At 72.0% G+C, this 48,113-nt stretch carries 40 protein-coding genes, 2 tRNA genes and 1 pseudogene; 18 read left to right on the forward strand and 25 right to left on the reverse strand.

The window, feature by feature from the left end:
* Positions 1–8 precede the first annotated feature (8 nt).
* Together H3C53_06890 and H3C53_06895 are read right to left on the reverse strand one after the other, a co-directional pair.
* Entirely contained in the window at positions 9–824 is an 816-nt protein-coding gene (locus H3C53_06890) for a phosphosulfolactate synthase (GenBank protein ID MBW7916391.1), read from the reverse strand.
* 8 nt (positions 825–832) lie between these two features.
* On the reverse strand, positions 833–2,215 hold the full coding sequence (locus H3C53_06895; protein ID MBW7916392.1) for an MmgE/PrpD family protein: 1,383 nt from the start codon (positions 2,213–2,215) through the stop codon (positions 833–835).
* 112 nt (positions 2,216–2,327) lie between these two features.
* Here H3C53_06895 and H3C53_06900 point away from each other — a divergent pair, with 112 nt between their 5' ends.
* The 4 genes from H3C53_06900 (at position 2,328) to H3C53_06915 (ending at position 6,963) form a co-directional block, all read left to right on the forward strand.
* Entirely contained in the window at positions 2,328–3,113 is a 786-nt protein-coding gene (locus H3C53_06900) for an inositol monophosphatase (protein ID MBW7916393.1), read from the forward strand.
* A 57-nt stretch (positions 3,114–3,170) separates the two neighbouring features.
* Positions 3,171–4,613 (forward strand): beta-lactamase family protein, encoded by a 1,443-nt coding sequence (locus H3C53_06905; protein MBW7916394.1) that lies wholly within the window; start codon positions 3,171–3,173, stop codon positions 4,611–4,613.
* Between the two features lie 130 nt (positions 4,614–4,743).
* Complete coding sequence (locus H3C53_06910; GenBank protein MBW7916395.1) at positions 4,744–5,616, forward strand: aldo/keto reductase; 873 nt, start codon at positions 4,744–4,746, stop codon at positions 5,614–5,616.
* 138 nt (positions 5,617–5,754) lie between these two features.
* Positions 5,755–6,963, forward strand: a complete 1,209-nt coding sequence (locus tag H3C53_06915) for an MFS transporter (protein MBW7916396.1) — start codon at positions 5,755–5,757, stop codon at positions 6,961–6,963.
* A 10-nt stretch (positions 6,964–6,973) separates the two neighbouring features.
* Here the strand turns inward: H3C53_06915 and H3C53_06920 are convergent, their stop codons facing one another.
* Positions 6,974–8,755, reverse strand: coding sequence for a GGDEF domain-containing protein (locus H3C53_06920; protein MBW7916397.1), 1,782 nt, complete (start codon positions 8,753–8,755; stop codon positions 6,974–6,976).
* Between the two features lie 189 nt (positions 8,756–8,944).
* On the opposite strand from H3C53_06920, the gene H3C53_06925 reads away from it, so the two are divergent.
* Entirely contained in the window at positions 8,945–9,277 is a 333-nt protein-coding gene (locus tag H3C53_06925) for a hypothetical protein (GenBank protein ID MBW7916398.1), read from the forward strand.
* Positions 9,278–9,290: 13 nt separating this feature from the next.
* Here the strand turns inward: H3C53_06925 and H3C53_06930 are convergent, their stop codons facing one another.
* From H3C53_06930 to H3C53_06980, 11 genes and pseudogenes are all read right to left on the reverse strand, one after another.
* The gene (locus tag H3C53_06930) at positions 9,291–9,905 is read right to left on the reverse strand and encodes a dihydrofolate reductase family protein (GenBank protein MBW7916399.1); all 615 of its coding nucleotides are present in this window, start codon (positions 9,903–9,905) and stop codon (positions 9,291–9,293) included.
* A 92-nt stretch (positions 9,906–9,997) separates the two neighbouring features.
* The gene (locus H3C53_06935; GenBank protein MBW7916400.1) at positions 9,998–10,135 is read right to left on the reverse strand and encodes a hypothetical protein; all 138 of its coding nucleotides are present in this window, start codon (positions 10,133–10,135) and stop codon (positions 9,998–10,000) included.
* Between the two features lie 18 nt (positions 10,136–10,153).
* A complete protein-coding gene (locus tag H3C53_06940; protein MBW7916401.1) occupies positions 10,154–10,687 on the reverse strand; it encodes a DUF1697 domain-containing protein in 534 nt (177 codons plus the stop codon).
* A gap of 61 nt (positions 10,688–10,748) precedes the next feature.
* Positions 10,749–11,306, reverse strand: coding sequence for a dihydrofolate reductase family protein (locus tag H3C53_06945; GenBank protein MBW7916402.1), 558 nt, complete (start codon positions 11,304–11,306; stop codon positions 10,749–10,751).
* 557 nt (positions 11,307–11,863) lie between these two features.
* Positions 11,864–12,379 carry a hypothetical protein gene (locus tag H3C53_06950; protein ID MBW7916403.1) on the reverse strand — a complete coding sequence of 172 codons (516 nt, stop codon included), beginning with the start codon at positions 12,377–12,379 and terminating at the stop codon, positions 11,864–11,866.
* Between the two features lie 346 nt (positions 12,380–12,725).
* Positions 12,726–14,210, reverse strand: coding sequence for a hypothetical protein (locus H3C53_06955; protein ID MBW7916404.1), 1,485 nt, complete (start codon positions 14,208–14,210; stop codon positions 12,726–12,728).
* Between the two features lie 223 nt (positions 14,211–14,433).
* Positions 14,434–15,087, reverse strand: a complete 654-nt coding sequence (locus H3C53_06960; GenBank protein ID MBW7916405.1) for a hypothetical protein — start codon at positions 15,085–15,087, stop codon at positions 14,434–14,436.
* Between the two features lie 417 nt (positions 15,088–15,504).
* Positions 15,505–16,869: a LysM peptidoglycan-binding domain-containing protein gene (locus tag H3C53_06965; GenBank protein MBW7916406.1), complete on the reverse strand. Its 1,365-nt coding sequence runs from the start codon at positions 16,867–16,869 to the stop codon at positions 15,505–15,507.
* 314 nt (positions 16,870–17,183) lie between these two features.
* A pseudogene (locus H3C53_06970) lies at positions 17,184–17,845 on the reverse strand (isocitrate lyase/phosphoenolpyruvate mutase family protein).
* Positions 17,846–18,541: 696 nt separating this feature from the next.
* Positions 18,542–18,955 (reverse strand): type II toxin-antitoxin system VapC family toxin, encoded by a 414-nt coding sequence (locus H3C53_06975; GenBank protein MBW7916407.1) that lies wholly within the window; start codon positions 18,953–18,955, stop codon positions 18,542–18,544.
* Positions 18,952–19,230 carry a type II toxin-antitoxin system VapB family antitoxin gene (locus H3C53_06980; GenBank protein MBW7916408.1) on the reverse strand — a complete coding sequence of 93 codons (279 nt, stop codon included), beginning with the start codon at positions 19,228–19,230 and terminating at the stop codon, positions 18,952–18,954. The genes H3C53_06975 and H3C53_06980 overlap by 4 nt, the downstream gene beginning before the upstream one ends.
* Positions 19,231–19,729: 499 nt before the next feature.
* On the opposite strand from H3C53_06980, the gene H3C53_06985 reads away from it, so the two are divergent.
* A complete protein-coding gene (locus H3C53_06985; GenBank protein MBW7916409.1) occupies positions 19,730–20,794 on the forward strand; it encodes a site-specific integrase in 1,065 nt (354 codons plus the stop codon).
* A 41-nt stretch (positions 20,795–20,835) separates the two neighbouring features.
* Here the strand turns inward: H3C53_06985 and H3C53_06990 are convergent, their stop codons facing one another.
* The 7 genes from H3C53_06990 to H3C53_07020 form a co-directional block, all read right to left on the reverse strand.
* Positions 20,836–22,224 (reverse strand): glycosyltransferase family 2 protein, encoded by a 1,389-nt coding sequence (locus tag H3C53_06990; protein MBW7916410.1) that lies wholly within the window; start codon positions 22,222–22,224, stop codon positions 20,836–20,838.
* Positions 22,221–23,441 (reverse strand): HEAT repeat domain-containing protein, encoded by a 1,221-nt coding sequence (locus H3C53_06995; GenBank protein MBW7916411.1) that lies wholly within the window; start codon positions 23,439–23,441, stop codon positions 22,221–22,223. The genes H3C53_06990 and H3C53_06995 overlap by 4 nt, the downstream gene beginning before the upstream one ends.
* Positions 23,441–24,307 carry a response regulator gene (locus H3C53_07000; protein ID MBW7916412.1) on the reverse strand — a complete coding sequence of 289 codons (867 nt, stop codon included), beginning with the start codon at positions 24,305–24,307 and terminating at the stop codon, positions 23,441–23,443. The genes H3C53_06995 and H3C53_07000 overlap by 1 nt, the downstream gene beginning before the upstream one ends.
* Positions 24,308–24,449: 142 nt before the next feature.
* The gene (locus H3C53_07005; GenBank protein ID MBW7916413.1) at positions 24,450–25,274 is read right to left on the reverse strand and encodes a biotin--[acetyl-CoA-carboxylase] ligase; all 825 of its coding nucleotides are present in this window, start codon (positions 25,272–25,274) and stop codon (positions 24,450–24,452) included.
* Entirely contained in the window at positions 25,271–28,663 is a 3,393-nt protein-coding gene (gene smc / locus H3C53_07010; protein MBW7916414.1) for a chromosome segregation protein SMC, read from the reverse strand. Before smc ends, H3C53_07005 begins: the two co-directional genes overlap by 4 nt.
* 13 nt (positions 28,664–28,676) lie before the next feature.
* On the reverse strand, positions 28,677–28,991 hold the full coding sequence (locus tag H3C53_07015) for a MerR family transcriptional regulator (protein ID MBW7916415.1): 315 nt from the start codon (positions 28,989–28,991) through the stop codon (positions 28,677–28,679).
* A gap of 166 nt (positions 28,992–29,157) precedes the next feature.
* Entirely contained in the window at positions 29,158–30,186 is a 1,029-nt protein-coding gene (locus tag H3C53_07020; GenBank protein ID MBW7916416.1) for a J domain-containing protein, read from the reverse strand.
* 118 nt (positions 30,187–30,304) lie between these two features.
* Here H3C53_07020 and H3C53_07025 point away from each other — a divergent pair, with 118 nt between their 5' ends.
* The 4 genes from H3C53_07025 to H3C53_07040 all read left to right on the forward strand — a co-directional run bounded on the left by H3C53_07025 (position 30,305) and on the right by H3C53_07040 (position 32,893).
* Entirely contained in the window at positions 30,305–30,649 is a 345-nt protein-coding gene (locus tag H3C53_07025) for a hypothetical protein (GenBank protein ID MBW7916417.1), read from the forward strand.
* Positions 30,650–30,745: 96 nt separating this feature from the next.
* Entirely contained in the window at positions 30,746–31,252 is a 507-nt protein-coding gene (locus H3C53_07030) for a DUF4384 domain-containing protein (protein MBW7916418.1), read from the forward strand.
* A gap of 175 nt (positions 31,253–31,427) precedes the next feature.
* Positions 31,428–32,168 (forward strand): YebC/PmpR family DNA-binding transcriptional regulator, encoded by a 741-nt coding sequence (locus H3C53_07035; GenBank protein MBW7916419.1) that lies wholly within the window; start codon positions 31,428–31,430, stop codon positions 32,166–32,168.
* A gap of 17 nt (positions 32,169–32,185) precedes the next feature.
* A complete protein-coding gene (locus tag H3C53_07040) occupies positions 32,186–32,893 on the forward strand; it encodes a hypothetical protein (protein MBW7916420.1) in 708 nt (235 codons plus the stop codon).
* 86 nt (positions 32,894–32,979) lie between these two features.
* Here the strand turns inward: H3C53_07040 and H3C53_07045 are convergent.
* Positions 32,980–33,054: transfer RNA gene (locus H3C53_07045), tRNA-Val, on the reverse strand.
* A 44-nt stretch (positions 33,055–33,098) separates the two neighbouring features.
* Positions 33,099–33,173, reverse strand: a tRNA-Cys gene (locus H3C53_07050).
* Between the two features lie 115 nt (positions 33,174–33,288).
* Here H3C53_07050 and dnaE point away from each other — a divergent pair.
* On the forward strand, positions 33,289–37,071 hold the full coding sequence (gene dnaE, locus H3C53_07055) for a DNA polymerase III subunit alpha (protein ID MBW7916421.1): 3,783 nt from the start codon (positions 33,289–33,291) through the stop codon (positions 37,069–37,071).
* Between the two features lie 31 nt (positions 37,072–37,102).
* On the opposite strand, the gene H3C53_07060 is transcribed toward dnaE, so the two are convergent.
* Complete coding sequence (locus tag H3C53_07060) at positions 37,103–38,197, reverse strand: PilT/PilU family type 4a pilus ATPase (GenBank protein MBW7916422.1); 1,095 nt, start codon at positions 38,195–38,197, stop codon at positions 37,103–37,105.
* 555 nt (positions 38,198–38,752) lie between these two features.
* Between H3C53_07060 and H3C53_07065 the strand changes: the two genes are divergently transcribed.
* Both H3C53_07065 and H3C53_07070 read left to right on the forward strand, forming a co-directional pair.
* Entirely contained in the window at positions 38,753–39,451 is a 699-nt protein-coding gene (locus H3C53_07065; protein ID MBW7916423.1) for a peptidylprolyl isomerase, read from the forward strand.
* A 56-nt stretch (positions 39,452–39,507) separates the two neighbouring features.
* A complete protein-coding gene (locus tag H3C53_07070) occupies positions 39,508–40,083 on the forward strand; it encodes a peptidylprolyl isomerase (GenBank protein ID MBW7916424.1) in 576 nt (191 codons plus the stop codon).
* 90 nt (positions 40,084–40,173) lie between these two features.
* Here the strand turns inward: H3C53_07070 and thrS are convergent, their stop codons facing one another.
* The gene (thrS, locus tag H3C53_07075) at positions 40,174–42,159 is read right to left on the reverse strand and encodes a threonine--tRNA ligase (protein MBW7916425.1); all 1,986 of its coding nucleotides are present in this window, start codon (positions 42,157–42,159) and stop codon (positions 40,174–40,176) included.
* 246 nt (positions 42,160–42,405) lie between these two features.
* Here thrS and H3C53_07080 point away from each other — a divergent pair, with 246 nt between their 5' ends.
* The 5 genes from H3C53_07080 to H3C53_07100 all read left to right on the forward strand — a co-directional run.
* Positions 42,406–43,185, forward strand: coding sequence for a hypothetical protein (locus tag H3C53_07080; protein MBW7916426.1), 780 nt, complete (start codon positions 42,406–42,408; stop codon positions 43,183–43,185).
* A 59-nt stretch (positions 43,186–43,244) separates the two neighbouring features.
* Positions 43,245–44,810 carry a phosphodiester glycosidase family protein gene (locus tag H3C53_07085; protein ID MBW7916427.1) on the forward strand — a complete coding sequence of 522 codons (1,566 nt, stop codon included), beginning with the start codon at positions 43,245–43,247 and terminating at the stop codon, positions 44,808–44,810.
* A gap of 101 nt (positions 44,811–44,911) precedes the next feature.
* Positions 44,912–46,441 (forward strand): hypothetical protein, encoded by a 1,530-nt coding sequence (locus tag H3C53_07090; protein MBW7916428.1) that lies wholly within the window; start codon positions 44,912–44,914, stop codon positions 46,439–46,441.
* A complete protein-coding gene (locus H3C53_07095; protein ID MBW7916429.1) occupies positions 46,438–47,118 on the forward strand; it encodes a hypothetical protein in 681 nt (226 codons plus the stop codon). The genes H3C53_07090 and H3C53_07095 overlap by 4 nt, the downstream gene beginning before the upstream one ends.
* A partial coding sequence (locus H3C53_07100; GenBank protein ID MBW7916430.1) for a hypothetical protein occupies positions 47,115–48,113 on the forward strand: 999 nt, incomplete at its 3' end. The genes H3C53_07095 and H3C53_07100, both read left to right, overlap by 4 nt.

Genomic DNA, 48,113 nt, shown 5'->3' on the forward strand with positions numbered 1-48,113 from the left:
GCGGCGGCTCAGCCCTTGTAGGTCACGACGCGACCCCACACCTGCTGCGTGCCCCACAGGCCACGCCTCAGCGCCTCCAACTGCACGATCTGGCTGTGGTCGACGAAGAGGTTGACCTCCGGGCCGTAGTTCTGCACGTACCAGGTGAACACCCGCGGGTCCGACGCCTCGAACATCAACTTGTCGATGCCCAGGCGACTCGCGAACCGAGCGATGATGTCGGTTCGCCAGTTCGTGACGTCCTCGGTCAGCCCCTCCGACTCAAGCTGGATGAGGTACGCGCCCGCGTCTAGGAAGCGCTCCGCGCGGGCCAGGGCCCACTCCGGGTCCTGGAGGGCGTCGCTCGCCAGGGCCTCCGGCGTCGCGCCGCCCGCGCCGAACAGAACACCGACCTCCGGCTTGGCGCGCATGCCGGCCTTCTGCACCTTCTCCACCAGGCGCAGCCAGTCGTCGGTAGGGAGGGTGATGAAGCCGGCCGAGAGCTCGATGACGTCGAAGCCGACCTTCTTGCAGGCCGCGACGTACCTGTCGACCGCGTCCCTGCCCTGGGTCAGGACCCGTTCGATGAAGCCGCCCGTCGACACGAGGACCCCGTGGTCGTGAGCGGTGTTCATGACGGTCGTGAGCGCCTCGTCTGGGTAGAGGACGAACGAGCCGCCCGCGAACTTCAGCGAGTCGACGTATGGGTGCATGGTCTCGAGCACGTCCGCCAGGTAGCGTGGCCCGACCGGCGTGTAGTAGGCGGCGCGGATCTCCGTCAGCCCCGTGGTGCGCGGCTTTCCCGGCCGCTCGTTCACTTGCAGGAACCCGAACTCGCTGTTCATGACGCCACTCACCTTCCCGCCGGCACGGCCGCGCCGGCCCTCGCCAACAGTCCCGTCAGGTCGGTCACCTGCCGGTTCTCGAGGTCGCGCACGACCTCCACCAGCGCGCCCCGCAGGTCGCCGCCCACGTGCGGCGCCGCCAAGCGCTCGAACTTCGCCACCACCCCGTCCCAGCTCATCTGTCGGGTGGTGAACCCTTCGTAATCGCGCTTCACCACGACGAACTCATCGCCTCCCTGGAGCCTCACCGTCACCCTGCACCCGTGCTCGGCGGGGAAGCGCGCGCTGAACTCGGCCGCGGGTCTCACGTGCACCCGCCGCAATAGCGCCTGGACGTCGTTCCTCACGATGCGAGCCGGGTCGTACTGGGCCGGCAGCACCTGGTCGTCGAGCAGGGCCACTGCCACCATGTACTGCAGGCTGTGGTCCGCCTCCTCCTTGGTGCTAACGCGAGTCTTGTCGCCTTCCTCGCCACCCCCGATGATGTCGAACGCCACGTCGAAGATGTCGATCTCCACGCTGTCGATGTCGCGGGCCGCGAAGCCGTGCCGGCGCTTGAGGTCGAGGGCCCCCTCGATGGCCGACTGCGAGTGGATCTCGGCGTCGTACTTCTTCAAGATGGTGCGCCGCACGACCTCGAGGTCCTCCGCGCGCCAGTCGATGTCGAACGGCCCGCTGATGGCGTCCATGAAGCCCTTGTTGCCCTCGAACACCGCGGCGGGACCGGTGATGCCCTTCGCGGCCAGGAACGCGGCGTGCGTGCCCGCGAACGCCGTGTGGGGGTACGCCAGCCCCTTCCAGTTGGAGAGCGCGCCCGTGCGCGTGACCCGCAGGGCCGGCAGGGCGGTGCCGGCGATGGCCACGGCGTTGGCCGTGCGCTCGGTGTCGAGGCCCAGCGCGCGCGCCGCGCCGGCGGCGACCGCGAACGCCCCTTGGGTCGTGTGATCGAACCCCTTCGCCCGCACCGGCGCGACCTCCGACAGGCGGCACTGCACCTGGTAGGCGACCGCCAGCGCCGTCAACAGCCGCCTACCGTCCGCGTCCGCGTACTCTGCCGCCGCCAGCACGGGCGCCAGGTTGTCGCTCGGGTGGCAGGTCTCGCCGGGCGCCAGGAAGCTGTCGTTGAAATCGAGGTAGCGCACCAGCGCGCCGTTGTATAGCGCCGCCCGGTCCGGCGCGGTGCGCCCACCGCCGATCAGGGTGGTCAGCGGCCTGCCCCCGAACTCCTCCACGAGGCTCCTGACCGCCCTCACGGGCGGACCGGCCAAGGCTCCCAGGGCGCAGCCGAGGCTGTCCAGGACCCGCACCTTCAATGCCTCCACGGCCAGCGCCGACAACATGTCGTAGCTCGCGCTCGCGGCGAACGAGGCCAACTGCTTCGCTTGCGTCATGACGACCTCCTTCGACCGCAGGGTAGACCCGACCGACCGGACGCCGAGGCCCAGGAATCATGTAGGGGAGGGCGCCGCCGGCGGCGCGTGGGGCGGGCCTATGATGGCCCCCATGACCGAGTTCCTCGACGTCGCCATCGAGGCGGCCCGCGCGGCCGCCGCCATCCACCGCTTCCACGCCGCCGACACGGACAAGCAGGTGGGCACCAAGGCCAACTTCGCCGACATCGTCACCAAGGTGGACAAGCTGAGCGAGGAGCGGATCCGCGCGGTCCTGACCGGCGCCTACCCGGACCACGCCGTGCTGGGCGAGGAAGGGGGCGACCAGGGCCGCGAGGGCGCCACCCACCGCTGGATCGTCGACCCGCTCGACGGGACCACCAACTACGCCAGCGGCTTCCCGTTCTACTGCGTGTCGATCGCGTTGGAGGTGGCCGGGACGGTCGAGGTAGGCGTCGTGCTGGACAGCGTGCGTGACCGCCTCTACACGGCCGTTCGGGGGAGGGGCGCGCGGGTCGACGGCGCACCCCTCCGCGTGAGCCGCACGCCCACGTTGGCGCAGGCCCTCGTGTCGACGGGCTTCAACGCCGTGGAGGCCGACATCCGCGTCAACGAGGTGAAGTTCGCCCGCGCCCTGCGCCGGGCGCGAGCCGTACGCCGCGCCGGCGCCGGCGCCCTCGATCTCTGCACCGTGGCCGCCGGGAACGCCGACGGTTTCTGGGAGCTGACCCTCCACCCGTGGGACGTGGCCGCCGGGGTCCTGATCCTCCGCGAGGCCGGCGGCACCGTGACGGACGAACATGGCGGCGTGTACAGCATCGATAACCCGTACCTCGTCGCCAGCAACGGCCTCATCCACGCGGAGCTGCTGCGGCTCCTCGCCGGTCAGGCCGACTGACGAACGCGGCCGGGCGCTAGGCACCGCCGCGTGGCGCGGCGCATTATGCTGCCGCCCATGACGCAGCTGGACCTCGACCTCACGCCGTTCGTGGAGGACCACGCCGGCAGCAACCTCAGCCCCAGCGGGATCGTGGCCGTAGCCGAGCGCGGCGCCTTGGTCAGCTCGCTCGCCTGGGGCGACGACGGCTACGGCGAGTCCACCAAGTTCCGCGTGGCGTCGTGCACGAAGAGCTTCACGGCCCTCGCGCTACTGGCACTTCGCAGGGCCGGCAAGCTGACGCTCGACGACGAGGTGCGCGCCCACCTGCCCGAACTCACGCTCGAGGCGCCCGCCGGTTGGCCCACCCTCCGCATCCGCCACCTGTTGTCGATGTCGGGCGGGCTGGCCACCGACAACCCGTGGGGTGACCGGCAGGAGGCGGCGAGCCGCGAGCGACTGGGCGCCTGGATGAGCGCGGGCGTGCGGCTGCTGTTCCCACCCGGCAGCGCCTACGAGTACTCGAACCTGGGGTACGCGCTGCTGGGCGAGATCGTCACGCGTGCGGCCGGCCGGCCGTACCGCGACTACATCATGAGCGAGATCGTCGTCCCGCTCGGCTTGAGCGACACGGCGTTCTCGGCCGCCGACCTCGACGGGGTCGTGCAGGGTTACCACCGCGAGCCGCCGCTACCCGGCCGGCCTGGCGGGTGGACCCCGCAGCCGCAATCGGCACCCGGCGCCTTCTCGCCCATGGGCGGCCTCTACTCGAGCGTGCGCGACCTGGCGCGCTGGGCCGACCTCCACCTCGGCCGAGAGGCGCCCGAGGGCGCCGCCTTCACGTCGGCCGACCTTGTCGAGGCGCAGGAGCCGCTCTGCCTGATAGCCGCTTCCCATGCCGAGGCGCCGCTCTGCGGCACCGTCGTGACCGGCTACGGTTACGGGCTCAAGGTCGAGCGCTTCGAGCGGCACGGCACTCTCGTCTCCCACGCCGGCGGCTACCCGGGCTTCACCGCCTACATGTGCTGGCACCGGCCGACGGGACGCACGGTCATCGCCTCCGCCAACGGCACCCACTCGGCCGCGCCGACGCTCGCCCGCAAGGTCATGTTCGAGCTCATGGCAGGCGCGAACGGCGCCCCGACCGAAGCGCGTCCGTGGCCCGAGACGGTGGCGGCGGTGAGCGCCATCGACGCCCTGGTGGCGGGCGCCGGGGAGGGCGACGCGAGGCAGCTGGCGGCGCGCCACGCCGAGCTGTTCGCAGACAACGTGGAGCTCGACTTCCCGCTCGTCGACCGCATCGACCACCTGCGCCGGGCGCTCGTCAACCTCGGCAGAGTCGACGCGGCCGGCCCACACGCCCCGCCCCGGTTCGAACGGCCATGTCGGGCGAGCTGGCAGGTGCGCGCCGACCACGGCCGCCTCGAACTGTTCCTCGAGCTGGCGCCCGTGGCGCCATTCAAGGTGCAGACGTTCTCGGCGGTGGCCGTCAACGGCCCCGGCAGGGTGACCCTCTTCTGAAGCAACGCGCCCGCCTCAGCGGGCGGCGGTGGCGGCGAGTCCCGCTAGCTCGGCGACCGCTGCCCGCGTCCCCACCGCCCTGCGCGTGCATGACGGGTTCCCTTATGGTTAGGCGCGTGGAGGTGCGAAGGTGATCACGCCCAACGCCATAAGCTCAGGCAGCTTCCTCTTGGGCGGCGAGGTCGAGGTCAACCGCCTCGGTTTCGGCGCGATGCGGGTCACCGGGCCCGGCACGTGGGGCCAGCCCGCCGACCGCGAGGAGTGCCTCGCCACCCTGCGGCTCGCGCCGGAGCTCGGGATCAACCTGATCGACACGGCCGATTCCTACGGCCCCCTCGTCTCGGAACCGCTCGTCCGCGAGGCCCTCCACCCCTACCCGCCCGGCCTGGTGATCGCCACCAAGGGGGGCCAGGTCCGCACCGGACCCGACAGGTGGGTGCCGCTTGGTCGGCCGGAGTACCTGCTGCAGCAAGTCCAGATGAGCCTGCGCATACTCGGCCTCGACCAGATCACGCTGTGGCAGCTCCACCGCATCGACCGGAACGTGCCGCGAGACGAGCAGTTCGGGGCCATCAAGCAGATGCTCGATGTCGGGTGGATCCGACTCGCCGGCCTGAGCGAGGTAAGCGTCGAGGAGATCGAGGCGGCCAGGCGCGTGTTCCCGGTGGCCACGGTGCAGAACCGCTACAGCATCACCCACCGCGCCCACGACGACGTCCTCGCCTACTGCGAGGAGCACCGCATCGGCTTCATCCCGTGGCACCCGTTGGCGGCGGGGAAGCTCGCCGCCGCCGGCACGCCTCTGGCCGAGGCCGCGCGCCGGCATGGCGCTACGCCCTCTCAGGTCGCCATCGCCTGGCTCTTGGCGCGCAGCCCGGTGATGCTGCCCATCCCCGGCACCTCCAAACGAGCGCACCTGGTCGAGAACGTGGGCGCCGCCGGGGTGACGCTCACACCGGCCGAGGTCGAGGTACTCGGGCGCGCCTCACGAAGGGGCCGATGACGCCACCCCCTGCGCCACCGGGCGGCACCGCCGGTCGGCGACCCGGGCAGGCGCGGCGGCGGCGTGGGGTAGATTCACCTGTCCGCATGGGCCCCCGCCGCCGAGGCCGCGCCCGCGGCGCACGGACGGGAGCACCAGGTGGCTGAGGCAGCCAGGGCCCGAGCAGCAACGGCCACGACCGACGCGGTCAGCGCGACCGCCGTCGGCGTCATCGTCGCCATCAGCTTCTCCCACTTCCTGAACGACCTCATGCAGGCGCTGCTGCCCGCCATCTACCCGATGCTGAAGGACGATTACGGCCTGACGTTCACGCAGGTCGGGTTCCTGACGCTGACCTTCCAGTTCACGGCCTCACTCCTGCAACCCGTCGTCGGCATCGCCGCCGACCGCCGCCCGCTGCCGTACTCGATGGCGGCGGGCATGGGTTCCACGCTGCTCGGGCTGTTCATCCTCGCCGGCGCCACGCGCTTCCCCGTACTCGTCGTGGCGGCGGCCCTCATCGGCCTCGGTTCGGCCGTGTTCCACCCCGAGGCGTCGCGCGTGGCGCGCATGGCGGCGGGGCTGCGGCCCGGCTTCGCCCAGTCGGTGTTCCAGGTGGGCGGCAACTTCGGCTCGGCGTTGGGCCCGATCCTCGCCGCTTTCGTGGTGTTGCGGTTCGGACAGTGGAGCATCGGCTGGTTCTCGCTCCTGGCCGTCCTCGCCATGTGGGTGCTTTTCAAGGTTGGGACCTGGTACCGCGGCCACGTCGCCAACCTGCTCGTGCGGCGCCCCGCCGTGCTCGGTGGCGCCGCCCACTGGCGCGTGACGGTGTCCATCCTCATCCTCGTGGTCCTGACGTTCTCGAAGGCCGTCTACGGCGCGGCGCTCGGCAGCTACTACACGTTCTTCCTCATCGAGCGGTTCGACGTCTCGATCCGCGATTCCCAACTGCTCCTCTTCGTCTACATGGCCGCGGTGGTGGTCGGCACCCTCATCGGCGGACCCCTCGGCGACCGCTTCGGCCGCAAGCTCGTCCTGTGGGGAAGCGTCCTGGGTGCCCTGCCGTTCACGCTGCTGCTGCCGTGGGTGGACCTGCGCTGGACCGTCGTCCTCACGGCCGTCATCGGAGTCATCATGGCGTCCGCCTTCCCGGCCATCGTCGTGTACGCGCAGGAGCTCCTGCCGCGCGGCGTGGGGATGGTGTCGGGACTCCTCTACGGCCTGTCGTTCGGCGCGGCGGGGATAGCCGCCGCCTTCCTCGGCGGGTTGGCCGACACCCACGGCATCACTTTCGTCTACCAGCTCTGCGGCTGGCTGCCGGCGGTGGGACTGTTCGTCGTGTTCCTCCCCGACGCCAGGACGCGTTAGGGCGTGCCGGTCAAGAGCGCTTGGCCGCCCGCTTCGCCTCGTACATGCGGGAGTCTGCCAGGCGGAGGAGGCGATCCGGGTCGCCACCGTCGAGCTCGTGGCTCGCCACGCCGACGTTGATGTGAAGAGCGCCAAGGCCGGTGTCGAGCTCGGCCACCTTCCGCTCGATGCGTTCCTTCACCCGCTCCGCCTCGGAGGCGGGCGTGTCGACAAGCAGGCCGAGGAACTCGTCACCGCCGCGCCTGGCCGCCAGGTCGACGGCGCGCAGGCTCCGCCGCAACACCGTCCCGACGGCCACCAGCACCTCGTCCCCCTTGGCGTGCCCGAACCGGTCGTTGACGGCCTTGAACTCCTTGAGGTCCATCAGCAGGACGCTCGGCCCAACCCCGCCGCGCGCGGCTCGCGTAAGTTCGCGCTCGAGAGCCTGATCGAAGGCGCGGCGGTTCGCTAGGCCGGTCAGCTCGTCGGTGAGCGCCGCCCGGCGCAGGACGTCGCGGGTCTGTTGGCGGTGCAGCAGGCTCGCTAGCGGCGCGCCGAAGAGGTAGGCGAGCTGGCTCGAGTCGCGCGCCAAGCCGCCACCCTGGTGCAGGTCGTCGAGGTTGAGGACCGCCATGACCTTGCCGTCGCGCAGGACCGGGAGGCAGAGCGTCGACTGGATGAGGTGGTAGTTGGTGACGTCCGGGTCCGTGTCCGGCGTGCTGGCCGCCCCCAGGCGCTCGATGTCGGCGTCCTCGCGGTGGAGAATGCGCGGCAGGCCCTGGTGCCAGCCAGGACTCTCCTCCCCGTACCAGGCGCGGGCCGCCGCCTCCGTGATCGGGTTCTCCCGCAGCTGCTCAAGGTCGAACCCCTCGGCCGCGCGGTACACGAAGGGGGCGTCCGGGTCGGTGCGCGTCAGGAGGGTACCGCCGTCTGCGCCAGGCACGAGCCGCAGCGCCGTGCGCAGCACGCGGCCGTACATCTCGGTCGTGGACGTCTCCTCCGAGGCGTTGTTGAGCTCCAGCAGCTCGGTCAGGACGCTGTCGCGCCAACGCGCGTCGAGGAACGGCGCCGCCACGCTGGCGAGCTCCGTGAGCAGTGGGAGCGAGAGGCTGTGAAGCCGCCGCTCGGCAGCGAAGCGCAGGAGCAGCACGCAACGCGCCGGGGGGCTGGACGCGATGGGCACGGCGACGAGGCCGTCATCCAACCGGAACGGACCGGGGGCGTGGGTGGCGTCGAACGCGATCCGCCGCCGACGCGCCACAGCAGCGTCATCCAGGTCCCACGCTCCGAGGGTCGCGAGCGGGGCCGGTCCGTCCGGGCCGCCCAGGAGCAACATGGCGGCGTCGGCGTCCACGAAGCGTGCCGCCAGGTCGACCGCGCTGGCCGTGAAGGCGCCCAGGTCGGGGGCTGAGGACATGGCGTCGCGGAGCGCGCGGAGCGTGCCCCGCAACCGCCTGGTGCTCGACGCGTCGATCACGCTCGTCAAGTCGTGGGCGAGGTGCGCGAGCGCCCAGGTCACCTCGGCCGGCAGCGCGCCCGCCGCGGTCACCTCGAGCATGGCGAACGGTTCGTCCTGATGCCTAAGCCGGAGCGTCAGGCGGTCCGCCGAACGAGGGGGCTCCCCGCCCACCTCGTCCGCCCACCTGAGCGTCACGGCGTGACCCAACAGCTCCTCCAGTCGCACGGCCGCGTCTCGCGCCAGGTCCTCGGGCGAGACGTCGACGCGAAGCGAGCGCGGCATGTCCAACAGGGCCTGGACGAGGCGGAGCGCGGCCGGCCCGGTGCTGGTAACGCTGTCGTCGGTGCTTGTCACGCCATCTCCCCGTGGGTTGGCCATAGGCTACCTCGCGTCCGGATGACGATCCGCTCGCTCTTGCTCTCGCCACGGTAACAGGTCGTTCCACCGCATGTGAACCACGGGAGCTTCACGCCCCTGCGCCCGATGACGTAACCTCCGAGGCATGGGCGAACACGGCGGCGACGCCGAGGCGGTGGCCGGCGGGTGACGGGGATCCCGCCAACCGAGGGGTTCGCCTCCAAGGTCTGGATGCTGGAGGGCCTGACCCACAGCGTGCCCGGTGAGCTGAGCTTCAGGGCGGGACGGCTCACGTTGCGTGCGGATGCCTGGCGGTGCTTCGACGTCCCGCTCCGGGACGTGCAGGAGGCGGTCTTCCCCTGGTACTACTTCGGCGGCGGCGTCCACCTGACGGTGGCCGGGCAGCGCTGGCGGCTGGGCTTCGTCCGCCCGACGGCCGAGGGCGGTTCCGTTCTCGACATCCGCGAGGGCCTGGCACGGGGCCGAGCGTGGCGCGCGCTGCTCGAGCGGCGGCCGTGAGGGCGGGGGCCGCTCAGCCCACCGTGCCGGTCGCCACCGCGCCGCTCTTGCGGTAGTGCGCCAGCGTGACGCCGTTCGGGGTCACTTGCCCGGACGTCATCACGAACGCCGCCGGCGCGGCGTCATCGGCGAAGATGCGCTTGCCGGGGCCGAGCACAACCGGGAACGTCATCAAGACCATCTCGTCGACCATGCCGTGGGCGAGAAGCGACCGCGCCAGGACGCTCGACCCGATCACCTTCAGTTCCGACCCTGCAGCCTCCCTCAGGGCCTTGACGTCGTCCAGCCCCGTGAGGAGGACGGAGTTGCTCCAACCGCTCGCGGCCACCAGCTCGGGTGTCCAGGTGGAGCTGACGACGTACTTCGTCACGTCCTCGATGCCGGGCCACTGGTCGGCGTGGTGCGGCCAGTAGGCCGCGAAGATCTCGTAGGTGCGGCGACCGAGGAGCAGGTCGGCGGGCTTCAGGTGTTCCGCCATGAACGCGCCCGCGGCCGCGTCGGCGGCTGCGAAATGGGGCGCCGTCCAACCCCCGTACGCGAAGCCGTCGGCCCTGTCCTCATCCGGGCCGCCCGGCGCCTGCATGACGCCGTCGAGCGTCAGGAACTCCTGCATGGTCACCTTGCGCATGGCGCATGGTAGTGGGCCGCAGGCCCGGTCGTGGGCGCAGGTGCACATCGGGCCTCGCGCGGCGGCCGCGGTCGCCGCGCGGGTTGCGGTCCTCACCCGGCGGCGCCTGCCTCCTCGACCGGCAGCGCCTCCAGGCGGAGTCCGTCTGCCTTGTACGTGAGGCGCAACGGTCGTCCCGCCTCGAGTCCGCTCGCTTCGGCGGCTAGCCCTTCCGTCCGGTCGTTGGCCATGTTCGAGGTTACCTCGGCCTACCGCGTTGCGGCCGCGTGGATCTTCCTCAACGTGTGGAAGAAGCGCGTCGTGTTGCGTGTCGGCAACACGTCCGGCGGGAACCTGCCCGACGGCGGGCGGCCGGCGAGGATGCGCCAGACGACGAACGCCTCGTGGGGCGCCACCGCCACGATCTCCATGTCGTTCTTTGAGGAGGCGAGCGGCAGCGGCAGGTCAGGTGGGATGGGGTCGGCCGTGAACGTCACGCAGAAGCGGAGGTCGTCGCGGGGCTCCGTGGCGGCGAACGGGTCGCGCTCTAGGATGCTCGCCAGCTCCGCCGGCGTGCGCAGGAACGTGGGGACGGCGTAGCCGAGCGCGGCCTCCAGCGCCGCCTCGATGGTGCCGGTGAGCGCCTCGCGGTCGCCCTCGGTGGAGTCGAAGAACACGTTGCCGCTGTTGATGTAGGAGGCGACGTTGTCGAACCCCACGGCCTCGAAGACCCGACGCAGGGCCTCCATCGTGACCGTGTGCCCGCCGACGTTGATGCCGCGCAACAGGGCGACGTACCTCATCGGTCCGCGCGTCCCGCTTGGCGCGGGCACCTCCATGCTTCGAGCAGCGCGGGCGCGGGGATCACTGCTGCCGCCGGTAGTGCACCGCGACGACGCCGTTACTCAGGGACGTCGCCGAGCGAAGTTCGAGCCGCCGAGCGCCGGCGAGCGCGCCCTGGAACAGGGTCGGACCGTGGCCGGCGATCAGTGGTTGAACGAGGAACTTGTACTCGTCGACGAGGTCCAGCCGGTCGAGCGCGGCCGCGAGCGTGGCGCTGCCGAGCAGGACGCCTTCCGGCGTCGCGTCCTTGAGTCCCTGCACCGCCGTGCGCAGGTCGCCCGTGAGGTGATGGCTGTTGTTCCAGGGATAGTCACTGCGCGTCGACGACACGACGTACTTCGGCTTGGCCTCCAGCTTGATGGCCCACTCGCGCATGGCGGGGGGCGCGTCCTCGTCGCCGCGGGCGACGGCGGGCCAGTAGCTCTCCATCAGCTCGTAGGTGACCCTGCCCCACAGCATCGCGCCACCCCTGTCCATCAGTCCCGTGAAGTAGGCGTGCGTCTCGTCGTCGGCGATCCCCACGCGGTGGTCGATGCAACCGTCGAGTGTCAGGTTGAGGCTGAAGGTCATGAGGCCCATGGCGTGAGTGTAGACCCGGGGTGGGAGCGCCCGTGGCGAAGACAGCACGTGCCGGGCGCGGCCACGAATGCTCAAGACGCGGTTCGCTATGCACCAACAGCCGTCGTTGCCGCTCTTCGGGCCTACGACCAGCCCGAACCCGTCGAACCTACCGGTCGCCGGTCGGATCTCGGCGGGCATGGGTGGCCTCCGGGCCGTGTGCGCGCTCGCCACACGGGGTCGCGGCGCATGTGGCCCGACCAAGCGCCTTCCCGCCCCGATGTCGCTCCGGCGCCGCCGTAGTACTGCCAAGCGACAAGCGACCACGGGTGGCCCGTTAGCTCCAGCCGCAGCGTCGCAGGTAGGGGTCCCCTCGTCTGCGGCGCGAGGTAGCGTTGGGTCTCGTTGCCCACCACGGCTTCCGAGAAAGCGATGGGCGCCCCACCGTCGATGCTCAGGGTGCCGGCCACGTCGTAGGTGGTGGCGTCGACGTAGGAAGGCTCGGCCTGGAGCTCGAGCCCGTATAGATGACCCTTGGCGAGATCCCCTGCCACGCCCATGTCGTCCGCTCGCAGGAGCTACGTACCTGCGAGCAGGTAGCGGCCGTCGGCGCTCCACTCCGCGCCGCTGCGAGCGGCGTGGGGGAACTCGACCAGGACCTCGCGCGTATCGACGTCCACGATCTCCAACCTGATCCGGTTCCCGTTCGGCGCCGCCAGGACCACGGCGCCACCGTCCGGACCGAGGGCACTCGACCGGCTCTCGGGTTGCGGGTAGGGAAGGGTGAGGGCACCGCCCGACAGGTCGAAGACGCGCACGTCGGTGTCCGAGCCGACCGCCAGGCGGCCACCGTCGGCGCTGAAGGCGAAGTCCGGGACCCGACCGTAACCGACGTGGCCGTCGCGCTCGAACACCACGTCGTAGGTGGCCGTGTCCCAGACCCGCAGGAAGTAGCGGACGCCCGCCGAGCCCTGGGAGGTCGAGGCTGAGGCAAGCCGCGTGCCGCCGGCGCCGAACGCCACGAGACCGGCCTGATCACCCTCCACCTCGAGTTCCTTGACGACGGCGCCCGTGACCGGGTCGACGAGGAGCACGAAGGGGGGCGTCGCCGGCGACCGCCATGACGTCACCGGCCGGCCCGACGGCGAGCTTCTGCGCGCCGCAGTAGGTGCAGGCTCCGAGCCGTGTCCCGGGGTCGAACTCGGCCAGCGTCGACCCGTCGCGGCCGTCCCACACCCTGACCTTACGGCCGACGATGCCGGCCACGAGCGAACCGGTGCCATCGAGCGCCAGGCCGCCCACCAGGGCGTCCGGGGAAGCGTGTGGGTCGAGGCTCAACCTGAGCGATTGGACCTCATCAGGGGGGTCGCGGCTCCGGTCGGTGGCGGGACGCTCCCACGCCCAGAAGAGGCCCGCCGCGTGAGTCGACCGTCTAGGGGGTCACTGCCTCACCTCGAAGCTCAGGCGGAACGCGGGCAACTCCTCACCCGGGTGGTCGACCCAGTTGAGCATGGGGAGCTGCAGGAAGGTGCCATTGGCGCCCGGCAGGAGGGACGCGTCCTGTCCGGGTTCGAGGCGCGGGGCGGGCGGCGCTCCCGGCGCCGTGATGACGCCCCGGTAGATGGACGGGTAGAGGTCGACGTAGTGCACTCCAGGCTGGCCCGGCGCCTTCAGGTGGATCGTCACGTCGCCCTGGCTGTTGACCCCGCAGCCGTAGCCGAGGTAACCGTTGTCCATGACGAGCGTGTAGATGTTGGCCGTGTCGCTCCAGCCGACGCCCTTGATGGTGATCGTGATGTCGCCGGTCGGCGCCACCACGCTCGGCGTGACTGCCGCCACGCTGGGCGTGATCGTGTAGCGCGCCGAGGCGCTGACGTCGCCCACGGTCGCCAGGAGCGTGTGACCGCCACCGAGGTCGTCGGGGGTCGCGAGGCGCATGTCGAACGTACCCGCGGCCGTCGCCGTCACGCTTCCGAGGTCGAGAGTGGCGTCGACGAGTCCGGAGATGATGTCGTTGCCGCGCGTCGTCGTCCAGCCGAGCTCGACCTCCGCGCCGGCCGAGAAACCCTCGCCGTGCACGCCGATCTCGCTGCCAACGGTGCCGGAGCCGTAGTCGAGTACGAGCGACGGGCCGGCGCCGGCGGGTTCGGGCAAGAACGGCGCGCGGGGGAGGGCCTGCGCCTCAGGCGCGCCGGGCAACACCGCGTCACCACCAGTGATGACGAACGTGGCGGCCAGGACCGTGGGCACGTTCGGGTTGAACGTGGGCGCTTGCTGCTGGTTCAGGTACGGCACCGGGTGCGTGCCGGAGAGGACCTGGAGGGAGTGAGGGCCGACCGCGCCCGTCGCCGGGATCACGGCGGTGGCCGTGCCGCGCGTGGTGATGGCGGAGAGCCAGCCCGTGTGCGCGCTGTCGTAGAGGAGGTGCCACGCCAGCTGCCAGAACGTGTACCCGACGCCGGTAAGCGTCACGGTGATCGGGGTGCCCACCGGCCCCGAGGTCGGGTTCACCGTCAGTTGCGGCAGCACGGTGAAGCCCTGACGCGCCACCGTCTCGTCGCCGGCGACGACGAACACGTTGTGCATGTACCCGAAGTCCTCCGGGACCTGGAAGGTGAAGGCGACGGTGCCGTCCGCGCCAACCACCCCTTCGCTCAGGGGCGTGAGCGTCTGCTCTGCGGACACGCCGAGGAAGCGGCCCTCGTCGGTCACGTTCCAGGAGGCGTTCGCGCTCTCCCACACGAGTGCGACGCGGGTTCCGGGCTCCAGGCCGGAGGCCGTGGCCGTGACGGAGCTTGCCACGACGCCGGCGGCCGGTTCCAGAGTCAGGCGACCGGGGAGTTGCGCGGACGCGGTTCCCAGGAGCGCCAGCAGGACCGTCGCGAGCACTACTGATACCCGCGGGCTCACGTTGCTTCGGTTCATCGGGACCTCCAGGCTGCGGGTTTCCGTGGGGGATCGGGGCCGCTGCCTGCTCACCGTAGCGCTCCGCACGACCTTCACCAGGTGCGGGCGCCCCGTCCAACCTGCTTCCAGGTCGTTCCTTGGGCGGCTCGGTGTGGCTGACCGAGGGGCCACGCGGGGACGGCGGTGGTCGGGCGAGCCTCGCGGACCGGGTCCTATGTGTCTTGGTGTCTGTTGGCGGTCGTCACGGCTCGGACACTAGCGCCCGCGCCCTCGCCTGCTCGAAGGCATCGGCAGCGGTGCGCACGGGCAACGCGAGCGCCATGTCAACCTGCTCCCGTGCCTCGGCATCTCGGCCGAGCCCGAACAACACGCGAGCGTACTCGACTCGCAAGTTGATCTGCAGCGGCGCGGCGGCAACCCCGCGCTCGATCATGGGTAGGACCTTGTCGCGCCTGGCACCGAACAGCCAACCGACGCCGAGCTCGGTGAGGGCGTAGTGCCAGGAGGCGTAGGAGACGAGGGCGTCGGCGTTGTCCGGATCGAGGTCCAGCGCGCGCTCGAACAGCTTCCTCACGTCTCCGGCCATCCGTGCTCTGGCGAGAGCTCCTTGGTGGAAACCAGCTTCGCCCTTGGCTCGCGCCAGGGCCATGGTGGCGGTCGCGGCCCACGGCCCGTTCGGCTCGAGCTCCAGGCTCCTCAGGGCCGCCGTTTGGGCGCGGTCGAGCCAGTCACGGGCGGCCGCGCTCTCGGTGGTGAGGTAGACGGCTTGATCGGTGGCCGCGCGCGACGCCAGCAACTGCGCCGTGGCCGTCTGGACGGGCACGGCCTCCTCGTAGGCTGCGGCGAAATCGCCCGCCAGCCACGCGGCGCCGCCTGGTACGCCTTGGTAGGGCACCGGCTGAGCCTGACCCAGAGACACCGTGAAAACGAGAAGCAAGGCCACCGCGAAGCCGCGCACTACCGACGACGTGAGCGAGGGATGTGCGACTGACCGGTGTGACCTTGGGGGCTGCGGGAGTCCTGCCAGCACGCGCGCCAGCTTACCGGCAATCTGCTTTCAAGGGCCTATCGAGTGTGTCAGAGCCGATATGCGCCCGTTCCGCCAGCCACTTGCCCGAGGATCCGGTTGACGCCGCCCTAGACCTCGGCGGACGCGGACGGATCCTCTTGAACCATGGGCTCCGCCCTAAGACGGATTCCCGACGCGATCAGCACCTTCATGACGGTTGCTAGGCTTGGGTTCCCGCTATCGCCGAGCGCGCACTTCGTCTTCTTCCTACCGTGCGCCCTGAGGCGCCGACGCCTTCTCCGCTCAGTCCTTCTGCTGCGGGATGATCAGGACCATGCCGGGGAAGATGAGGTCGGCGTCGTCTATCAGGTGGGAGTTGGCCTCCAGCAGGAGCGGCCACAGAGCACCCTCACGGTAGAAGAACCGCGCGATGCTCGACAGCGAGTCCGCCGGCTGCACCGTGTAGATGCCCCGGGCGCCCGTCAGGAAGGCGACCCGCTGTTGCGCCTCCTCCAGGTCGCCGCGGACCCGGGCGAGTTCCTCCTGGTGTTGGGCGCTGAGCTCGCGCAGGCCTGACTCCTCCTCGGTCAGGCTCTCGAGCTGCCGCGTCAGGTCCGCCGCGCGAGACCGGGAGCGGTCAAGGTCCGAAGCGGCGGTGTCGAGGCGGCGTTCCAGCGCAGCCACGCGCTCGTTCGCTGCCTCGAGCTTCGTGGACAGCTCGTCACGTTCGGCGGTCACTTCCTCGAGCCAATTTCCCGCGGCGGTCAGGGCGGCCTGCGCCTCGTCTCGCTCCCTGGTGATCCAGGCGAGGGCCGCTTCCGCCGCCGAGAGGGCCGCGGTGGTCTCATCGCGCTGCCGCTGCGCCTCGATGAGCTCCGCGCCGGCCGCATCGCGCGAACCGGTTGCCTCGGTGAGCGCCGCGACGGCCTCGTCGGCCCGGCTCTGGGCTCCGGTCAGGGCCGCCTGCGCCGCCTCAGCGGCGGCCTCGGCCTCGTGCTTGCCGGCCTCAGCTGCGGCAAGCGCCGTCTCGGCCGTCTCTAGCTTCCCTTGGGCCTCGGTGAGCGCCGCCTGCGCCGCCTCCGTGGCCGCTTCGGCGGCCCGCTTGCCCTCGTCCGCCTCAGCTAGGGCGATCTGCAACCCCTGGCGTTCCGCCTGGCCCGAGGTCACCAGCTCTTCGGCGTGCGCCAGCGCAGCCTGCAGTTCGCTGACCTGGGCGGCTGCAGCCTCGTGCTGAGCCTCTGCATCTAGAAGGGCTTTCACCTGTTCTTCGAGCTCCGCGGCGTGGGCCGTGAGCTCGACGTGCCGCGCTTCGAGCGTGCCCAACTGCTCTCTTAGGTCCGACGCCCCCTCGAGGGCTGCGTCGCGGCCGGCCTGCGCCTGCCCCAGCTCTACTGCGGTCTTGGCCGCGTCTGCCTCAGCGGTGGCGAGGTTAGCCTCAGCAGCTGCGGCCGCGGCTTCCGCGGCGGCGCGCGCACCGTCCAGTCGCTCGACATCAGCCTCTAGGGTGGCGACCCTGCCCGCCAGCGTCTGGTTCTGGGCCTCCAGGTCCTTCTCGTGCTGGCTCGGGCCGCAGGCGCCGAGCACCGCGGATAACAGGATGGCCGCGAAAGCCACGGTGAGCCGTGAGGCGCGCCGCCGCGCGCGAGCCTCGTGGTCCTTGCTTCTCATGAGGACATAGTAGTCCGCGATAGGCCGCGGCCGGCCGGAGACGTCCGGAGAGCCACCGAGCAGGCGGAGGGGCCTCCGGTTGACGCGTCACCTTCTACGCGCCGATGCAAGTTGGGGCCGCTAGACACTCACTCGGTGACGGGGGAAGGCGCCGCTTCCGGACTCACCAGCTCGGCCCTTAGACGGATACCCATGGCGGTCAGCACCTTCATGACGGTAGCGAACGTCGGGTCGTGACGCCGGCCGAGTTGAGAAGGGTGCTCGGGTCGTAGCCGCTAGCTCGTGGGCAGCTTGAGCACGGCGTCTGCCCACGGTTAGAACACGGTTGCGGGCAGCGACCCCTGTGAGACCAGCTGTACGGCGGCCTCGTCGAACGCCCGCCAGGCGGTCCTGGCCAGCAGCGAGCCCACGCTGGCGCGACGCACGCCCAGCCGCGCAAGGCGCTCGGTGGTCATGCCTGGCCCGCGGAACAGGACGTTGACGGCCTTGGGCGCCACTGCCTGGACGATGGTGCTCATCTGGTCGTCCTCGGTGATCATGGGAGCGGAGAGGCAGTCGGCGCCGGCTTCGGCGTAGGCCACCAGGCGCGCCACCGTGTCGTGGAGGTCGTTGCGCCCGATGAGGAACCCCTCGGAGCGACCGACGAGGATGATGTGAGGTGGTCGCCTGCGAGGTCCTCGATCGACAGGCCGGCGACCCCGGTGGCAGCGGCGCGCGCCACGTTGGCGGCGAGCTCGTCGGGCTCGTCCGCGTAGCCGCTCTCGAAGTCGGCGTTGATGGGCAGATCGGTGGCCTCGCACAGGTGCTGCAGGTGGCCCAACATCCGCTCGAGACCGACCTCCCTGTCGTTCACGCCGAGTGACCAGGCGTAGCCCGCACTGGTGGAGGCCAGGGCGCGGAACCCGAGCCGCTCGAGGCAGCGCACGCCGCCGTTGTCCCACGGGTTGGGCAGGGCGAAGAAGCCGCTGTCGTGCATGGCTTGGAAGGCTAGGCGGCGCGCGGCGAAGCGTGCGTGATGGTCCTGGTTCACGGCCTCGGCGCCAGACTGGGTTCGGTAGCGCCGCGGCTTGGGGTCATGCCCACATCATGCCCACATCATGCCCGCCGTGCGCGAGTTGCGCGGTGGCCGATGGCCGCAGGGGCCCATTCATCATGCCGAGCGCACCGTGACCTCACGCGTGCGCCTGCCAGGCTCTTGCCGATGCGCGAACTCCACGACCGCCTGATCGTCAGCGCGGGTCAGGCCGGGCTCGCCACCAGCCACGTTCTGGCCCACCGCGGCGTGCCTCACGGGGTGCTCGAGAAGGTGCGAGTGGGGCAGGCGTGGCGGGGGAGACGGGCGAGCTTCTGCCCGGTGACGCCGAACTGGACGATGCGTCTTCCGGAGCGGCCGCATGACGGCGAGGATCCCAGGGCCTTCTGCTCGCGTGTCGAGATCGTGGGCTTCCCCGAGCGCTACGCCCATGCCAGCCGAACCCCGCCCCGCGAGGGCGTCAAAGCTCCATGGCGCCCACGTTCACCCGTTGGGGCACTCCGCCGTGGCGGCGGGCCGCCGCGCCCGCTTCCTCGCCGTCGAGCGTGAGGAACCCTTGGCCATGACCCCGCGCACGGGGCGTGTCAGGGGCTGTTGAGGTCAGATCAGGCTGCCTCGTCACGCTGCGCCGAGCGTGGCCTATGACTCACTTGACGGCGCCACGTAGGAACGCTCGACGTCCGTGTGGACGAAGTCCGACCCGACGAAGAGCAGCGGCTCCGAGGCCGCTACCGCCAGCGCGTACGAGAAGCAGTCGCCGAGGTTCAGCTGGGCGGGGTGTCCGCTCCCTTTGCCGAAGTCGGCGTAGGCACGGCTTGCGATGTTCGCCTGTTCCTCATCGAAAGGCACGATCTGGACGTTCCAGACTTGTAGCAATCGGCCCACTAGTCGGACTTTCTCGGGCGGCAATCGGCGCGTGAGCACGGCGTTGAGCTCCACCGCCGTGGCCGCCGACAGCTTCGGTGCCCCGTTGGCGACGATCAACTCCACTAACCGTTGCGCATCCGGCTCATCGCTGATCACGGCGAGGATGGCCGACGTGTCGAGGATCATGCGGGCAGGCCGGACTCGTCGTAGAGCTCGGACTCGGTGGTGCGCAGAGCATGCCGCTCGCTAGCGGTCAAGTTGGCGCGGATCCGTTCGATCAGACGTTCTGAGCTCTTGACTCGGTCCTCCAGGGAGCCGGACTCGTTCGAGTCGCCCGCGTCCAGTGCCGCCAGTCGTTCGCGCACCGCCACTTCCACGGCCTCGGTCTGAGACGTCCCCGTGCGCTCGGCGAGCTCGCGCACCAGGGCGGTCGTCCGTGGGTTCTTGATGTTCAGACTCATGGTAGAAGTCTACCACTTGGTGGTAGATGCTACATACGAGGGCTGCGAGTCGCTGGCGATACCAGGTTGACGCAGGTGAGGGCGTCCAGCACGGACGTGGCGTGCGGACCGCATGGGAGGATCACGGGCCCGGACCCGGATGGGCGCAAGACTCCCGGTGACATTCCTCTTGGCCGCGCCTCTGGACGGCGACCAGGGCGGCCCGAACGGCGCCAGCGTTCTCGTAATGGGCGAAGGCGCCATGAAGCCCACCGTCATGCGGACGCCTGCCGGCCTTGAGCCTTCGGCGTACAGTCGGTCGCCCGAGCCGATCACGACCCGTACCGTCATGAGCACCAGCGCGTCGACTAGCCCGTGCGTCAGGAGGGCTCGAGTCAGGGCACCGCTGCCGAAGGCATCGGGCCCCGAGCCTTCCGAACCTTTCAGCGCCTGATGAGATAGGTCGGGGAGTATGAAAAACCTGATAACTCGTCTTATCCGACTAAGCTAAGCTACCCCGATGGACCACGCGCTCGACCTCTACAAGGACCGCGGCGCCCTCGCCCGCGCCGAGGCGTGGGCGCAGCTGCCGCCCGAGGAGCTCCGTCGCCGCGCGGCGGCGGCCGCCCGCGACCGCGACGCGGAGCAGCTCTGGGCGCTCACCGAAGCGTACCTGTTCCTGCACGGCTCGCGCGGTGCCAAGGTCAGTCTGCACACGCTGCGGACGTACCGCCGCGGCGTCCGCGACCTGGTCGAGGCGTGGGCGTCGGAGAACCTGCTCCGGCCTAGCCGCGACGCCGGCGTCGTCTACATGAGGCGCCTCGAGGCCGGGAACGGCAGCGCTCCCGCGGAGGTCCCGCGGCGCGGCAGGGCGACCGCTGCGCGAGAGGTGCCCGCGTCGCCCGGGAGGCCGCTGAGCGCCGCGTCCCTGCAGGTGAAGCTGGCCGCGGCCCGCACGCTCTACAAGGCGCTGCGCTGGGCGGGCGCTTCCGACGCCAGGCCGTTCGACGACGTGCGTGTAGCCAAGGACCCCACGCCGCCGTGGGAGAAGCGGCGCCCGTACGCTGACCACGAGGTCGAGGCCCTCCTCGCGCTGGCGAGCGGCGCGGAGAAGGTCATGGTGCTGCTCGGCGCGCACGCGGGGCTCCGGATCGGCGAGATGGCGTCCCTCCGCTGGGACGACCTCGACCTGGAGCGCGGCAAGCTCCGCGTGCGCTCCGGCAAGGGCGGCAAGGCGGCCACGGTCAGCGTCACGCGAAGGCTCCGCGACGCCCTCGCCGAGCTGCGGCTCGTGAGCGCCGGCGGGGGTCGCGAGGCGCACCGGCAGCGCGACGCCGCCCTCGTCCTCCCGTGGGCCGCCGACCACGCGCGTAGGCGGTTCCGGCGGCTCTGCGCACTTGCCGGCGTCGAGTACCAGAACGCCGGCGTGCACGGGCTCCGCCACGGCGCCGGCACGCGCTACTACCGGCAGACCGGCGACCTCGGCCGCGTGGCCGCGCACCTGCGGCACGCCGACATCCAGACGACCCGCATCTACGCCAAGATCGGCGCGGCCGAGATCGGCGACGACATCGAGGACTGGTGAGCGTGTGGCCGGTTCCGGTGCGTCCGTCACGTGGGCGCGCCTCAACCTAGGCTGCGGCGCGTCATCTGGCCCCACTTGCCACGGCTGCTCCCGATCCTGAACATGGCCACGACGCGCACGACCGCCAACCACTGCCTGTACCCGAGGTTCTCCGTGATCACGGCGATGAACATCCGGTAGCGATCGCCCAGGCGCCGCGGCGAGTGCGGTAGCGCCTGATCCAGCGCGGCGCTCGTCAGACCCACGAGCATGCCGTAGAGCACGGAGAGTCCGAGGAAGGCCGCCACGAACGGGGCGTCGAGGTTGCCGGTGAGCCACAACACCAAGATCGTCAGGTAGCCCGTCACCTCCAGGATCGGCGAGACGCCCTCCACGAACCAGGCGTAAGGCAGGGCCACCAGCCCGATGCGGCCGTAACGCGGGTTCAGGAGCATGTCGCGGTGCACCCACAAGGTCTCCCACAACCCGCGGTGCCACCTGTCGCGCTGACTCCTCAACACCTTCGCTTCGTCCGGGACCTGCGTCCAGCACACGGGGTCGATCATGAACTCGAGGCGGTGCTCCAGTCGGGCGTCACGGAAGTGACGGTGAAGCCGAACCGTCAACTCGAAGTCCTCCCCCACCGTGTCCACCCTGAGGCCGCCAACCGCCAGGAGCGCGCTGCGGCGGAAGAGGCCGAAGGCGCCCGAGATGGAGATGAGGCACCCCACCTGGCTCATCGCCGCCCGAGCCGCGATGAACGCGCGCAGGTACTCGAGTTGCTGCCATCGGGCGATGAAGTTGCGTGGCGTCCGCGGCTCCTTCACCGCACCACCCACGACCTTCGCCTCGTTCACGACGCGGATGGTGCCGCCCATCCCCATCAGGCTCGGTACGTCGAGGAAGCGCGTGCCCGCCTTCTGCAGGGCGGCGGGATCGATGAGGCTGTCCGCGTCGGTCAGCACCACCACCGGGTACCGCGCCTGCTCCAGGGCGGCGTTGAGGGCGTCCGCCCTGCCGCCGTTCTCCTTGTCCAGGACGAGTAGGCCCGCGTGGGTCGTGCTGCGCCAGGCGGAGCGCACCGGCGCGTGTTGCGTGAACCTGCGGGGGCCCGGGAGGCTCTCGACGAGGTCGAACGCCTCCTTCAGCACCGTCAAGGTCGCGTCCTTGGAGCCGTCGTTCGCCACGATCACCTCGAACTCGGGGTAGTGCATGGCGAGCAGGCTCTCGAGGCTGCTCACGATCGTGGCCTCCTCGTTGTAGGCGGGGATGAGGAAGCTGACGGGCAGGTAGGTCGAGGCCCGCGTCAGCAGCGTCTGCTCCAGAGCCGACAGGCGCCGCCCGCGCATCAACACCGCCCTGGACGCCAGCGCCAACGCGGCCGCGTTGCTGCCGTTGATGACGAGGAAGGCCACGAGGACGAAGGCCTGCAGGCCGTCGACGACGCTCAAGCGCCTACCCCGGGCGCGGGCCGCGCGGGTTGGGGTCGGGGGATGGAGCCGGTCACCGCGGCGATGTCCCGGGCGAAGGCGTCCTCGTGAGACGCGGCGGCGCGCCGGAGGGCGTCGTCGCCCGGCGGGCCGAGCCTGACCAGCGCCGTGGCCGTCGCCAGGCGCACCTCGTAGTTCGGGTCGCCGAGTAGCCGCCACAAGACCGGCAGGGCAAGCCGCGACGGGGCGCCCACCAGCGCGTGCGCCGCCTGCACGCGAGTGCCGACGTGCGTCGCGTTCGCGGCCGCAGCCACTGCGGCCGTCCCGGCGGGGCTCACCACCCCGATGCGCGCGAGGGCCCGCAACGCGGCTGCCGCCGTCTCCCCCACCAACCCATAGGCGAGGGCCCGCTCCACCAGGTCGCCTGCGGCGGGCGGTTGGACCGCGCCGAGCGCGTCGAGCGCCGCGGCACGCACCGCCTCGTGAGAACCGGCCGCCAGGAGTTCCGCGCAGAGCACCGCGACGTTCTGGCCTCCCGCGCTGATGGCGGCGGCCACGAACGGCCTCGCCGAGTCCGCGTCACGCAACGACCCGGCGTGGTCGCGGATGGTCGCGGCGACGTCCTTGACGGCGGCGTCACCGTAGGGCAGCCGCGCCAGGATCTTGCAGGCGCCCAGCAGGGCGGCGTGCGCTGTCCGCCGCTCGGGACCCCGGGCGGCCTCCACGAACAGCGGCAACGCCTCGAGCGGCGCGATCCACGCCAACCGCTCCATCGCCTCCACGGCCGCCATGCGCGTCCCGCCCCGCCGGGCGGCGACGGCCAGGTCGGCGCGCAGCACGCCCGTTACGGCGAGCCCCACCCGCACCGACTCCGCCCCCTCGCCGACCAGGTCCTGGAGGACCTCCGCCGCCGCCTCCGCCGCCGCCACCCGCTCCGCCGCCGGCACCACCGGGGGTGGCGCGCCGGCGGCGACCTCGCTCCAGGCGCGCGTCCACACGGCGACGGCCGCGGCCCGGTTGCCGAGCGAGTCGCTAGCGGCCGCCAACGACAGGTGCACGAGAGCCACTAGCGTCAACGCCGCACCGGCCCCCGCCAGGGCCACCGTCAGCGACCCCCACGCGGTCGCCACGCTCGCGCCCGAACGGAGCTGCAACACGAGCGTCATCATCGTCACGGTGACGACGGTGGCAGCGACCAGGATGGTCACGAACATCGCCGCGACCCTGGTGCCCGCCATCAGAGCCTCAACGCGTCCAGTCGCTGCCTATCGTCGACGGGTGGCACCACCACCTGCAGGCGTACTCCCTCCTGGCGACCCTGCTCCACCCACCGCACCGCTCGGGTCACGCGCGCCACGAGGCTCCGCATGTCGACGGGCTTGGCCACGATGTCGGCGGCGCCCACCGCGAAGGCGCGCTCCACCTGGTCGGGCCCAGCCAGGTTGGACATCATCACGACGGCCGCCCCGGCGGCGACGAAGTTGGCGGCGTGATCGAGTCCGTTGCCGTCGGGGAGGAAGATGTCGAGAAGCACGGCGGTGGGCCTGGCGCCCGCCGCCAAGGCGGACTTGGCCGACTGGAGCTCCCCGAACTCGGCGGCCTGCCAGCCGGCCCGCTCGAACGCGCGGCGCGCGAGTAGCCTGATGGCAGGCGTGTCGTCGACGATCCAGACACTGGACGTCTCGGTCGCGGCGGGCGCCCGCTCGCGGGGCGGTGGCGTCGCCACCGGGGCCGCCGACGTGGCGGCGTCGCGCGGCACCAACGCTATGCGGTAGGCCCCGGCGGCCGCGGCGAGGGTGGAGACCCTCGCGTCGACCTGCGCCGCCACCAGTACGAGGCGTGGCGGCTGGCCGCCCTTGCCGCCGCCGCGGAGGGCCACGGCGGGGTGCAGGCCGGACGGGAGGTTGGGCAACTCGGCGTCCACGACGACGAGGCCCAGCTCGGTCGTCGCAGCCAGGTCCCGCGCCGTTCGCGGCGTCGGAGCGACGGTCACGGTCCAGCCGGCGCAGGCCAGCGCGTGCCTGAAGGGCTCGGGGTCTCTGCCGGGTGCGAGGACCAGGAGCGCGGCCGTACCGCCGGGGGAAGCGGAACCGACGAGGGACATTGGCGGACGCTAGCTCCACGGGGCACCGGCCGGCAGCCGACTTCCTCACACACGGCGCGCCCAGGTCGCCGTCTGGTGCGGCAAGCGCGGCGTCGGAGCCCGCCGCGACGCCCCGTTCTCGAGCGCCGACCAGCGCGACCGGCTAGCCGACGGCCTCGACGGCCACCACGGTCCCCGCGCACACCGCGATCGGCGCTTCCGACGTCGCGGACGACAACAGCAGGCAGCCGCGCTCGTCGATGCCCCGAGCCACGCCGCTCACGCGCCACCCCTCGCCGGCGCCGGCCGCGGAGCCGGGCACGGGCGCGGCGGTGCCGACCGCCTCCGCGTCGCCCACCGTGACGCGCTTGCCGGCCAACCAGTCGAGGGCCGCGTAGCGCCGCCTCAGAGCGGCGGGGACCGGGACGGCGCCCTCGTCGCTCACCGCCGCGGCCAGCGCGCCGCCGACCGCCTCCAAGACCAGCTCCTCGACGGCCGGCAGCGACCAGGACCGCAAGGCGGTGGCGGTGGGAGGCACGTCGTTCTCGACGTTGATCCCCACGCCCAGGAGGAGGTGCTCCCTCACACGCTCGACCAGGACGCCGCCGAGTTTCCTGTCGCGGTAGTAGAGGTCGTTCGGCCACTTGACCTTGCACCTCGCCCCGGCCGCACCGAGCGCTTCTGCGAGCGCCACCCCGACCGCCAGCGTCAGGCCGGCCCCGCCCGCCGGGAGGCGCGCCGCCGGCGTCACGAACGTCTGATAGCTTCCGCCGTCGCCGCTGCGCCAGCTTCCACCGCGACGACCACGCCCCGCCGACTGCGACCGCGCCCGCACCACCGTGCCGGCCGCATCCACGCCGCTAGCCAGCATGCGCTTAGCCACCTCCTGCGTCGAGTCGACGTCGCCGAGCAGCACGACGCGCCAAGCCGGCGGAGCCGCCGGCGACTGCGCAGCCAATCCGGCCGGACCGTCGCTCTCCGTCGTCACGCGGGCAACTCCGCCTCCTTGCGGATGCTGAAGACGCGGCTGACGCCCTGCTCGGTCGTGATGCCCCACAGGGTCTCGGCGATCTCGAAGGTCGCCTTCTGGTGGGTGATGAGCACGAACTGGGTCCCCTGCGCGGCGAGGCGCGCCACGAACTGGCCGTAGCGGCGGATGTTGGCCTCATCGAGAGGGGCGTCGACCTCGTCGAGGACCGCCACCGGCAACCCGCCACCCTCGTCGGCGATCAGCGAGAACAGGAACGCGAGCGCGCCCATGGTGCGCTCCCCGACCGACAGCAGGTGGAGCGAGTGCGTCTGCTTGCCGGGAGGCTGCAGCCGGATCCGCACGCCCACGGGTCGGCTGCCCTCGGCGTCCACCTCGATGGCGCCTCGCGCATCCGGGCCGAAGAGCTGCTTGACGTGACGCGAGAACGCCGTCTGCAGGCGCTCGAGCGCCGCGTTCAGCCGCGCGCTCGTCTCCTTGTCGATCCGGTCGAGCGTCGACTCGAGCTCGGCGACGGCCAGCGTGGCCTGCACCGCCTCCACCTCGAGGTTCTCCTTGCGCTCCGTCACCTCGGCCAGGTCGATGGCGGCGCGGTGGTTGACGGCCCCGAGCGCATCGAGCTCGTCGGTGACCTCGCGCAGCCGGGCGCGACCGGCGCGCTCGGTGATGTCCAGCGCTTCGATCCCGGCAGGGAACGCCCGCAGCTCCTCCTGCGCCAGCTCCAACGCGGCGTCGCGCCTCGCCGCCTGGAGCCTCACGTCCTCAAGCTCCTGCGCGCGCGTCGCCTGCGCCGCAGTCTCCGCCGTCAACTGCTCCTCGAAGGCAGCCAGCGCCGCGCGCGCCGCGGCCACCTCTCCCTCTTCGGTCGCCAGGTCGGCGGGAACGGCCGCCTGGGCGGCGTCCCTCTCGGTTTCCGCCGCCGCCAGCTCGACCGCCTGCTCGGCGGCGGCCCGAGCGAGCTCCTCGTGTTCGGCCGCCAGCTGGACGGCGCGCGCGGCGCCCGCCTCGTAACGCGAGAGCGCCTCCTCGTGCTGGCGCCACCGTTCCCGCGCCAGAGCCGCCGCCTGCTCGGCCCGGGCGGCCTCGCCGCGCGCCTCGGCGAGCGCCGTTCGCGCCGCGTCGAGCGCGGCGACTGCCCCGTCGAGGTCCGCCTCGGCGGTCGCGACGGCGGCAACGAGGTCGGTAGCGGCTGCGTGCGGCACTTCCGGCAGGGCGGCGGACTCCGCCGCGAGCCGTTCCCGCCGCGAACGCAGGTCGATGAGGAGGCGCTCCCGCCCCGCGCCGCGCTCGCGCGCCTCGGCCAGCGCCAGCGCCGCACCCCGGTTCGCCTCCGCCGCCGTGCGCACTGCCTCGAGCAGCTCGCGCATCACCGCCTGCTCGGCGTTGAGTTGGCGCTGCGCCTCCTGCGCAGCGTCGGAGCTGCTCCGCGCCGCCGCCTCGGCCTCCTCGAGGTCGGCGGCGGCCCCCAGCACCGTGGCGTGCTGCGAGCGCTTGCCGCCGCTCATGGCGCCGCTGGGCTCGACCACGTCGCCCTGCAGGGTGACCAGCCGCGGGCGCGCCCCGGGGCGCCGGGCGATCGCGGTGGCGGCATCGATGTCGGTGACCACGAGCGTGCCACTCAGGAGGTTGTCGAACAGCGTGGCGTACTCCCCGTCCACCTCGATCAGCGCCGTGGCGGGGGCGATGACGCCGGGGTGGGAGGCGCCGGGCCGGCCCCGCTCGCCCTGCGGCCTCAGGAGGTCCAGCGGGAGGACGGTCACGAAGCCGCCCGAGCGCCGCACGTGTTCCAGCACCTTCTTGCCCGCCTCGGCGGTCGCTACCACCACATACTCGGCGCGCCGACCGAGCGCCCCCGCGATGGCCTCTTGGTACTCGGGCGCCACCTTCACCAGGTCGGCGACGGCGCCGATCACGCCTTCGATGCCAGAGGCGAGCGCGTTGCGGGGCCCCTGCGCGAAGCCGCGCCTGGCCTCGAAGGCCGCGCGGCTGCGCGCGGCGGCGGCCCCGCGCGAGACCGCCTCGGCCGCGGCCAACGCGTGGCGTTCGTGCGCGCGCTGCAGCGCCGCGCGCTGGGCTTCGGCCTCCCCCTCCGCCCGTGCGAGGTCCGCGGCGGCGGCGGCCTGGCGCGCGCCGAGCGCTTCCAGGTCGGCGCCGCTCGTGTCGGCCTCCATGGCCGCCACCTGGGCGTCCACCTGGGTGAGTTGCGCCCGGAGCGCCTCGCGGCGCGACTCGAGTGCCGCCCCTTCGCGCTCTACAGTGGCGTGATCGCGCCTCAACCGCTCGAACGCCTCGCGCGCCGCGCGTTCACGATCGGCCGCCGCGGTCAACGCGGCCTCGCGGTCGGCCGCGCCAAGCGCCGCGGCGGCCGCACGTTCGGCCGCCGCCTGCGGCGCCTCGTCGGGCGGGGTTGGCCTCGCGGCCTGGGCGAGCCTGTCGCGCTCCGTGCTCACCGCGCGGGCGCGGGCGGCGAGCGCGTCGGCCCGCTCCGTCAGCCGCTCCAGGCGTTCCTGCGCCAGCCTGAGGTTGCCGCGGCGGTACTCGAGCCGCGCGGCAGCCTCCCTGTAACGCTCCTCCGCCCCGTCGCGGTCGGTGGCGAGCCGCCTGCCGCCCTCGCGGAGGTCGAGCAGCCGCTGCCGACCGTCGGCGAGGGCGGCCTCGAGCAGCCCGCGCCGGCCGTCCAGCTCGGCGATCTCGGTAGCCAGGCCCGCTTCGCGCAGGCGCGCGAGGGTGAACCGCAGGCGCAGTTGCAGGGCGCTCAGCTCGGCGTGGCGCTTGGCGCCGGCCGCCTCGCCCTCCAGCGACCGGCAGCGGGCCGCCAGCTCCGCGAGCACGTCCTGCAGCCGAGCCAGGTGCTGTCCCGCCGTCTCGAGCCGCGCCACGGTCTGGTCGCGCCTGCCGGCGAGCCGGGCCACGCCGGCCGCCTCGGCGACGTGCTCGAGGAGCTTGGCGGGGTCGGCCATCAGCACCTGGCTCACCTCGCCCTGCCCGATGATCGCCAGGCCCGACCGGCCGAGTCCCGTTCCAGCCAAGGCCTCCTCCACGTCCAGGAAGCGTGCGCTGCGCCCGTTGAGGCGTAGGCGCGTGGTGCCGTCACGGTCGATGCTGCGGTAGACCTTCACGCCGGCCCCGCCGTGCTTGAGCTCGAGCTCCACCTCGGCGAGGCCGACCGAGCGCTTTCCGCTCGCGCCGTGGAAGATGAGGTCCGTCTTGTCGGTGGCGCGGAACTCGCGCGCCCGGCCGCCGCCTGTCGTCCAGCGCAGCGCGTCGAGCACGTTCGACTTGCCCGACCCGTTCGGGCCGATGATGGCGGTGACGCCGGGGGCGAACTCGAGGGTGGCGCGGTTGCCGAAGCTCTTGAAGCCCTGCAGCGTCAGCGAAGCTAGTCGCACTCGGGGCGGATCCTCACCCGCGCTCGTCGGGGTCGCCGTCGCCCGGCCGCGGGAGCGCCCGGCCCCTGAGGGTGTCGAGCCGGTCGCGGAGCTGGCTCTGCAGGTCGGTGATCCGCCCCTCCATCGTCGTCTGGAGCTGATCGAGGCGGTGCCGAAGCCGGATTATCTCCTCCACGCCGGCCAGGTTGACGCCCAACTCCTGCGTAAGGCGCCTGATCTCGCGGAGTTGCTCGATGTTGCGCTGCGAGTAGAGTCGCGTCTTGCCCGCGCTGCGGCTGGGCTCGATGAGGCCCTTGCGCTCGTAGAGGCGGAGGGTCTGCGGGTGCATGTCGACCAGTTCGGCCGCGACGCTTATCACGTATAGGGGCTTGTCCTGGTCGATGCCGCGCGGGTCTTCGCCGGCGTCGTCCACCCCGTGGCCGGGGCCGCCTTCCGACACGTCCTCGACGGGTGCCAGCAGCTCGGAACCTTGCAACCGGTCGTTCACGTTCGCGTCACCCTGCCTCGCCTCCAACGCCAAGTCTACGCAACCAGCGGCCCGCGGCGCGAGCCGCGCCCTCGAGCCAGGCAGTGGCGAGCGTGAGCCTCAGGTCGCCGCGCGACCCGCCCGGTCCCGGCAGGCCCATGCCATGGGCGACCACCGTCGCGCCGGCGGCGCTGCCGGGCGGGATGGTCACGGCGACCCCGCTGTACTCGGCCGCGCCACCCCGCGTCGCCTCCCAGGGCGTGACCGTGAGCGGCGCGTGGACGTCGAAGTCGCGCACCTGGGCGTCGGCGGGCTTGGACCAACCGACCTGCACCATCACGTCGCCGGGTGGGTTGCCGGGCCCGCCGGCGCCGGCCAGCCGCAGCCGGGCGCCGACCGGCGTGTTGGGCGGGACCGTTACGTCCAGCTTGGCGCCGCCGCGCCTCACGCCGCGACCGCCGCAGTCTGGGCAGGTGGCGTCCGCGGTGCGCGCTCCGGCCTCGAAAGGTCCGAGGGGCCGCACCACCCCGGCGCCAGGCGCCAGGCGCCCCGTGCCCTTGCACGTGGGGCAGACGCACGGTCCCGGCACGGCGACGACCCTGTTGGTGCCGGCGTGCAGCTCGCCCAGCGTCAGCGCCGCCGTGAGCTCGTACGTCCGGCCCGCCACCAGGCCCGCGCCTCGCAACACTCCCGTCATCATGCCGAAGAGCGCGTCGAAGACGGCGTTGCCGGTGTGGGGCACGCCGCCCTGAGAGCCCCAGTCGACGTGGATGTCCGCGTCGCGGAAGACGTCGCGCCAATCGACCTGGCTCGTGTCGTGGCGGTACCCGGCAGGGCCCTGCCCGCCGAAGCGGTCGTAGCGGGCGCGGGACGCGGGGTCTCGCAGGACGGCGTAGGCCTCCGACAGCTCCTTGAAGCGTTCCTCCGCCTGGCGGTCGCCGGGGTTACGGTCCGGATGGTAGCGTAACGCCTTCTCGCGGTAGGCGGCCTTGAGTGCGTCGGCGTCGGCGTCTCGCGGGACGCCTAGCACCTCGTAGGGGTCGCGGGCCACTGTCACAGGAGCAAGCATACGTTTTTTGAGCGCCGGAGACTAAAGTCCTGGCTGCAGCCGGGCGGTGCTATCTTGGGAACCGGCCGGCGGTACCATCGACGCCTGCCGTGACCGGAGGTGTCGCGTGACGCGAAGGAAGAGGCTGGCGGTCGCCTTCGTGGCCGCCGCGCTGCTCGTGATGGGGCTCTCGGCGTGCCGCAACGAGACCCAGAACCGCATCCGGCGGAGCATCCAGGAGTACACGGCGCAGCGCATGTACATCACCATCTACTCGTACGACGGGAAGGTCGTCTTCACCGGGCTCGTGGACGGGAAGGTCACGCGCAGCGGCAACGCCTCGGAGGGCGGCTCCGGCTCCGAGTCGCTGGGCGACTACATCTACTGGTACGACGAGCGCGGCCGCTACCTCCAGACGGACCTCCCCTACCTCGTCTCCACCTACGACAGGAACGTACCCGCCGCCCCCTGAGGCCACGCCTTGCCGGGGCTCCGCCGCACGGTTAAGGAACGGTGTCCTTGCCGGCTGGGGGAGCGTTGCTACACTTGTGTCAGCTAGGAGGCACACATGAACCTCAAGTCGCTCCGCCTCGCCCTGGTAGCCGCCGCCGCCACGCTGCTCGTGTCGGCGTGCACGATCACCGTGCGGCCCGGCGGCTTCACCAGCTCCGACCTGACGTTGTCGGGCGTGATCCAGGACTTCCAGCCCACGCGCGGCAACGGCGCGGCCTACTACGTCGGCGAGAACGTCGAGTTCAGGCTCGTGACCGACCGGTCTGGTTACGTCACCCTCACCGCGCTGGATCCCGACGGCAAGGTCTACGTCTTCGAGCGCAACATCCCCGTTCAGGCCGGGGTCAACTACCTACCGGTCGCCGGAGCCCGTCACGTCTACTCCGTCAACCCGCCGCTCGGGCAGCAGCGCGTCAGGGCGAGCTTCACCGTCGGGCGCACGGACGGGAGCGTCAAGTACGTCGGCCGCTACGGTGACGGCGACTGGACGAGCGCCATCCAGATCGAGATCCGCCCCTCGCCCGTGCGGGACGTGGCGGAGACCTACTTCTACATCCGCTGACCCGCTGCTCGCCGGCGGTCTGGCGCGTCACGGCACCCCGTCAGGTGCCGTGACGCGCTGTCGGTGGAGTAGAATGAGCGGGCCGCCTAGCGCGTCCAGCGCAGGTCCGGGCCCGACGGCGCCCGCCCTGCCTGCAGCGCGGGCGCGGCGGTGCCCTTCGAAAGGAAACTAGACTTTGGCAGGACATAGCAAGTGGGCCCAGATCAAGCGTAAGAAGGGCGCGCTCGACAAGCAGCGCGGCAAGGTCATCAGCAAGCACGTGCGCGCCATCCAGTCCGCCGTCAGGAGCGGCGGTAGCGGCGACCCTAGCGTGAACCTGCCGCTCAGGAACGCCCTGTCGGCCGCCAAGGTCGACAACGTGCCGATCGACAACGTCGACCGGGCCATCGAGCGCGCGCTGGGTGGCGGCGAGGGAGGCAACTTCGAGCCTGCCTTCTACGAGGGCTACGGCCCCGCCGGAGTCGCCATGCTCGTGGAGACCCTCACCGACAACAAGAACCGCACGGCGGGCGAGGTGAGGCACGTCTTCAGCAAGCACGGCGGCAACATGTCGGGTTCGACCGCGTGGCAGTTCGACACGAAGGGCATGATCACGGTGGATCAGGTCGGCGACGCCGTCGAGGAGGCGGCCATCGAGCTCGGGGCCGACGACATCGAGGTCGACGACGGCACCTCCGTGCTCTACACCCCGCCGGCCGAGCTCTACGCCATCGTCGAGGGCCTGCAGGAGCGAGGGTTGCCGGTCGACGTCGTGCAGCTCACCAAGCTGCCGCAGACCCAGACCGCCCTGACGCCCGAGGAGGCGCGCAAGGTCATGAACTTCCTCGAGAGCTTGGAGGACCTCGACGACGTGCAGAACGTCTACACCACGGCAGCTCTCGACGACGTCGAAGAGGACGTCGACGCGATCGGCTGAGCCGAGAAAGGGTGCCAATGAGCTTTCCGCTCGTCCGCTGGGACGACCTGCCCGCCATCACCTCCAACCAGATGCAGCAGCTCATCATGCTGGCGACAGGCAAGTTCGGTCTCGACACGCGCGTCCTCGTTGAGCACACGGCGAGGAACCTCGTCGCCCTGATCGAGGCGTTCGGCGGCGACGGTCCCGTGCTCGTGGTTGCCGGCCGCGGCAACAACGGTAGCGGCGGCTTGGCGGCGGCGAGGCTGCTGGCGGCGCGCGGCCGCCGGGTGTGGGTGGTGCCCACCCACGAGGCGGAGAACTACTCTGGCACCCCCAAGGAGCAGCTCGAGCACCTGCGGCACTTCGAGCGCGTGAAGGTGCGCACGAGCCTCCCCAAGATGAAGTTCGGCTGCGTCATCGATGCCGCCATCGGCACCAACCTCGAGGGACCGCCGCGCGGCCGCACCCTCGACGTGATCACCGTCCTCAACAACCTGACCGACAGCCTGGTCGTCTCGCTCGACACCCCCACCGGCATGCGCGCCGACGACGGCACCACCCCGGGCGACGTGGTGCGGGCGACCATCACCATGAGCATCGGCCTGCCGAAGGTGGGCGTCAAGCCGGGGGGCAACGTCGGTCGCCTGTTCGTGGGCGACCTGAGCCTGCCGCCTGGACTCTACGAGAACCTGCAGCTCCCTCCTGTCGACCTTCCCGCATACGTGACCGAGGTGGCCGACTAGGGGCCGCGAGACGGCGGGCCTAGCGCCCGCCGCGTGACCGAGCGCGAAGCGGAAGGCCCGCCCCGGCGAACCGGGGCGGGCCTCTTTGGTAGGCGCGGACAGGATTGAACTGTCGACCTCTACAGTGTCAGTGTAGCGCTCTCCCACTGAGCTACGCGCCTGCGGTGCTGCCGTCCGGGCGGGTGGCCGCCGGTCGGGTGGGATGTGGAGGCGCCGACCGGAATCGAACCGGTGAATCGAGGTTTTGCAGACCTCTGCCTTACCGCTTGGCTACGGCGCCAAGCTCACAGAAAGTACCACGCGCGCTTCCGGGGCGTCAACGTGCACGAAACGCGCCCCACACGTGGTGACGCGGTGAGGCGGGAGGCCGCGGCGGCAGGCGGTAAGCTCGGACGATGTCAGGCGGACCGAAGCGCTTCTCGCATCTGCACCAGCACACGGATTACTCGCTCCTGGACGGCGCGGCCAGGATAGGCGACCTCATCGGTTGGGTTCGCGAGGTCTCCCCCGACGACCCCGCCGTCGCCATGACCGACCACGGCAACATGCACGGCGCGGTGGCCTTCTACAAGGCGGCCGTTGCCGCCGGCGTGAAGCCCATCCTCGGGCTCGAGGCCTACGTCGCCTCGGGCTCGCGCTTCGAGAAGCGCCGCGGTTCCAACCGGCTCGACGGCGGTTACTTCCACCTGACGCTCCTCGCCAAGGACTTCACCGGCTACCAGAACCTCTGCCGCCTGAGCAGCCGGGCGTACCTCGAGGGCTTCTACATGAAGCCGCGCGTCGACCTGGAGCTGCTGCGCGAGCACTCGCGCGGGGTGATCGCGCTGTCGGGGTGCCTCGGCGCGCAGATCCCCCGCACCATCCTCGACATCGGACCCGACGCGGGCGAGAAGATCCTGCTCGAGCACCTGAGCATATTCGGCGACGACTTCTTCGTCGAGCTGCAGGACCACGGCCTCGAGGAGCAGCGCCGCCTCAACCCGATCCTCAAGGAGTTCGCCACCCGGCACGGCATCGGCATGGTGGCCACCAACGACGGTCACTACGTTCGCAAGGAGGACGCGCACGCTCACGACGTCCTGCTCGCCATAGGCACGAAGGCGTTGGTGAGCGACGAGGACCGCATGCGCTTCCCGTGCGAGGAGTTCTACGTGAAGAGCCCGGCCGAGATGGCCGCGGCCCTGCCCGAGGCGGAGTACCCCGGCGCCCTCGCCAACACGAACCACGTGGCCGACCTGTGCGACGTGGAGCTTCCCATCGGCAAGAAGCGCGTCTACCAGATGCCGGAGCTCCACCTGCCGGCCGGGGTGACCCTGGCGGAGCAGCTCCGCACCGACGCCTACCGCGGCCTCATGCGGCGCTACCCGGAGCTCGACGAGGCCGCCCTGCGCGCCTACGGCGCGGCCTCCGGCGTGACCGCCGCGGGCAGCGCCCCCCTGGACGCGGTGCTGCTCGGGGTGGCTCGCGCCGGCGAGAAGGGCGCGCGGCCGGCGGCGCCGGGGGAGAACTTCGGGCGGTACGACTACCCGCACCTCGCCGACTTCCTGGCCGGCGACGCCGACGAGGTCGTGAAGACCGTCATGGCGCGCGTCGAGTTCGAGCTCGGCGTGATCATCGCGATGGGGTTCCCCGACTACTTCCTCATCGTCGCCGACTTCATCAACTGGGCCAAGCAGCAGGGCATCGCCGTCGGGCCGGGCCGCGGCTCGGGCGCAGGCTCCATCGTCGCCTACGCGCTGGGCATCACCAACATCGACCCCCTCAGGTACGGCCTGCTGTTCGAGCGCTTCCTCAACCCCGACCGGGTGAGCATGCCCGATTTCGACATCGACTTCTCCGACGTGCGACGCGGCGAGGTGATCGACTACGTGCGCGAGAAGTACGGTCACGACAAGGTGGCCCTCATCGCCACCTTCGGGACGCTCGCGTCGCGCGCCGCCATCAAGGACGCGGCCCGGGTGATGGAGGCGTCGTTCGCGGAGGCCGACAAGGTCGCCAAGCTCGTGCCGCTCAAGTTCGGGCGGAGCATCTCCATCGACGAGGCCCTGAAGGACGTGCCCGAGCTGCGCGACGCCTACGAGGCGGGCGCCAAGGAGTACGTGGACGTGGCCCGCCAGCTCGAGGGGCTCACCCGTCACGCCTCCGTCCACGCCGCCGGCGTGATCATCGCGCGGCACGAGGTGCAGGAGCTGGCGCCCGTCTTCCGCGTCGGGGACGGCCCAGTGGTCTGTCAGTACGACATGGGTTCGATCGAGGAACTCGGCTTCATCAAGATGGACTTCCTGGGCCTGCGCACCCTGTCGCTCATCGAGGCGGCCGTGCGCATCGTGAAGGAGTCGCGCGGCATCGACCTCGACCCCGACGCGTTCCCGGAGGAGGACGCCGACACGTTCCAGTTGCTCGCGCGCGGCGAGTCCTCCGGCGTGTTCCAGTTCGAGGGCTCTGGCATGATCGACACCCTCAAGCGCCTGAAGCCGCGGCGCATCCAGGACCTCATCGCCGTCGGCGCGCTCTTCCGACCCGGGCCGATGGAGAACATCCCCACCTACATCAGGCGCCACCACGGCAAGGAGCCGATCGATTACTCCGACTTCCCGGGCTCCGAGAAGCTACTCGCCCCCATCCTCGAGGAGACGTACGGCATACCCGTCTACCAGGAGCAGATCATGCAGATCGCCCAGGTGGTGGCCGGCTACAGCCTCGGCGAGGCCGACCTGCTGCGGCGCGCGATGGGCAAGAAGAAGGTCGAGGAGATGGTCAAGCACCGCTCCGTCTTCCAGGCCGGCGCGGCCGAGAAGGGCATCGGCGACGCGGAGTCGGGGCGCATCTTCGACCTGCTCGAGCGCTTCGCCAACTACGGCTTCAACAAGTCTCACGCCGCCGCCTACGCAGTCCTGTCGTACCAGACGGCGTACCTGAAGGCCCACTTCCCCGTCGAGTTCGCCGCCGCCCTGCTCACCGTCGAGCGGGGCGACTCGGAGAAGGTGGCGCAGTACGTCGCCGACGCGCGTCACCTCGGCGTCGAGGTGCTGGCGCCCGACATCAACGCCTCGCGCGGCGACTTCACCCCCGTGGAGGGGGTGGTGCGCTTCGGGCTGTACGGCATCAGGAACCTGGGCGACGGCGCGGTCGACCACATCCTGGCGGAACGCGACAGGGGCGGGCCGTTCAAGGACCTGTTCGACTTCTGCCGCCGCGTCGACACCACCGTCGTCAACAGGCGCGCCACGGAGCACCTCGTCAAGTCGGGCGCCATGGACCGCCTCGCCGGGGTCGCGGGGCGCGGCGGCGCCGCCGGCAGGCACCTGCTCCTCGCCAACCTCGAGACGGCCATGCGGTGGGGCGCCGCCGAGCGCGAGCAGGCCGCCTCGGGGCAGATGAGCCTGTTCGGCGTGGAGGAGGTGGCGCCCCCGAGCCTGGCCGACGCGCCCGAGCTGGACGACCTCACCCTGCTGCGCTTCGAGAAGGAGGCCCTCGGCCTCTACATCAGCGCTCACCCCATGGCGTCCTACGTCGGGCTGGCCGACGCGGCCTCGGTCAGCGTGGCCGACCTCGACCGGCGTTACCGCGCGTTCGATCAGGCCGGCGGCAAGGGGCGGCTGAGGCTCGTCCTGGCCGGTCTGCTGCAGAACGTCGTCAAGCGACCGACCCGCAAGGGCGGCATGATGGCTCGCTTCGAGGTGGCGGACGAGACCGGCGCGCGGGAGGTCCTCGCCTTCGGCCGGACCTACGACTCGGTGGCGCCGCTGCTGGAGGAGGACGCCCCGGTGGTGGCCCTCGTCGAGCTGAGCGAGGAGGGCGAGGGGGTCCGCGTCGTGGTGGAGCGCCTGATCAGGTGGGACACGCGGGCCGCGTCGCAGGGCGGGGCGCCGGAGGTGGCGCTGCTAGGCTTCGACCTCACGCAGGTGGGGCGGGGCCAGCTCCTCGAGCTCAGGTCGCTGCTCGACGAGCACGCCGGCCGCACCCCGGTGCGCCTCGCGCTCGAGGTGGACGGGGAGCTCGTCCTCTACGACCTGGAAGGCGCCGCCGTCGACTCGGCCGCGCTCGAGGAGCTCGCCGTCACCTGCCCCTGGCTGAGCGCGCGGGTCACCGTCGATAGGACCGCGCTGTTGGCCGACCGCGGCCAGAACCAGTGGCAGCAGCGGCGGGCGGAACCGGCGGTCGAGACGCCGTTCTGACCCTGCACCTGCGGCGGCCGGGCGCGGGAGGTCAGTCGGCGGCGGCCAGGCGCCGCTCGACGTCGATCTGCGTGGCCGCCATCTTGAACGCCTGTGCGCTGGTGGCGGCGTTGTGGCCCGTGCCGTAGTCGATGATCCCCGCGCCGTACAGCTCCGCCAGGTGCGCGTCGAACGAGCGCATGCCGTCGAGCGTCGCCTCCTTCAGCACGTCGTAGAGCTCCGGGGTGCGCTCCGGGTCGCGCACGAGGTCCTTCACGCGCAGCGTGCCCTTGAGGATCTCCGTGGCGGCGACGCGGCCGCGCCCGCCCGCGCGCGGTAGCAGGCGCTGCGAGACGATGCCCACCAGCGACTCGGCGAACAGGACGCGCGCCGTGTCGCGCTCGTAGGGCGGGAACAGCTCCATCACGCGGTTGATGGTCCTGACCGAGTCTTGCGTGTGCAGCGTGCTGAAGACCAGGTGTCCCGTCTGCGCCGCGCTCAGGGCCGCGGCGGCGGTGGCGTGATCCCTGATCTCGCCGATGAGGATGACGTCGGGGTCCTGGCGCATGGCGGCGACGAGCGCCTCGGCGAACGAGGGGGCGTCGACGCCCAGCTCGCGCTGCACCACGATGGAGTTGCGGGAGCGGTGCAGGTACTCGATGGGGTCCTCCACCGTCACGATCATCTTCGAGTGCGCGGCGTTGATCTCGTGGACGATACGTGCCAGCGTCGTCGACTTGCCGGAGCCGGTCGGGCCGGTCACGAGCACGAGCCCCTTCTCCTGGTCCCGCAGGTAGTCGATCGTGTCGGCCGGGAGGTCGACGACCTGCAGCGACTCCTCGTCGGAGTTCACCACGCGCAAGACGGCGCTGACGCTCCCCCGCTGCCTGAACAGGTTGACGCGGAAGCGCCCCAACCCGGTCACGGCGTACGCCAGGTCGACCTGGTGCTTCGTCTCGAACGCCGCCTTGTGGCGCTCGTCGCACATGAGGTCGATGAGCGCCGCCGTGAACTTGGGCGTGATGCGGGCCTCCGTCACGGGCGTGAGCCTGCCGCTAACGCGGGCCATGGCGGGCAGGCCCACGTGAAGGTGAACGTCGGAGGCCCCCTGTTCGACGATCTGTCGCAGCAAGTCGTTGAAGTGCATACTCGGACTCTATCGACGTCGCCTGACGGCGTTCTTTCTTGAGCGGAGCCGCCCGGCCCCCGCGATGTGCCCGGCGGGGTGCCGGCCGCCCGCGTAGTGAACGCGGGCGACGCCACGTGGTGGCCGCGAGCCGGTAGACTGCTGCGTCATGACGGAACCCACCCACGAACTCACCGGCGCCCGACCGGTCGCCGCTGCCGTCGCGGGGGGCGCAGCGTGACCCGCGTCGCCGCCCTCGTGATCCTCCTCGTCGTCATCGTCGCGAGCGGCTTCTGGCTGGCGCGCGACCGCTCGACGCCGACGGGTGGGGGCGCGGACGGGGAGGTCGCCGCTGACGCGGCACCCGCCGCCGCCCAACCGGGAACACCCACCCCCGCGGCGCCCGAGGCCGGGCAGGCGGAGGTCGCCGCGGGCGGTGAGCCCGTGGGGGCGCCGGCCGCCGCGGGCGAGGCCGCGAGCGATCCGGCACCGACCGCGTTGACGCTGCCGGCGGGCTACGAGCAGGTGCCCTACCTCGTGGACGAGCCGCAGCAGGCGTTCGACGCCCCGCAGCAGGTGCTCGATCCCGACCTCGACTACGTGGCCGTGCTCCGCACCAACCGCGGCGACCTCACCGTCGACCTGTACTCGCGCCGCGCGCCGAACACCGTAAACAACTTCGTGTTCCTTGCGCTCAACCACTTCTACGACGGCGTGCCGTTCCACCGGGTCTTGGAGGGCTTCATGGCGCAGACGGGCGACCCGACGGGCACCGGCCGCGGCGGCCCCGGCTACCAGTTCGACGACGAGATCGCGGCCGACCTGCACTTCGACGCTCGCGGCATCCTCGCCATGGCCAACGCAGGCAAGGCGGCCGACGGCAGCGGCACGAACGGGTCGCAGTTCTTCATCACCTTCGAACCCACGCCCTGGCTCGACGGCAACCACACGATCTTCGGCCACGTCATCGCCGGCGACCCGGTGCTCGACGCGATCACGCGCGTCGATCCGGGCACCCCCAGCGTGATCGCCTACGTCGACGAACCCGCGACCGACCTGGCCGCCAAGGGCATCGACCTGCCCGCGGCCGAAGGCCAGACCGTGGGGGACGCGGTCGAGGCCCTGCTCGGCACCATGCCGGTGGCGGGGCAGTCGTTCAACCTCGCAGGCTACGTCGTGGCCGTCGGGCAGGCCGGCGGGGAACCCGCCTTCGGCTTCTTCCGGGCGCCCGACCAGTTGGAGACCGTCGTCATCGCCGCGCGACCGCGCGAGTGACCGAGCGAACGGAGGTCCGCGTGGCGCCAGTCGCGCGTGCCGGAAAGGTCCACCCCATGAACGAACTGTTGACCGGTTTCAGGAGCGTCGAGCCGCTCGCCGCCGAGCGCCGCACGCGCTTCGAGCGGGCCGAGGACGTGCTGGAAGACGGCGCGGAGTACCGCGCCGTGATCACGACCAACAAGGGCGAGCTCGTCCTCGAGCTCTACCCCGACCAGGCGCCGCGGACGGTGAACAACTTCGTCTTCCTCGCCCTGAACCGCTACTACGACGGGGTGGTCTTCCACCGCGTCCTCGAGGACTTCATGGCGCAGACGGGCGACCCGACGGGCACCGGCACCGGCGGTCCCGGTTACACGTTCGCGGACGAGTTCCACGCCGACCTGCGCCACCGCGGCGTCGGCGTGCTCAGCATGGCGAACGCCGGTCCCGGCTTCAGGGGCGAGGGGACGAACGGGTCGCAGTTCTTCATCACCTTCACCGACACGCCGTGGCTCGACGGCAAGCACAGCGTGTTCGGCAAGGTCATCGGGGGAGCGGACGTGCTCGACCGGATCCAACGGATCGACCCCAGCCGGCGCGGCGGCCCGGATCCCGACCGGATGGAGTCCGTCGTCATCTACACCCGCTGACCCCCTAGCCGAGCCACGGCACCTTCGCGAACGGCGCGCGACGACCCGCGAGGGGTCGCGCGCCAGGGCCTTCGGGGGCGCCGCCCCGCGTCAGGCCAGAGGGTTCACCTTGAGGAGGCGCCGCACGTGAGCGTCGCGCAGGTGCGCCACGAACGCCTCCGCCGCCACCCCGTGGCGCTCCGGCTCCTGGCGGCTCCGGAACGACACCTGCCTGGCAGCCTCCTCCTTGTCGCCGACGACGACGATGTAGGGCACCTTGTAGAGCTCGGCGTCGCGGATCTTGGCGTTCATGCGCTCGTTGCTGTCGTCGACCTCGCTGCGGAGTCCCGCGGCCTCCAGCAGCTCCTGCAGGCCACGCGCGTAACCGGCGTGACGGTCCGCGATGGGCACGATCCTCACCTGCTCGGGCGCCAACCACACCGGGAAGTCGCCTGCGAAGTGCTCGATGAGGAAACCGATGAAGCGTTCGTGCGTGGAGAGGGGCGCCCGGTGCAGGCACAGGGGCGTCCGGCGTTCGTTGTGCTCGTCGACGTACGTGAGGTCGAAACGTGCTGGCTGCGCGAAGTCGACCTGGTTGGTGGCCAGCGTGAACTCGCGCCCGATGGCGCTCTTGATCTGCACGTCGATCTTGGGTCCGTAGAAGGCCGCCTCGTCCTCGGCCTCGACGAACGGCACGCCCGCCGCCAGCAGCGCGTCGCGGACCATGGCCTCCGTCTTCACCCAGAGCTCGGGCTGATCGACGTACTTCTTCCCCAGGCCTTCGACCGAGTGCTTCGAGAGCCGCATCACGTAATCGTCGATGCCGAACAGGTCGAAGTACTTGGTGTAGAGGTCGATGACGGCTAGGAACTCCGCCTCGAACTGCTCCTCCGTGCAGTAGATGTGCGCGTCGTTCATCTGCATGGAGCGCACGCGCATCAGGCCCATGAGCGCCCCGGAGTCCTCGTAGCGGTAGCAGGTGCCGTACTCCGCCAGCCTGAGCGGCAGGTCGCGGTAGCTGTGCTGGCGCGCCGCGTAGATCTTGTGGTGGAACGGGCAGTTCATGGGCTTGACGTAGTACTTCTCCCCATCCTCCAGGACCATGGGCGGGTACATCGAGTCGGCGTAGTAGGGCAGGTGCCCCGACTTCACGAAGAGCTGCTCCTTGGTGAGGTGAGGGCTGCGCACGCGCTTGTAGCCGGCGGCCTCCTCCGTCTCCTTCGCCAGGCGCTCGATCTCCTCCACCATGATGGCGCCGCGCGGCAACCATAGCGGCAGTCCGGGGCCGACGTCCTCGTCCAGCACGAAGATGTCGAGCTCGGCGCCGAGCTTGCGGTGGTCGCGCCGCTTCGCCTCCTCCAGCTGCCAGAGGTGACGCTCGAGCTCCTCCTTGGTCGCGAACGCCACGCCGTAGATGCGTTGCAGCATGGGACGCGACTCGTCGCCGCGCCAGTACGCGCCCGCCACGCTCATCAGCTTGAAGCTGGCGGGGACCGCCCCGGTGCGGGGCAGGTGCGGGCCGCGGCACAGGTCGGTGAAGCCGCCGGCGCCGCCCTGCTCGTAGAAGCTGATCGCCTCGCCGACCGGCAGGTCGGTTATGAGCTCCACCTTGTACGGGTCGCCTTGCGCTTCGAAGCGCGCCAACGCCTCGGGCCTTGGCAGCTCGTACTTCACGAGCGGCAGGTCGGCGGCCACGATGGCGCGCATGCGCGCCTCGATGGCCGTCAGGTCCTCGGGCGTCAGGGAGCGCGGCAGGTCGAAGTCGTAGTAGAAGCCGTTGTCGATGACCGGTCCCACACCCATCTTGACCGACTCCGCCGGGTGGCCCTCGGCCACGAACAGCTCGCGGACGGCCTGCGCCATCACGTGCGCCAGCGTGTGGCGCGCCAGGAAGATGGCGTCGTCGGCGTCGCGCTTCGTGACGATGGCCACGTGTGCCCCTGCCGGGACGGCGCTCTGGAGGTCCGACAGGCGCCCGTCGACGCGGACGCCGAGGGCGGCCTTGGCTAGGCCCGGGCCGATGGCGCCGGCAACGTCGGCGCCGGTGGCGCCGGCGGGGACGTCGAGCCGCTTACCGTCGGGAAGAACCACGAACATCTCTCACCTGAACCGATCTGGTGGTCGCGCCGGGGCGCGTTACCGTGCATCCGTCTTTGGGGGTGCCGGGAACCCCGGCAGGCCGGTGGGCGTCGACTAGGCAGTCGAGGCGGCCCGCACCGGCGTTCGCCGCGCGTGGGCGCGCGGGGCGCCGTCGCCGGTGTCGCCGTGCCGGACCGCGTGCTGCACGGGCCGATACTACCACGAGGCTCAGGCCCCGGCCCGAGCCTTGGTAAGCTCTCGTCCATGCATATCGTGGCACTGGTCACGGAAGACGCCGACCTCAGACACGCGCTCCGCGACTTCCATGACGGGGCCGGGCGCTTCCTGCTCCACCCCGTCCCGGACGGCTCCATGAGCGACCTGGTCAGGGCCCTTCCCAGGCTCGACTTCGCCGGCGCCCTCGTGCTCGACGAGGCGCGACAGGCCGAGGCGAAGGCGCTGGCGGCCCGGAGCTCGCTGGACGCGGCGGACCTGGGGGTTGCCGACACCTTGACGGTCACGCAGGCCGGTGTGATGGCGGACCACTCGTTCGGGCGCGCCCTCACGGCCATGCTCGCCGCCCGGCGCTGGCACGCGGACGGCGCCCACGCCGTCGTCCTCGGGGCCGGCCCGTACGCCAGGGCCACGGCGCGCGAGTTGGTGCGGCTCGGCGTGGCCTCCCTGGCCATCCTCGCGGCCGACCGCGTGACGGCCGAGCGGGCCAAGCCGGAGGCCGCCGGCACCAACGTCTACGCGCGCTCGCTGCACGACCCGCTCTGCACGACGCTGCTCGAGCGCGCCGACCTCGTCGTGAGGCTGGACGCGTCCGCGCGCGTGCCCGACGAGCTGCTCGGCCCACACCTCACGATCGTCGACCTGGCCGACACTGCCGTCTCCGAACTCCGGAGCCGGGCCCTCGCCCTGGGAGGGCTGACCTTCAACCGCCGCGACCTCGAGGCCTACCGCTTCGAGCTGGCGCTCAGCCAGATCCTGGGCGGTTCGGTCGGCCTGGAGCCCATCCTCGCCCTCTTCCACGGCCTGTAACCGCGCCACTGTCGGCTGCTTTCATCAAAGACTCGGCGCGGCCTGCGACACTCGGCAGGATGCGTCGGCACCTCCTCCGTCCGGTCCTCTTCCTCCTCGTAGCCGCCGCGGCCGCCATGGCCGGCGCCGAGGCCGCCGGGGCGGCGGGACCCTACTACCGGCTGCCGGGCGCCACGGCCGGCGTGGCCGAGGACGCCATCACCATCGTGTACGGCCCCTACCACGAGACGTACGTCCCCGGCCTCGGCTGGTTGTCCAACATGAACGCCGACCCGCCCCTCCTCGTCGACGGCGAGGTGCTCGTCAACGGCTCCGTGCTGGACGCCCTCGGCGTCACCACCCCGCGGCTGGAAGGGATCAGGTCGGCGGGCGGCGCCGAGGTCCGCATCGTGCTCGACCTCCCCGGCCTGGCGCCCGAGGCGCTGACCGGGCTGCGGCAGGGGGGATCGCGGGAGGCCGGCACGCCGCTCGGCCTCGACCTGCCGCCGCTGCTCCTGCCCGCCGCCGCGCCGGACGACGTCGCGGGGCTGGAGCTCACGCTGGACCAGGGCCCGCAGGGAACCCGGCTCCAGCTAGCCGGTCCCGCCTTCGACTACGCCGTGTTCCCACTCGCCGACCCGACGCGGCTCGTCATCGACGTCGCCCCCCGGCGCGACCTCAGCGACCTGGTCGAGGTGGAGCGGAGCGTCGCTCCCGGCGTGACCTACCGGCGTTACCGTGTCTACTCGGCCAGCGGCCCGAGCGTCGTGCACCTCGTGAGCATCGCGCCAGGCAGCGGCGAGCTGAGGGTCGTCGGTGAGAGCCGGGTGCCGCGCACGGTCTCCCAGCTGGGGGCCGGGGCGCTGGTGGCGCTCAACGCCGGCTACTTCGACACGAGCGACTACGCCGCCATCGGCCTCCTCAAGGTCGACTACGGACTCCTGTCGCTGCCGAGCCGCGGGCGCGCCGGCGTGGCCTTCTCCCCCGCCGCCCCTCCGCTCATCGACCGGCTCGACGCGGACGTCCTCCTCTACACGGCGAACGGCCCCATCAGGGTCGGAGCCGCCAACGGCGACGGCGTGGTCGTGACCACGACCCCTGGCGCCCTGACGGGCACGGCGTCGCAGGGGGTACTCGTCGTCGAGGACGGCGTGGTGGTGGAGAACAAGGTGGGGCCGCGCCTGGCACCCGTCGGGGGCTTCGCCCTCGCCTACCCGCCCACCAACCGGCAACTGGCGTTGCTGGACGCCGGCGACGAGGTGGCGCTCGACACCAACCTCAAGCCGAGCGCCTTCGAGGGGGCGCGCTACGCCGTGGAGGCCGGGCCACTACTCGTGCGTGACGGCGTCGCCGCCTACGACCCCAGCGCGGAGGGGTTCGCCTCCGGTCAACGCATCCTCGACGGCCTCACGCAGCAGGCCGCCATCGGGGTGATGCCCGACGGTACGACGCTCTTCGTGGTGGCCGAGACCATGCGGGCCGAGGACCTCGTGCAGCTCTTCCTCGGGCTGGGCGTCGACCGCGCCATGCGCTTCGACAGCGGTAGCAGCACTACCCTGGTGATCGACGGCGAGCTGATGAACCGGAAGACCGAACGCAAGGTCGTGAGCGCCGTCGTGCTCGTTGCGCCCACCGCCGCGCGCTGAGCGCCCACGACCTAGCGGGGCGGTGTCAGCCCGCCCCGCTAGGCAGCAGCCCACGCCGCTACCCGCGCCGGCTCGGGCCGCCCGTATACTTCCAGTCCCAGATGCCATCGCCCCGCGCCCAGCTAGTGACCACGGCTCGGCGGCCCCCGCGCGCGCGAGCCGCGCTGGCCGCGTGCGTCGCCCTCCTGGCCGGCGCCTGGGCCGGGGCGCTGGCGGCAGAGCCGCAGGCGAGCGTCGTTCTCGGGGTCGGCAACCAGGTCGTGGCGGGCGCCTGGAACCCCTTGAGGGTGGTGACGCGCGACCTGCCGGCCAGCACCTTCACGGCGGTGCTGGACGTCGGCACGCTCAAAGGTGGCGCGGTGGACGTGACCATCACCCACGAGCTCCCCGGCGGCGGTGGGGTGCACGCCCTCGAGACGGACCTGTTCGTGCCGCCCTTCCGCTCGGTGGCTTGGCGTGTCGTCTCGGGCGACCGCGTGGTGGCCAGTGGCTCGCTCGGCAGCCGCGATTCCGACGAGCGCCCCCTCGCCCTCCTCCTGCAGGAGCGGGGCGCCGCCCTGCCCGACCTCGCCGGTGCCGCCGGTTGGCCCGACGCGCGCCTGGTGGAGGTCGCGCCGTCCGACCTGCCCATCACCCCGGCGGCGTACGGCGGGGTCGTGGGGCTCATCGTCGACCACCCCGCGCCGCCCCTGGAGGCCCTGGTGGCCGCCGCCGTCGCGGGGGTCAAGGTCGTCCTCCTCGAGGCGCCCGCGGCGTACCCCGCCCCGGTGGCCAGCTTGGTGGGCGAGCGCGGCGCGGCGCGGTTGGGCGCCGGCTGGCTCGTCGCCGGCGCGGCGCGCGGCGCGCCGGCGACCGGGCTGGTGACCGTGCGGCCCCTAGAGCTGCTCACGGCTGCACTCGCCGAGCCGCTCGTCGCGCCCCCGGAACCCGTACCGTTCCGGACCGTGCTGATCGGCGCCGCCGTGTACGCGGCCGCGCTGCTGGTGCTCCTCCGCTTCGGCGGGCAGCAAGGCCTGATCTCCGCGGTGCTGGTGGCCGGCCTGGCCGGGGCGCTCGCGTGGGCGCTCGCCCGGCCGGCGGCCGCTCAGTTCGAGGGCGGCGTCGCCGTTGGGGTGGTCGGAGGCCCGCTGGCCCTCGTGCACGAGGCGCGGGAGCGCCTCACCCTGCCGTCTGCGCGACTGGAGTTCGAACCGACCGCCGCGCCCGCCCTGCCGCGCGGTTACGACGCCGACGACAGGCGGGTGAGCATCCCGACCGACGCCTGGCGCAACGTCATCGTGTGGCTGCCGCCGCGCGCGGTGGCGAGCCCGCTGACGGTGAGCGGGACCCGCCTCGTCAACGTCTCGGCCGCGCCCCTCGTCGGGGTCTACGTCGTCGGCCTGGGGGCGCAACCCGACGTTGCGCCCGGTGCGGTCGTCACGCTGGCGCCGGGCGAGGAGGGCGCTTTCCCCCCGACTCCCCCCGGCGTCTACGCCGCCCTGACGCAACTGCTTCCGGCAGGCACGGTGCTGGCCACCAGCGGCTGCGAGTCGGGCGCCTGCGTGGTGTGGCTCGCCGACACGGACCTGGGCGGCGCACCCGGTGGCCCCCACGCGGGCGCGGGCGCGGCCGGGCCGGGAGCTGAGCCATGAACCGCCTCGAGGCCGTGTCGGCACGCCTCCTGCGGCCGGACCTCTCCCAGGGCGGCACGCTGCTCCTGGCCGTCCTGGCCGTGGTCCTGGTCGCCAACTGGCCTAACGGCGGCGCCAGGGTGAACGAGTCATGGGCGGTGGTCGGGCCGCTGCGCAGTAGCGCCCTGGCGCTCCTCGCCGTCGTGCTAGGCGCCAGGCAGGCGGGCGTGGCCGGCGCCTGGGGCGCTGCCGGTCCGGCGGTCGGGCGCACCGCCGGGACCCCGGGCGCGGCCGAGCAGGGTGCCGACACCCTGCTCGACACTTGGCTCGCGCTCCTCGCCGTGGCCCTCCTCAGCTGGCCGCTCGAGCTCGTGGCGCAGGCGGGCAGCTACCCCGCCGTCCCGGGCTACTGGCCGGCGCTGCTGGCGCCCATCACGATGAGTGGGTACTACGGGCTCGGCCTGCTCCTCGGCAGGCTCGTGCGGGGGCGGTTCGCGGGGGCCCTGTTGCTGCTCCTCGTCCCCGCGACGTGCGCGCTGCTGGTGTGGACCGACCTCGCTCTGGGGCTCGTGGTCACCAACCCGTGGACGGCGCCCGCCGCGGTGGCGCCCGCCTACCCTCCCGCCATGGTGGCCCTGGCCCTCGTCGGCCTGGCGGTCAGCCGGTGGCGCCGCCACCCGAGCGGGGTGCCATCGTGATCAACCCGAGCCGCCTGCGCCGCGAGGAGGCGCCGGCCGACGCCGCGTTCACCCTTCACCTCCGGACCGCCGGGCGCCTGGCGCTGGCGCGGCGCGGCACGCGCGCGGCCCTGGGCGCGCTGCTGGCCTCCTGCGCGGCCACGCTCGTCGCCGCCCGGTTCGGGATGCCCCTCCCCTACCACCTGGCGGCCGTGCTGCTCGGCGGCCTGGCGGGAGCCCTCGCGCCGCTCGCGCCGCCCACGCGCGAGGCGCTCGCCCACATCTCGCGCCGCACCGGTTGGGCGTACGAGGCGGCGCTCGAGCTGCTGGCGCGGCGCGCCTCCGCATCCGCAGCGGGGGGAGGAGCCGCTCTAGCGGGCGACGAGGCCGACGAGTTCGGGCTCGAAGCCGACCTCCTCGCGCGGGCCCGCCGCGCAGTGGCCGACTACTCGCCCGCCCCCACCCCGCGCTGGTGGCTGCCGCTGGCCGTCGCCGCGCTGGCACTGACGGCCTTGCCGCCGTTGCTCCGCGCCGCCGCGCCGGCCGCTCCCACCCACAGCACGGCCGACTCCACGAGCGGCTCGACCGACCGCTCGCCGTTCTCCCCCGCCGATGATCTCCTCGGCCTGCCAAGGACCGCCGGCCGCGCCGAGGACCCGGCCGCCGCGGGGGCTGCGTCGGGGCGGGTAGACGCGCCCGACGTTGCCCCACCCGCGGGCGCGGGCGGCGATGGCGACGCCCTCTCGCGCTACCTCGAGGCGTTGCGGCAGGGCCAGGGCTCCTCGGCGCCGCCCGGCGCGGCGGGCGCCGCCGGTGGCGGCGCCGGTGGGGCCGCCGGTGGCGGGGCGGGTCAGGGGGGCGAGGGCGCGGCCACACCACCGGCCGGGCGGGCGCCGGCCGAGCTCGAGCCCGGCCGGGCGACGGGCGCCACCGGCGGGGGCTCGGCCGTCCCCGGAGCGCCCGCGGCCCCCGACCGCGAATCCGCCTCCGCAGGTGACGCCGCGGGTGAAGCCGCG

The organism is Trueperaceae bacterium (genome assembly GCA_019454765.1).
GTDB lineage: Bacteria > Deinococcota > Deinococci > Deinococcales > Trueperaceae > JAAYYF01.

Coding starts and splice junctions, on each gene's coding strand:
- H3C53_06930 (MBW7916399.1), bottom strand. CDS start 9,905: ATGCGCAAGGTGACCATGCAGGAGTTCCTGACGCTCGACGGCGTCATG.
- H3C53_07040 (MBW7916420.1), top strand. CDS start 32,186: ATGAGCTTTCCGCTCGTCCGCTGGGACGACCTGCCCGCCATCACCTCC.
- H3C53_07000 (MBW7916412.1), bottom strand. CDS start 24,307: ATGTCCCTCGTCGGTTCCGCTTCCCCCGGCGGTACGGCCGCGCTCCTG.
- H3C53_07030 (MBW7916418.1), top strand. CDS start 30,746: ATGAACCTCAAGTCGCTCCGCCTCGCCCTGGTAGCCGCCGCCGCCACG.
- H3C53_07070 (MBW7916424.1), top strand. CDS start 39,508: ATGAACGAACTGTTGACCGGTTTCAGGAGCGTCGAGCCGCTCGCCGCC.
- H3C53_06955 (MBW7916404.1), bottom strand. CDS start 14,210: ATGAACCGAAGCAACGTGAGCCCGCGGGTATCAGTAGTGCTCGCGACG.
- H3C53_06895 (MBW7916392.1), bottom strand. CDS start 2,215: ATGACGCAAGCGAAGCAGTTGGCCTCGTTCGCCGCGAGCGCGAGCTAC.
- H3C53_06900 (MBW7916393.1), top strand. CDS start 2,328: ATGACCGAGTTCCTCGACGTCGCCATCGAGGCGGCCCGCGCGGCCGCC.
- H3C53_06980 (MBW7916408.1), bottom strand. CDS start 19,230: ATGAGTCTGAACATCAAGAACCCACGGACGACCGCCCTGGTGCGCGAG.
- dnaE (MBW7916421.1), top strand. CDS start 33,289: ATGTCAGGCGGACCGAAGCGCTTCTCGCATCTGCACCAGCACACGGAT.
- H3C53_07095 (MBW7916429.1), top strand. CDS start 46,438: ATGAACCGCCTCGAGGCCGTGTCGGCACGCCTCCTGCGGCCGGACCTC.
- H3C53_06890 (MBW7916391.1), bottom strand. CDS start 824: ATGAACAGCGAGTTCGGGTTCCTGCAAGTGAACGAGCGGCCGGGAAAG.
- H3C53_06995 (MBW7916411.1), bottom strand. CDS start 23,441: ATGGCGGGCACCAGGGTCGCGGCGATGTTCGTGACCATCCTGGTCGCT.
- H3C53_06935 (MBW7916400.1), bottom strand. CDS start 10,135: ATGGCCAACGACCGGACGGAAGGGCTAGCCGCCGAAGCGAGCGGACTC.
- H3C53_07085 (MBW7916427.1), top strand. CDS start 43,245: ATGCGTCGGCACCTCCTCCGTCCGGTCCTCTTCCTCCTCGTAGCCGCC.
- H3C53_06940 (MBW7916401.1), bottom strand. CDS start 10,687: ATGAGGTACGTCGCCCTGTTGCGCGGCATCAACGTCGGCGGGCACACG.
- H3C53_06965 (MBW7916406.1), bottom strand. CDS start 16,869: ATGAGAAGCAAGGACCACGAGGCTCGCGCGCGGCGGCGCGCCTCACGG.
- H3C53_06905 (MBW7916394.1), top strand. CDS start 3,171: ATGACGCAGCTGGACCTCGACCTCACGCCGTTCGTGGAGGACCACGCC.
- H3C53_07090 (MBW7916428.1), top strand. CDS start 44,912: ATGCCATCGCCCCGCGCCCAGCTAGTGACCACGGCTCGGCGGCCCCCG.
- thrS (MBW7916425.1), bottom strand. CDS start 42,159: ATGTTCGTGGTTCTTCCCGACGGTAAGCGGCTCGACGTCCCCGCCGGC.
- H3C53_06975 (MBW7916407.1), bottom strand. CDS start 18,955: ATGATCCTCGACACGTCGGCCATCCTCGCCGTGATCAGCGATGAGCCG.
- H3C53_06985 (MBW7916409.1), top strand. CDS start 19,730: ATGGACCACGCGCTCGACCTCTACAAGGACCGCGGCGCCCTCGCCCGC.
- H3C53_07060 (MBW7916422.1), bottom strand. CDS start 38,197: ATGCACTTCAACGACTTGCTGCGACAGATCGTCGAACAGGGGGCCTCC.
- H3C53_07015 (MBW7916415.1), bottom strand. CDS start 28,991: ATGCACCCGCAGACCCTCCGCCTCTACGAGCGCAAGGGCCTCATCGAG.
- H3C53_07080 (MBW7916426.1), top strand. CDS start 42,406: ATGCATATCGTGGCACTGGTCACGGAAGACGCCGACCTCAGACACGCG.
- H3C53_06945 (MBW7916402.1), bottom strand. CDS start 11,306: ATGGGCCTCATGACCTTCAGCCTCAACCTGACACTCGACGGTTGCATC.